General features: G+C 67.7%; 57 protein-coding genes (1 of these 57 cut by a window edge). 24 read left to right on the top strand and 33 right to left on the bottom strand.

Translation table 11 applies throughout. The features are described 5' to 3' along the window. Together ACK5F2_RS05645 and ACK5F2_RS05640 are read left to right on the top strand one after the other, a co-directional pair. Positions 1 to 198, top strand: partial view of a tripartite tricarboxylate transporter substrate binding protein BugE gene (locus ACK5F2_RS05645; RefSeq protein WP_409863387.1) — the 3' end only. 768 nt of this gene lie to the left of the window's left edge; 198 of the gene's 966 nt are visible here — the last part of the coding sequence; its start codon lies beyond the left edge, outside the window; its stop codon occupies positions 196 to 198. Positions 199 to 222: 24 nt separating this feature from the next. Continuing rightward, complete coding sequence (locus ACK5F2_RS05640; protein WP_409863386.1) at positions 223 to 1095, top strand: N-formylglutamate amidohydrolase; 873 nt, start codon at positions 223 to 225, stop codon at positions 1093 to 1095. An 18-nt stretch (positions 1096 to 1113) separates the two neighbouring features. Here ACK5F2_RS05640 and ACK5F2_RS05635 read toward each other — a convergent pair whose 3' ends face one another. The 12 genes from ACK5F2_RS05635 to ACK5F2_RS05580 all read right to left on the bottom strand — a co-directional run bounded on the left by ACK5F2_RS05635 (position 1114) and on the right by ACK5F2_RS05580 (position 12962). After that, positions 1114 to 1530, bottom strand: a complete 417-nt coding sequence (locus ACK5F2_RS05635; RefSeq protein ID WP_409863385.1) for a hypothetical protein — start codon at positions 1528 to 1530, stop codon at positions 1114 to 1116. Between the two features lie 176 nt (positions 1531 to 1706). Then, positions 1707 to 3086 carry a bifunctional UDP-N-acetylglucosamine diphosphorylase/glucosamine-1-phosphate N-acetyltransferase GlmU gene (gene glmU, locus ACK5F2_RS05630; RefSeq protein WP_409863384.1) on the bottom strand — a complete coding sequence of 460 codons (1380 nt, stop codon included), beginning with the start codon at positions 3084 to 3086 and terminating at the stop codon, positions 1707 to 1709. Positions 3087 to 3149: 63 nt separating this feature from the next. Next, entirely contained in the window at positions 3150 to 3791 is a 642-nt protein-coding gene (locus ACK5F2_RS05625; protein ID WP_409863383.1) for a DUF4136 domain-containing protein, read from the bottom strand. Positions 3792 to 3905: 114 nt separating this feature from the next. Further along, positions 3906 to 4844 (bottom strand): tRNA 2-thiocytidine(32) synthetase TtcA, encoded by a 939-nt coding sequence (gene ttcA / locus ACK5F2_RS05620; RefSeq protein WP_409863381.1) that lies wholly within the window; start codon positions 4842 to 4844, stop codon positions 3906 to 3908. Positions 4845 to 4878: 34 nt separating this feature from the next. After that, a complete protein-coding gene (locus ACK5F2_RS05615) occupies positions 4879 to 5274 on the bottom strand; it encodes a dihydroneopterin aldolase (RefSeq protein ID WP_133603370.1) in 396 nt (131 codons plus the stop codon). A gap of 38 nt (positions 5275 to 5312) precedes the next feature. Continuing rightward, a complete protein-coding gene (locus tag ACK5F2_RS05610) occupies positions 5313 to 6089 on the bottom strand; it encodes an SDR family oxidoreductase (RefSeq protein WP_409863379.1) in 777 nt (258 codons plus the stop codon). 174 nt (positions 6090 to 6263) lie between these two features. Further along, positions 6264 to 6860 carry a sulfite oxidase heme-binding subunit YedZ gene (locus ACK5F2_RS05605; RefSeq protein ID WP_409863418.1) on the bottom strand — a complete coding sequence of 199 codons (597 nt, stop codon included), beginning with the start codon at positions 6858 to 6860 and terminating at the stop codon, positions 6264 to 6266. Positions 6861 to 6867: 7 nt separating this feature from the next. Then, on the bottom strand, positions 6868 to 7833 hold the full coding sequence (msrP, locus tag ACK5F2_RS05600; protein ID WP_409863378.1) for a protein-methionine-sulfoxide reductase catalytic subunit MsrP: 966 nt from the start codon (positions 7831 to 7833) through the stop codon (positions 6868 to 6870). Between the two features lie 61 nt (positions 7834 to 7894). Continuing rightward, the gene (locus tag ACK5F2_RS05595) at positions 7895 to 8692 is read right to left on the bottom strand and encodes a substrate-binding periplasmic protein (protein WP_409863376.1); all 798 of its coding nucleotides are present in this window, start codon (positions 8690 to 8692) and stop codon (positions 7895 to 7897) included. 38 nt (positions 8693 to 8730) lie between these two features. After that, positions 8731 to 10089 (bottom strand): c-type cytochrome biogenesis protein CcsB, encoded by a 1359-nt coding sequence (gene ccsB, locus ACK5F2_RS05590; protein ID WP_409863375.1) that lies wholly within the window; start codon positions 10087 to 10089, stop codon positions 8731 to 8733. Continuing rightward, positions 10086 to 12248 carry a cytochrome c biogenesis protein ResB gene (locus tag ACK5F2_RS05585; protein ID WP_409863374.1) on the bottom strand — a complete coding sequence of 721 codons (2163 nt, stop codon included), beginning with the start codon at positions 12246 to 12248 and terminating at the stop codon, positions 10086 to 10088. Before ACK5F2_RS05585 ends, ccsB begins: the two co-directional genes overlap by 4 nt. Before the next feature lie 96 nt (positions 12249 to 12344). Then, positions 12345 to 12962: a c-type cytochrome gene (locus ACK5F2_RS05580; RefSeq protein ID WP_409863373.1), complete on the bottom strand. Its 618-nt coding sequence runs from the start codon at positions 12960 to 12962 to the stop codon at positions 12345 to 12347. A gap of 66 nt (positions 12963 to 13028) precedes the next feature. On the opposite strand from ACK5F2_RS05580, the gene yihA reads away from it, so the two are divergent. Next, entirely contained in the window at positions 13029 to 13787 is a 759-nt protein-coding gene (yihA, locus tag ACK5F2_RS05575) for a ribosome biogenesis GTP-binding protein YihA/YsxC (RefSeq protein WP_409863372.1), read from the top strand. Between the two features lie 54 nt (positions 13788 to 13841). Beyond that, positions 13842 to 14747, top strand: coding sequence for an alpha/beta fold hydrolase (locus tag ACK5F2_RS05570; protein ID WP_409863371.1), 906 nt, complete (start codon positions 13842 to 13844; stop codon positions 14745 to 14747). 50 nt (positions 14748 to 14797) lie between these two features. Here ACK5F2_RS05570 and ACK5F2_RS05565 read toward each other — a convergent pair whose 3' ends face one another. The 8 genes from ACK5F2_RS05565 to ACK5F2_RS05530 form a co-directional block, all read right to left on the bottom strand. Then, positions 14798 to 17074: a patatin-like phospholipase family protein gene (locus tag ACK5F2_RS05565; protein WP_409863370.1), complete on the bottom strand. Its 2277-nt coding sequence runs from the start codon at positions 17072 to 17074 to the stop codon at positions 14798 to 14800. Next, the gene (locus ACK5F2_RS05560) at positions 17074 to 19080 is read right to left on the bottom strand and encodes a DUF1631 family protein (protein WP_409863369.1); all 2007 of its coding nucleotides are present in this window, start codon (positions 19078 to 19080) and stop codon (positions 17074 to 17076) included. The genes ACK5F2_RS05565 and ACK5F2_RS05560 overlap by 1 nt, the downstream gene beginning before the upstream one ends. 115 nt (positions 19081 to 19195) lie before the next feature. Then, a complete protein-coding gene (gene groL / locus ACK5F2_RS05555) occupies positions 19196 to 20833 on the bottom strand; it encodes a chaperonin GroEL (RefSeq protein ID WP_409863368.1) in 1638 nt (545 codons plus the stop codon). A gap of 54 nt (positions 20834 to 20887) precedes the next feature. Then, on the bottom strand, positions 20888 to 21178 hold the full coding sequence (gene groES, locus ACK5F2_RS05550) for a co-chaperone GroES (RefSeq protein WP_133603442.1): 291 nt from the start codon (positions 21176 to 21178) through the stop codon (positions 20888 to 20890). A gap of 177 nt (positions 21179 to 21355) precedes the next feature. Beyond that, positions 21356 to 22261, bottom strand: a complete 906-nt coding sequence (locus ACK5F2_RS05545; protein WP_409863367.1) for a hypothetical protein — start codon at positions 22259 to 22261, stop codon at positions 21356 to 21358. Positions 22262 to 22308: 47 nt separating this feature from the next. Continuing rightward, positions 22309 to 23205, bottom strand: coding sequence for a LysR family transcriptional regulator (locus ACK5F2_RS05540; RefSeq protein ID WP_409863366.1), 897 nt, complete (start codon positions 23203 to 23205; stop codon positions 22309 to 22311). A 73-nt stretch (positions 23206 to 23278) separates the two neighbouring features. Then, positions 23279 to 24952: a phosphoethanolamine transferase gene (locus tag ACK5F2_RS05535; RefSeq protein ID WP_409863365.1), complete on the bottom strand. Its 1674-nt coding sequence runs from the start codon at positions 24950 to 24952 to the stop codon at positions 23279 to 23281. A 136-nt stretch (positions 24953 to 25088) separates the two neighbouring features. Next, positions 25089 to 25661 carry a DUF1415 domain-containing protein gene (locus ACK5F2_RS05530; protein ID WP_409863364.1) on the bottom strand — a complete coding sequence of 191 codons (573 nt, stop codon included), beginning with the start codon at positions 25659 to 25661 and terminating at the stop codon, positions 25089 to 25091. A 148-nt stretch (positions 25662 to 25809) separates the two neighbouring features. Here ACK5F2_RS05530 and ACK5F2_RS05525 point away from each other — a divergent pair, with 148 nt between their 5' ends. Then, positions 25810 to 25974: a hypothetical protein gene (locus ACK5F2_RS05525; RefSeq protein WP_162849478.1), complete on the top strand. Its 165-nt coding sequence runs from the start codon at positions 25810 to 25812 to the stop codon at positions 25972 to 25974. Here the strand turns inward: ACK5F2_RS05525 and ACK5F2_RS05520 are convergent. The 3 genes from ACK5F2_RS05520 to ACK5F2_RS05510 all read right to left on the bottom strand — a co-directional run bounded on the left by ACK5F2_RS05520 (position 25964) and on the right by ACK5F2_RS05510 (position 29491). Beyond that, positions 25964 to 27061: a M14 family metallopeptidase gene (locus ACK5F2_RS05520; protein WP_409863362.1), complete on the bottom strand. Its 1098-nt coding sequence runs from the start codon at positions 27059 to 27061 to the stop codon at positions 25964 to 25966. The genes ACK5F2_RS05525 and ACK5F2_RS05520 overlap by 11 nt on opposite strands. 1 nt (position 27062) lies before the next feature. Continuing rightward, a complete protein-coding gene (locus ACK5F2_RS05515) occupies positions 27063 to 28259 on the bottom strand; it encodes a M20 aminoacylase family protein (protein ID WP_409863360.1) in 1197 nt (398 codons plus the stop codon). Positions 28260 to 28369: 110 nt separating this feature from the next. Continuing rightward, positions 28370 to 29491 carry an ABC transporter substrate-binding protein gene (locus ACK5F2_RS05510; protein WP_409863358.1) on the bottom strand — a complete coding sequence of 374 codons (1122 nt, stop codon included), beginning with the start codon at positions 29489 to 29491 and terminating at the stop codon, positions 28370 to 28372. 120 nt (positions 29492 to 29611) lie between these two features. On the opposite strand from ACK5F2_RS05510, the gene ACK5F2_RS05505 reads away from it, so the two are divergent. Genes ACK5F2_RS05505 through ACK5F2_RS05495 form a run of 3 tightly spaced genes read left to right on the top strand, consistent with a single transcriptional unit; the run spans position 29612 to position 33062 of the window. After that, a complete protein-coding gene (locus ACK5F2_RS05505; protein WP_409863357.1) occupies positions 29612 to 31669 on the top strand; it encodes a molybdopterin-dependent oxidoreductase in 2058 nt (685 codons plus the stop codon). Further along, a complete protein-coding gene (locus ACK5F2_RS05500; protein ID WP_409863356.1) occupies positions 31666 to 32727 on the top strand; it encodes an aminopeptidase in 1062 nt (353 codons plus the stop codon). Before ACK5F2_RS05505 ends, ACK5F2_RS05500 begins: the two co-directional genes overlap by 4 nt. Next, complete coding sequence (locus ACK5F2_RS05495; protein ID WP_409863355.1) at positions 32727 to 33062, top strand: polyhydroxyalkanoic acid system family protein; 336 nt, start codon at positions 32727 to 32729, stop codon at positions 33060 to 33062. Before ACK5F2_RS05500 ends, ACK5F2_RS05495 begins: the two co-directional genes overlap by 1 nt. Positions 33063 to 33086: 24 nt before the next feature. On the opposite strand, the gene ACK5F2_RS05490 is transcribed toward ACK5F2_RS05495, so the two are convergent. Then, positions 33087 to 33338, bottom strand: coding sequence for an acyl-CoA-binding protein (locus ACK5F2_RS05490; protein ID WP_133603349.1), 252 nt, complete (start codon positions 33336 to 33338; stop codon positions 33087 to 33089). A 97-nt stretch (positions 33339 to 33435) separates the two neighbouring features. Between ACK5F2_RS05490 and ACK5F2_RS05485 the strand changes: the two genes are divergently transcribed. Next, on the top strand, positions 33436 to 34878 hold the full coding sequence (locus tag ACK5F2_RS05485) for a wax ester/triacylglycerol synthase family O-acyltransferase (protein ID WP_409863354.1): 1443 nt from the start codon (positions 33436 to 33438) through the stop codon (positions 34876 to 34878). A gap of 19 nt (positions 34879 to 34897) precedes the next feature. Here ACK5F2_RS05485 and ACK5F2_RS05480 read toward each other — a convergent pair whose 3' ends face one another. Next, positions 34898 to 35671, bottom strand: coding sequence for a hypothetical protein (locus ACK5F2_RS05480; RefSeq protein ID WP_409863352.1), 774 nt, complete (start codon positions 35669 to 35671; stop codon positions 34898 to 34900). A 46-nt stretch (positions 35672 to 35717) separates the two neighbouring features. After that, positions 35718 to 36371, bottom strand: a complete 654-nt coding sequence (locus ACK5F2_RS05475; protein WP_133603347.1) for a TetR/AcrR family transcriptional regulator — start codon at positions 36369 to 36371, stop codon at positions 35718 to 35720. A gap of 196 nt (positions 36372 to 36567) precedes the next feature. Here ACK5F2_RS05475 and ACK5F2_RS05470 point away from each other — a divergent pair, with 196 nt between their 5' ends. The 15 genes from ACK5F2_RS05470 (at position 36568) to ACK5F2_RS05400 (ending at position 46737) form a co-directional block, all read left to right on the top strand. Then, a complete protein-coding gene (locus ACK5F2_RS05470; protein ID WP_409863350.1) occupies positions 36568 to 37509 on the top strand; it encodes an ABC transporter ATP-binding protein in 942 nt (313 codons plus the stop codon). Further along, complete coding sequence (locus ACK5F2_RS05465; protein WP_409863349.1) at positions 37506 to 38276, top strand: ABC transporter permease; 771 nt, start codon at positions 37506 to 37508, stop codon at positions 38274 to 38276. The genes ACK5F2_RS05470 and ACK5F2_RS05465 overlap by 4 nt, the downstream gene beginning before the upstream one ends. 27 nt (positions 38277 to 38303) lie before the next feature. Continuing rightward, complete coding sequence (locus tag ACK5F2_RS05460) at positions 38304 to 38564, top strand: BolA family protein (protein ID WP_409863348.1); 261 nt, start codon at positions 38304 to 38306, stop codon at positions 38562 to 38564. Positions 38565 to 38660: 96 nt separating this feature from the next. Then, complete coding sequence (gene hisG / locus ACK5F2_RS05455) at positions 38661 to 39299, top strand: ATP phosphoribosyltransferase (RefSeq protein ID WP_409863347.1); 639 nt, start codon at positions 38661 to 38663, stop codon at positions 39297 to 39299. Between the two features lie 7 nt (positions 39300 to 39306). Next, on the top strand, positions 39307 to 40653 hold the full coding sequence (gene hisD, locus ACK5F2_RS05450) for a histidinol dehydrogenase (protein WP_409863345.1): 1347 nt from the start codon (positions 39307 to 39309) through the stop codon (positions 40651 to 40653). Between the two features lie 49 nt (positions 40654 to 40702). After that, a complete protein-coding gene (locus ACK5F2_RS05445; RefSeq protein ID WP_133603341.1) occupies positions 40703 to 40927 on the top strand; it encodes a CopG family transcriptional regulator in 225 nt (74 codons plus the stop codon). Next, positions 40924 to 41379 (top strand): PIN domain-containing protein, encoded by a 456-nt coding sequence (locus ACK5F2_RS05440; RefSeq protein ID WP_409863344.1) that lies wholly within the window; start codon positions 40924 to 40926, stop codon positions 41377 to 41379. Before ACK5F2_RS05445 ends, ACK5F2_RS05440 begins: the two co-directional genes overlap by 4 nt. Continuing rightward, the gene (gene hisC / locus ACK5F2_RS05435; protein ID WP_409863343.1) at positions 41364 to 42452 is read left to right on the top strand and encodes a histidinol-phosphate transaminase; all 1089 of its coding nucleotides are present in this window, start codon (positions 41364 to 41366) and stop codon (positions 42450 to 42452) included. Before ACK5F2_RS05440 ends, hisC begins: the two co-directional genes overlap by 16 nt. Then, positions 42449 to 43045 (top strand): imidazoleglycerol-phosphate dehydratase HisB, encoded by a 597-nt coding sequence (hisB, locus tag ACK5F2_RS05430; protein ID WP_409863342.1) that lies wholly within the window; start codon positions 42449 to 42451, stop codon positions 43043 to 43045. Before hisC ends, hisB begins: the two co-directional genes overlap by 4 nt. A 1-nt stretch (position 43046) precedes the next feature. Then, positions 43047 to 43694 carry an imidazole glycerol phosphate synthase subunit HisH gene (hisH, locus tag ACK5F2_RS05425; RefSeq protein ID WP_409863340.1) on the top strand — a complete coding sequence of 216 codons (648 nt, stop codon included), beginning with the start codon at positions 43047 to 43049 and terminating at the stop codon, positions 43692 to 43694. Between the two features lie 72 nt (positions 43695 to 43766). Continuing rightward, entirely contained in the window at positions 43767 to 44519 is a 753-nt protein-coding gene (gene hisA, locus ACK5F2_RS05420; RefSeq protein WP_409863338.1) for a 1-(5-phosphoribosyl)-5-[(5-phosphoribosylamino)methylideneamino]imidazole-4-carboxamide isomerase, read from the top strand. 10 nt (positions 44520 to 44529) lie between these two features. Then, positions 44530 to 45291: an imidazole glycerol phosphate synthase subunit HisF gene (gene hisF / locus ACK5F2_RS05415; protein ID WP_409863337.1), complete on the top strand. Its 762-nt coding sequence runs from the start codon at positions 44530 to 44532 to the stop codon at positions 45289 to 45291. Between the two features lie 96 nt (positions 45292 to 45387). Continuing rightward, entirely contained in the window at positions 45388 to 45936 is a 549-nt protein-coding gene (gene rsmD / locus ACK5F2_RS05410; protein ID WP_409863335.1) for a 16S rRNA (guanine(966)-N(2))-methyltransferase RsmD, read from the top strand. 38 nt (positions 45937 to 45974) lie between these two features. Beyond that, complete coding sequence (gene coaD, locus ACK5F2_RS05405; protein WP_409863333.1) at positions 45975 to 46475, top strand: pantetheine-phosphate adenylyltransferase; 501 nt, start codon at positions 45975 to 45977, stop codon at positions 46473 to 46475. A gap of 10 nt (positions 46476 to 46485) precedes the next feature. Then, on the top strand, positions 46486 to 46737 hold the full coding sequence (locus tag ACK5F2_RS05400) for a YfhL family 4Fe-4S dicluster ferredoxin (protein WP_409846377.1): 252 nt from the start codon (positions 46486 to 46488) through the stop codon (positions 46735 to 46737). A gap of 1 nt (position 46738) precedes the next feature. On the opposite strand, the gene ACK5F2_RS05395 is transcribed toward ACK5F2_RS05400, so the two are convergent. The 7 genes from ACK5F2_RS05395 to ACK5F2_RS05365 all read right to left on the bottom strand — a co-directional run. Beyond that, on the bottom strand, positions 46739 to 47296 hold the full coding sequence (locus ACK5F2_RS05395; RefSeq protein ID WP_409863331.1) for a histidine phosphatase family protein: 558 nt from the start codon (positions 47294 to 47296) through the stop codon (positions 46739 to 46741). After that, positions 47289 to 48089, bottom strand: coding sequence for an adenosylcobinamide-GDP ribazoletransferase (locus ACK5F2_RS05390; RefSeq protein ID WP_409863330.1), 801 nt, complete (start codon positions 48087 to 48089; stop codon positions 47289 to 47291). Before ACK5F2_RS05390 ends, ACK5F2_RS05395 begins: the two co-directional genes overlap by 8 nt. A 56-nt stretch (positions 48090 to 48145) precedes the next feature. Next, the gene (locus ACK5F2_RS05385; RefSeq protein ID WP_409863328.1) at positions 48146 to 49513 is read right to left on the bottom strand and encodes a sensor histidine kinase; all 1368 of its coding nucleotides are present in this window, start codon (positions 49511 to 49513) and stop codon (positions 48146 to 48148) included. Next, positions 49491 to 51029 carry a DUF3369 domain-containing protein gene (locus ACK5F2_RS05380; protein ID WP_409863327.1) on the bottom strand — a complete coding sequence of 513 codons (1539 nt, stop codon included), beginning with the start codon at positions 51027 to 51029 and terminating at the stop codon, positions 49491 to 49493. Before ACK5F2_RS05380 ends, ACK5F2_RS05385 begins: the two co-directional genes overlap by 23 nt. A gap of 83 nt (positions 51030 to 51112) precedes the next feature. Further along, positions 51113 to 52156 (bottom strand): nicotinate-nucleotide--dimethylbenzimidazole phosphoribosyltransferase, encoded by a 1044-nt coding sequence (gene cobT, locus ACK5F2_RS05375; protein ID WP_409863325.1) that lies wholly within the window; start codon positions 52154 to 52156, stop codon positions 51113 to 51115. A gap of 67 nt (positions 52157 to 52223) precedes the next feature. Further along, the gene (locus ACK5F2_RS05370; protein ID WP_409863323.1) at positions 52224 to 53765 is read right to left on the bottom strand and encodes a cobyric acid synthase; all 1542 of its coding nucleotides are present in this window, start codon (positions 53763 to 53765) and stop codon (positions 52224 to 52226) included. Continuing rightward, positions 53762 to 54217 (bottom strand): aminotransferase class I/II-fold pyridoxal phosphate-dependent enzyme (locus ACK5F2_RS05365; protein WP_409863322.1); only part of this gene is annotated, 456 nt, incomplete at its 5' end. The genes ACK5F2_RS05370 and ACK5F2_RS05365, both read right to left, overlap by 4 nt.

Raw genomic sequence — 54217 nt, 5'->3', positions numbered from 1 at the left:
GGCACGCCGCCAGCGGTGCTGAAGAAGCTGCATGAGGCCGCCCACAAGGCCATGGCCACGCCGGAGTTCAAGGAGAAGGCGGCCTCCATTGCCGGCATTCCCATGGCCAACAGCCCCGAGCAGTTCGCCGCCCAGATCCGTGCGGCCCTGGACAAGTACCAGCGCATCGTGAGCAAGGCCCAGATCAAGCTGGACTGAGATCTTCTTCCGAGCATGATGGTTATGCCCTCCAGCCTCCCGCCCGCCCCGGAGCATCCCGCCTATCGTCTGCACTTGCCCGAGGGCGAGGTGCTGCCCCTGGTCTGCGACTCGCCGCACAGCGGCGTGGACTACCCCGCGGATTTCGGCAGCTGCCTGCCCCTGGCCCAGCTGCGCGGCAGCGAGGACACCCATGTGGACGCGCTCTGGCAGGACGCGCCGCGTCACGGTGCCACCCTGCTGGCCGCACGCTTTCCGCGCAGCTATATCGACCCCAACCGCGAGCTCAGCGATCTGGACCCCGAGCTGCTGGACGGGCCCTGGCCCGAGCCCCTGGCCCCGGGCGAGAAGACCCGCCTGGGCTATGGCCTGATCTGGCGCCAGGTCGGCAAGGAGCAGCCCATCTATGTGCGCCGGCTCTCGGTGGCGGAGGTGCGGTCGCGGATCGATCGCTGCTGGCGGCCCTATCACGCGGCCCTGAGCGAGGCCGTTGAGTCGGCCCATGCCCGCTTCGGCGCGGTCTGGCATCTGAATCTGCACTCCATGCCCAACAATGCCTTCGAGCGTCTGGGCCTGCAGCGCAGCGAGCCCCTGGCTGACTTTGTGCTGGGCGACCGCGACGGCAGCACCTGCGAGCCGGCCCTGCTGGACCTGATCGAGGACAGCCTGCGCGCACAGGGCTACACCGTGGCGCGCAACGATCCCTACAAGGGCGTGGCCCTGATCGGCCGCATCGGCCGTCCGGCCGAGCGCCGTCACAGCCTGCAGATCGAGATCCGTCGGCCGCTGTACATGGACGAGCTCAGCCGCGAGCGCAATGCCGGTTTTGAAACGCTGAGGCTGGCCCTGGACAAGACCCTGGCAGCGGTGGCTGCCCATATCCGCCGCTCGCTCTGAGCGGCACGGGTCAGGGCCTCAGTGGATGCGCAGGGGCATGCCGTCATCGGCGTCGCCCTCGGCCAGCTCGCGCCAGGCCTGGTGCGACTGCTCCCGTGCGGCCTGAAGTTGCTGGCACAGCTCGTAGACACCCAGACCATCGGCCTCACCCTGGATCGCGGGCTCGGGGGCGGGCTCCACGCTTCCCAGAGGCAGATCAGCCAGCGCCCCCAGGAGTTCGAACAGCAATTCGAGCCCGGGTTCGCTGGGCTCCATCTGACGCGCGGCACCCAGGCTGCGGCACAGGTAGTAGCAGGCGCTGGCGGCGTCGTCGCAGCGCGCGTGCTCCAGCGCCAAGCGCTCCAGAGCGGCGGCGCGCTCGGCGTCGTCCTCGGCTTCGCTGGGGCCGCTGCTGATGTCGGCCAGGGCCTGCCAGGCTGAATCGGGTTGGCTCATCGACGGCTGTTCGGAGGTCGGCGCTGGTTTCGACATGGGGTGTGCTGCTCGGCGAATGTCTAGCGCAATACTAGACAGGCCGATGCAGCAAGCATGTCCCCTGTTCGGGGACATTTAGGACTATTGTCGGGCCCGCGAGTGGCCTTGTGTGCAATAGCGCACAAAAAAGACGCGAGTCAGCGCTTCTTCGTGGGGCGGATCCAACCCGGGATGCCCACCTGTTTGCCGCGTGCCACGGCGAGCTCGCCCGGGGCCACGGCCTTGGTGATGGTCGACCCACCGCCAATGGTGGCGCCGCTGCCGATTTCCACCGGCGCGACCAGCACGCAGTTGCTGCCCACATGCACGTCGGCGCCGATGGTGGTGCGGTGCTTGTTGGCGCCGTCGTAGTTGGCGGTGATGGAGCCGGCACCGTAGTTGACGCGCTCGCCCACCGTGGCGTCACCCAGATAGGCCAGGTGATTGGCCTTGGCGCCGCGCGCCAGGCTGGAGTTCTTGACCTCGACGAAGTTGCCGATATGCACTTCGGCGCCCAGTTCGGCGCCGGGGCGCAGGCGGGCAAAGGGGCCCACCAGGGCGCCTTCGCCGACGCTGGCGCCGACGGCCTCACCGTCGATATGGGTGAATTCGTGGATGCGTGCGCCGGCCGCGATGCGGGCATTGCGGATCACGCTGTAGGCGCCGATGCGCACGCCCTCGCCCAGCTCCACGCGGCCCTCGAAGACGCAGCCCACATCGACTTCCACATCCTGGCCGCAGATGAGCTCGCCGCGCAGGTCGAAGCGGGCCGGGTCGGCCAGGCGCAGGCCGTAGTGCTCCATCAGGGTCTCGGCCTGGCGGCGCTGGAAGCGGCGCTCCAGATCGGCCAGCTGCAGCGGGCTGTTGACGCCCAGCACCTCGGTCTCGTTGGGGGCGGCGATGCCCAGCACCGGCACGCCCTCGGCCACGGCCATGGCCACGATGTCGGTCAGGTAGTACTCGCCCTGGGCGTTCTCGTTCTTCAGGGCCGAGACCCAGCGCTTGAGCGCTGCGGTGGGCGCGGCCATCATGCCGGTATAGCCCTCGCGGATGGCGCGCTGCTCGGCGCTGGCGTCCTTGTGCTCGACGATGGCGCGCACGCCGCCCTGCTCATCGCGCACGATGCGGCCATAACCCGTGGGGTCGGCCAGCTCGATGGTCAGCAGGGCCAGCTTGTCGCCGCCGCAGGCCTCGGCCAGGCGGCGCGCGGTCTCGGCCTGGATCAGGGGCACATCGCCGTTGAGGATCAGGGTGCTGCCGCTGTCGGGCAGGTGGGGCACCACCTGCTGGATCGCATGGCCCGTGCCCAGCTGGGGCATCTGGCGCACGAAGGCGATGCCGGGGCCGGCCACGGCGCTCTCCACCTGGTCGGCACCATGACCCGTGATCACCAGACGCTGGGCGGCGCCCAGGCCGGCCGTGGTGTCCAGCACATGGCGCAGCAGGGACTTGCCGGCCAGCTTGTGCAGCACCTTGGGGCAGGTGGACTTCATGCGGGTACCCTTGCCCGCGGCCATGATCACGATATTGAGCGCCATATAAAGACAAATCGCGGCTTGTTGCGAAGCCGCGATTATCAGCGCTGGATCAGGACGCTTTTCTTACCGCCCACCGCCCAGTTGCACGCTGACGGGGTGCGGCTGGGGCCGGGTCTGCGGGAAGTCGGCCATGGCGGCCTCAAACAGGGCGCCGATCAGGCTGAGGCTGCCGACCGTCGTGCCGTCGTTGCTGGCGCGGGCCTCATACAGCGGCTCATTGCTCTTGCGATCACGCAGCAGCAGGGCCACTTCGCGGTCGTAGCGGCGCTCCATCATGGGGTCTATGGGGTAGGGATAGCCATAGCGGCTGAAATGCGGGCGCCAGGCCGGGCCGTAGCGCCAGGAGAAGTAGTTGCCGTTCCAGCGCCACCACAGCGGGTCGTCCCACGGAGCGTTGTCGCTGCGGCTCACGCGCACGCCGATGGAAACCAGCACATCCGCACTCTTGGTGTCGGCCGCCGAGGTGAATCCGGCCTTCTCCAGCGCGGCGCGGGCGGCCCCTTCCAGCTCGGCCTGCTGCTGTTCATTGAGCTGCTGCGAGGGCAGGCGCTCAAAGGCAAAGCTGCCGGCCTGCCGACCGGCCGGCCAGCTGCCGAAGCTCTGGGCGTCGGCGGTGACGGTGTTGAGGGCGGCGCAACCCGAGAGTCCCAGAAGCGCTCCCGCGCTCAGGGTCACCAGGGCCATCCGACGAGTGAACTTGAACATGCCTGCCTCCTTGATCATGGGCACGAGGTATATCACGCAACGATTGTGCGTCCAGCACGTTGACGCGGCTTTGCCTTGCCGTAAAGCCGCGTGCAGGCAGAGGCAGGCAGGGGCTCAGTCTTCCTCGCGCACCAGGCGGATCACCGAGCCGGTGGCCGGCTCGGCGGGGCCGCAGTGCTCCTCCTCGTCGAAGGCGATGTCGCCGTCCGGATCGGGGGTGCCCGTTGCCTTGATGGTCTCGAAGGGGAAGAGCTGGCGGTCCATCATGTGCGAGGTGACGATATTGCCCATGGCGGTGAACATATTGTCGACCCGGCCCGGGAATTTCTTGTCCCAGTCCTGCAACATGGCCTTGACGTTGGCGCGCTGCAGATTCTCCTGGCTGCCGCAGAGATTGCAGGGAATGATGGGGAACTGGCGGTGCTCGGCCCACTTCACCAGGTCGGACTCCCGCACATAGGCCAGGGGGCGGATCACCACGTTCTTGCCGTCATCGCTGACCAGCTTGGGCGGCATGCCCTTCATGCGGCTGCCGAAGAACATGTTCAGCAGCAGGGTGGTGACGATGTCGTCGCGGTGGTGGCCCAGGGCGATCTTGGTGGCGCCCAGTTCCTGGGCCACGCGGTAGAGGATGCCGCGGCGCAGGCGCGAGCACAGGCTGCAGGTGGTCTTGCCCTCGGGCACCAGCTTCTTGACGATGCTGTAGGTGTCCTGGGTCTCGATATGGAAGTCCACCCCGATGCTCTTCAGATAGGTGGGCAGCACCTCGGCCGGGAAGCCCGGCTGCTTCTGATCGAGGTTGACCGCGACGATGTCGAACTTGATCGGCGCGCGCTGGCGCAGATTGATCAGGATGTCGAGCAGGGAGTAGCTGTCCTTGCCGCCGGACAGGCAGACCATGACCTTGTCGCCGTCTTCGATCATGTTGAAGTCGGTGATGGCCTGGCCCACCAGGCGGTGCAGGCGCTTGGAGAGCTTGTTGGTCTCGTGGGCCTGCTTCTTTTCGGCGGCGGCGCGCTCGGCGTCCAGGAGGGAGGTGTCGGCGGTATCCATGCGGGGCAATCGGCTAGTGTTTGGGGCGGGGGGCTCAGAGATCCTTGATGCCAAAGACCTCGACACCGACGGATTCGCAGTCGGGGTAGACATCGGGCTTTTCGGTGGAGACGCGGGCGGCCTTGACCCTCGGGTGGGCCAGCATCAGCTTGAGCACGTCATCGCAGAGGGTTTCCTGCAGATGGATATGGCCCTGGCTCACGCGCTCGGAGATGGAGCGGCGCATGAAGTCATAGTCCACCACCTCGCTGAGCTCGTCCTGCGTGGGCGTGGACTCGGCCAGGGGGATGTAGAGGTCCACATTGATCAGCACGCGCTGCTCGCCGCGCTTCTCGAAGTCGTGCACGCCGATATTGATCCAGACCTCGTAGTTGCGCAGGAAGAGGCGGCGGCAGGCGAGCAGGGCCGGATGGGCGAGGGAGCTTTGCATGGCAGGGGCAGGTCTTGAGGGCTGGGCGGCAGCGCGGTTCAGGGCGTGCCGGTGAGGAACATCACGTCGCGCGCCTGCGCGGCCAGATGCTGGCCACCGTCCACCAGCAAGGTGGTGCCGGTGATGGCCGGAGAGTCCAGCAGGAAGCGCACGGCGCGCGCGATGTCCTGCGGGGTGGATGAGCGCTGCAGCGGCGTGAGCTTGTGCGCGGCCTGGAATTCGCTGTCGTTCATGGGCCCGGAGGCCAGGGTCACGCCCGGGGCCACGCCGCACACCCGCAGACGCGGTGCCAGGGCCTGGGCCAGCAGGGTCTGGGCCGACTCCAGCGCGGCCTGGGACAGGGTGTAGGACAGGTAGTCCGGGTTGGGGTTCCAGAGCTTCTGGTCCAGCAGGTTCACCACGCAGCCCTGGCGGCCCGCGGCTTCCAGCAGGCGGTGCAGGGCGCGCGCCAGCAGGATGGCCGGCGCGGTGTTGGCGCGCCAATGGCGCTCCAGATTCGCATGGCTGAAGCCGGCCACATCGTCGTACTCGAAGAGCGAGGCGTTGTTCACCACCGCATCCACCCGGCCGAAGCGGGCCTGGACGGCGGGCAGCAGGGCCTCGCAGGCGGCCTCGTCCGCCAGATCGGCGGCAAAGACCGCGGCCTCCACACCACGCCCGGCCAGTTCCTCGGCCAGGGCCCGGGCCTCGGCCTGGGAGCGGTGGCAGTGCAGGGCCAGGCGCCAGCCCCCGGTCTCGGCCAGGTGCAGGGCGATCTCGCGGCCGAGCCGGCGCGCGCTACCGGTGATCAGGGCAACAGGGAGGCTGCGGTTCATGGGCGTGGCGGGGGTGGCAGAGGGTGTAAGGGGGTGCGAGGCCGGGGCCCCGCGTTCTAGGCATGCCGGGCCGAGCTGGAATCGACGCTGCGGGCCGACAAGCGCGAGGCCGCAATTATCTCAGCTGGCGCAAAGACCCTGGCTTGCGGCCTGGGCGCCGCCGGTCCCACCCCCTCAGCGGCGCATGGCCCTGAGCAAGCGCCAGCCCAGCAGCAGAGCGAGCAGCAGACCATAGACGGCAGGTTCGGCAAAGTCGTTCTTGCCGGCGCGCATCCAGAAGAAGTGCGCCACGCCGACCAGGGCCAGTCCATAGACCAGGCGGTGCAGGGCTTGCCAGCGCGCGCCGCCCAGGGCCCGGATGGCCCGGTTGAAGCTGGTGGCCGCCAGGGGCAGCATCAGGGCCCATGCCAGGAAGCCCATCAGGATGAAGGGCCTCTTGGTGATGTCCCGGACGATGTCGCCCGGCACCAGCCCCATGTCCAGCCAGGCGTAGGCCAGCAGGTGCAGGCAGGCGTAGGCAAAGGCCCAGAGGCCCAGCATGCGCCGAAAGCGCGCCAGCAGCGGCTGATTCAGGGCCTGGCGCAGCGGGGTGATGGCCAGGCTCAGGCAGAGCAGCCTCAGGGTCCAGTCCCCCAGTCCGCGGATCAGGGCCTCAGCCGGATTGGCCCCCAGGCTGTTGCTGAAAGCCCCCCAGATCAGCTGGGCCAGGGGCAGGGCGCAAAGCACAAAGAGCAGGGGCTTGGCGGCAGGGTGCCGCAGCAGCGCGGTCAATCGCACCTCAGTACAGCTTCTTCAGGTCCATACCGGCATAGAGCTGACCCACCTGGGCCTCGTAGCCGTTGAACATCAGGGTGGGGCGTTTCTTGGCGAACAGGCCGTCCTCACCGATGCGGCGCTCGGTGGCCTGACTCCAGCGTGGGTGATCCACCTGCGGGTTCACATTGGAGAAGAAGCCGTATTCCTGGGGCGCGGCGCGGGTCCAGCTGGAGACGGGCTGCTTCTCGACAAAGCGGATGCGCACCAGGGACTTGGCCGACTTGAAACCGTACTTCCAGGGCGCGACCAAGCGCAGCGGCGCGCCGTTCTGCTTGGGCATGACCTCACCATACATGCCGAAGCTCAGCAAGGTCAGAGGATGCATGGCTTCATCCATGCGCAGGCCTTCCACATAGGGCCAGTCCAGCACGCCCGAGCGAAGACCCGGCATCTGTGCCTTGTCGGCCAGGGTGGTGAACTCCACATACTTGGCGCGGGAGTTGGGCTCCACTTTGCGGATCAGCTCGGCCAGCGAGTAGCCGATCCAGGGAATGACCATGGACCAGCCCTCCACGCAGCGCAGGCGATAGATGCGCTCTTCCATGGGGGCGAGCTTGAGCAGGCTGTCCAGATCGTAGACGCCGGGTTTGGCGATCTCGCCTTCCACGGCCACGCTCCAAGGGCTGGTCCTGAGGGTGTGGGCGCGCTGGGCGGGGTCGGCCTTGTCGGTGCCGAATTCGTAGAAGTTGTTGTAGCTGGTGGCGTCCTGACGCGAGGTCTGCTTCTCCATGGTCAGGGCGCCTGGCAGGGCGCTGCGTGTTGCCGCGAGCCGCGTCTGGGCCAGGGCCTCGCGCGCCGGCCAGGCGGCCAGGGCCGCTCCGGCGGCCAGGCCCTGCAGCCACTCGCGTCGCCCCTGGTAGATCGGCTGCGGGGTGATCTCGCTGGGGGTGGGCTGCGTGGGATCGTGGCTGCGGATGAGGAAGGACATTTCGAGAGCTCCTGGGGCGGGCGGCTGATGCAACTCATCAGTCGCGGTAGCGGCCAAAAGCTTACGGTGTCTGGCGTGGGCCTGTGGCGGCAGGGTCTTGCGCGGCGGGGCGCGGTGCCCAGCCCAGGGGGCAGCTGACGCTGGTCATGATGCGGGCATGCTCGCCGGAGCTGATCAGCTGGCGCAGACCGCGGTTGAAGTCCTGCAGCAAGACCTGGCTGCGTGGCAGCTGGGGCGGCAGCAGCAGATGGGTCGTAAAGCTATCGGTCAAGAGGCGTGGATGGATGGCCAGCTGCGCGGCCTCGGCCGGGCTGAAGTGACGCGCCAGCAGATCGCAGGCCACATTGCGCTCGATGGGCAGCACATCGATGCGGCGCAGCAGCAGCTTGCGCAGGCCGGCCAAATCATCGGTGGTGTTGTCGGTCTGCAAGCGCCCCGCCTGTACCAGGCGCCAGAATTCAGGCGTGTAGGTGTAGTCCCGGATCACGCCGATGCGCCAGGAGCCGAGGTCCTCCAGCCTTTGCCAATCGAGCTTGATCTCGCGCAGCGAGACCAGCTGCCACTGCTCCACCAGCACGGTGTCGCTGAGCAGAAAGTCGCGCCGACGCTGGTCGCTGGCACCCCAGTAGGCCGAGGCATCCCAGAGGCCAGCCTTGGTCTCCAGCTGGGCCCGCGACCAGGGCATGAAGTGAAAGCGAACCTCATGCCCCGCCAGGGCAAAGGCGCGTCGCACGATCTGCAGCGCCACTCCCTTGTCGGCGCGGCTTTCGGTGGCATAGGGCGGCAGCTCGCCGGTTGCGATCTGCACCACCCGTGCCGCGGCCATATCCGGGCGCAAGAGCGCGAGGACGAACAGCAAGACCGGCAGGCAGTGGCGCATCAGCCGTATTGCCGCGATCAGAGCTCGCCGTAGGAATGCAGGCCCGAGAGGAACATATTGACGCCCAGGAAGGCGAAGGTGGTGACCAGCAGGCCCACCAAGGCCCACCAGGAGGCCACCTGACCGCGCAGGCCCTTCATCAGGCGCATATGCAGCCAGGCCGCATAGTTGAGCCAGACGATCAGGGCCCAGGTCTCCTTGGGGTCCCAGCTCCAGTAGCCGCCCCAGGCCTCGGCCGCCCAGAAGGCGCCCAGGATGGTGGCGATGGTGAAGAAGGCAAAGCCCAGGGCGATGGCCTTGTACATCAGGTCGTCGAGCAGGGTCAGGGCCGGCAGCCGGGCGGTGAGCTTGGTGCGCAGGGCCACGCACAGGGCAAAGAAGATCAGCACCCCACCCATCTTGCGCGCCCAGCCGTCCAGGCCGGATACCGTTTCGGCAGACAGCCCGCTGGCGCCGAAACGCACGGCCAGGATCATCAGGATCAGCGCCGCCGGAATGCCGATCAGGCCCACCAGCAGGGCGCGCTGCGAGGCGGCCTTGAGCAGATAGGCCAGAGCCACCATGGCGGCCATGGCAAAAGTGCCATAGCCCACGAAGTTGGCCGGCACATGGATCTTCATCCACCAGCTCTGCAGGGCCGGCACCAGGGGCTGGATCTCGTGGGCGCCGCGGGCCACCGTGTACCAGAGCAGGAAGGCCACCGAGGCGCTGATGATCAGCATCACATAGGCGCCCAGCGCGCGCGTCTTGAAGCGCTGCTCGTAGTACAGGTACATCAGTGCCGTCAGCCAGGCGAACATCACGAAGACTTCGTAGAGATTGCTCACCGGAATATGGCCGATGTCGGCCGCGATCTGGTGGCTCTCGAACCAGCGCACCATGGTGCCTACCAGGGCCATGAAGACCGCGCCCCAGGCCAGGCGCGAGCCAATGGCCTCGGCCGCGCTGTCCTGACCTTCGCCCTTGAAGAAGCCGCCCCAGTAGAAGAGCGTGCTCATGAAGAAGAGCAGGCTCATCCACAGGATGGCACTCTGGCTGGACAGCAGGTACTTGAGCAGGAAGACCTGCTCGGCGGCCGCGAGGTCGGCGCCGAAGTCGTCGGTCTTGCCCAGATAGAGCTGGATGGCCAGGACGCTGGTCGCGCCCACCAGCACGCTGAGCAGGCGCAGCGGCTTCCAGAACCAGCCCAGCAGGACCAGGGAGGGCATGGAACAGGCCAGGATGACCTCCTCATAGCCATTCATGGAGCCGCGGTAATGCCAGAAGGCGAAGAGGCCGCTGGCCAGGACCAGCAGGGCAAAAGCCCAGTCTTGCCAGTCGCGCTGGGCGAAATAGCCGCGGCGACCCAGGGTGATGCTTGCGGTGGCGGTGTTCATGATGCTGGGGCGTCCTTCAACAAGGCCTTGCTCAGGTTCTCGAACTCGGTATCGGTGTCGGGCGAGGCCCGGGTGCAGGACAGGGCCATGCGCACACGGGTGCCGCCATTGTGAACCGGCTCCAGCCAGATCCACAGCCGGCGTTCCTTGATGTACAGCATCGCGAACACCCCGATCGTCAACAACACGGCGCCCAGATAGACGAGGCTCTGGCCGGGGGCTCGGGCCACTTGGAACACGCTGGCCTGAATCTGCTTGAACTCCGACAGCTGCAGCAGCACCGGCGCCGGGTAGAACATGCTGTCTGACAGCGACAGGACGGCCTGGGTCATGAAGCCCTGCGTGGTGCTGCCCGCCTCGGGCACCGGCGGGCCGGCCTGCTGGCGCACCAGCTTGTAGAGCTCGAACAGGCTGCCATTGAGAATGCGCAGCAGCACCTCGGAGACGCGGCTGCGCTCGGCCTCCGGGACCTCGCGCTCAATGAACTGCGACAGGGCCGGCAAGCCGCCCAGGGCTTTGCCGTCCGGGCCAGAAGCCCCGGTGGCGGGCGCCTCGGCGGCGGCAAACAGGGTCAGCGCGCGCAGCGCCGTGGCTTGCAACTGAGGGCCCATCTGCGGCTTGTCGTCCGGCGTGGCCAGCTGGGCATAGCGGCGTGCGGCGCGCTCGCGCAGGCCGGCGTCAGCCAGACCCTGGCGCAGCTGCAGCCAGCCGTCCATGCCGCCCTGCTCGTCCACGGGGATGCGCAGATAGCGGAAGGCCTCGGCCGGGGTGTCGCGCACACCGGCCAGGAAGACCCGCTGGCCATCGAGCTCCACCGGCACCATGTAGTTGTTGAACTCGCGGGCCTGACCGGCCGCGTCGCGCAGCTTGTAGCTGAAGGAGGGGCCCAGGTTCTGCAGCGTCTTGTCGCCGCGCGGCTTGGCCCCGCTGCCCAGATGGGCCTGGACCGAGGCGACCAGATCCACCTTGCGCACATCGGTGCCGCTGGGCGTGGGGGCGGCCATGTTCTCCACATTGATCACCCGCAGTCCGCTGAATTCGAGATTCAGCTTCTCGTCGCCGTTGGACAGGGTGGTGGCGCCGCCCACCACGCCTTCGATCTCGAAGGGGGCCGCCGAACCGCTCAGGGGCACCGCGCGCACGCGCAGCTGGGAACCGCCGTCGTCGAAGCTGCTCTGGTAGATGGCCACGCCGCGGTGATAGGCGGGCTCATTGACCTTGACCGTGGCGGCATGGGTTTTGCCGGTCTCGTGGTCGCGGATCTCGATCTCGCTGGCGAAGAGCTTGGGCATGCCCGTCGCGTAGTACTCGACGATGAACTTCTTGAGTTCCACATCGAAGGGCAGCTCCTGCAGCACCACGCCATCGGGCATGGAGAGGATGGCGGTGGCGGCCCGACCGCCTTCCGGCACCATCAGATTGCCGCGGAAGCTGGGGTTGTCGGCGGCAAGACGATGCTCGGGCTTGACCTCGCTGACCAGGCCGCCGCCCTGGTAGGCCGACTTGCCCTGGGCCCACATCAGGGCGCGCACGAACAGATCACCGTCCAGCAGGCCACCCAGGCAGATGAGCACGATGGCGCCATGGGCCGCCAGATAGCCGATCTTGTTGGCCGCGCCCTTGCGGGCGGCCACCATGGTGCCCTTGTCGCGGATCTGGGCCTTGGCCTTCCAGCCCTCGGCTTCCAGCAGGGCAGAGACCTCGTTCAGCGCCTGCTCCGCGGGCTGAGGCAGATGGCCGATGGCCTTGTGATGAAAGGCCTGCAGCGCACTCTCGCGGATCCCCTCCTTGTAGCTCTTGAGATCGACCAGGATCTTGGGCGTGTTGCGCGCGATGCACAGGCTGGTGGACAGCACCAGAAAGCCCAGGATCAGCAAGAACCACCAGGCGCTGTAGACCGTGTAGAGGTCCAGCTTGCCGTAGAGCTCGGCCCAGAAGGGGCCGAACTGGTTGACATAGTTGTTCAGCGGCTCACGCTGCTTGACCACGGTGCCGATCACCGAGGCGATGCAGATCACGGTGAGCAGCGCGATGGCAAAGCGCATCGAGGACAGCAGCTCATAGGCGTCTTGCCAGGGGCGTCCGCGCGGAGCACTGGTGCCTGATGGGGCGGCGGGAGGCGGAGCGGCGGCAGGGGTGTCGGAGGCGGCAGCGGACATTCGTGCGGGCAAACAAAAAAGGCCGGGCAGAGTTGCGCCGGCCTTTTTACAACAGCTGGAAAGTACGGATCAGACCCGGGACATCGGGCGGGTGGCTCAGCGCAGGCCGGCGATGTAGTCGGACACGGCCTTGATCTCGCGGTCGTTCATCTTGGCCGCGATGGCCAGCATCTGGGCATTGTTGCCCCGGGTGCCGGCGCGGAAGGCATTCAGCTGGGCCTCGGTGTAGTCGCTGTGCTGTCCGCCAATGCGCGGGTACTGGGCAGGCATGCCGGCCCCCGTGGGGGTGTGGCAGCTGGCGCAGGCCGGGATCTGGCGATCGGCAATGCCGCCGCGGTAGATCTTCTCGCCCAGGCTGACCAGTTCCTTGTTCTTGGCGAAGCCCGGCTTGGCGGTCTTGCTGGCGTAGAAGGCGGAGACATTGCGGATGTCCTCATCCGACAGCGTCGCAGCCATGCCCTGCATCACTGCGTTCTTGCGCTTGCCATCCTTGAACTCGTGCAGCTGCTTGGCCAGGTATTCCGGGTGCTGGCCCTGCAGAATGGGATTGGCCGGGCTACCCCGGGAACCGTCCGCAGTGTGGCAAGCTGCACACAGCTGGGTGGCCGTGGCCTGGCCCTTGGCCAGATCCGGCTTGGCCGCCGCCGGCGCGCCGCTAGCCAGGGCTGCAGCAGCGAAAGTGAAGCCAGACAACAAGATAGCAGCAGTCTTCATGTGTTCTCGGGTTGGGTAAGCGCAACTCCGAGATTTTACAATGGCGAATTAACAAGGCCCCCCGAGATGAACCCCGACACCCGCATCGCGCCCCAGAGCGCCCCCGCCGAGCCCGATGACAAGATGGTGTTGGGTTGGACCCACACGGCCCGTTTCCTGACCACGGCCAGCCAATTGGTCCACCTACCGCCCACCGAGCTACCCGAGATCGCCTTTGTCGGTCGATCAAATGCAGGGAAGTCGACGGCGATCAATACGCTGGCGCAGCAAAAGCGCTTGGCGTTCGCATCGAAAACGCCTGGGCGAACACAGCACATCAATTTGTTCGAGCTGGGCCCCAAGGATGCGGCCGATGCGCTTTTTGCCGACCTGCCCGGCTATGGCTATGCCGCGGTGAACCGCGATGCCAAGCAGCGCTGGCAGAAGGTGATGGCCGACTACCTGGAAGTCCGCCGCAGCCTCTCCGGCGTGGTGCTGATGGTGGATTCGCGCCTGGGCCTCACCGATCTGGACCAGCAGCTGCTGGACTTCGTGCAGCGGCGCGTCGCCACCGGCGAGGTCAAGCTGCTGGTGGTGCTGACCAAGGCCGACAAGCTCAACCGCAAGGAGGCCGATGCCGCCCTGCGTCAGACCCAGGAGCAGCTGGGTGCCATGGCCACCGAGGAGTCGGATGTGTCCATCACCCTGTTCTCGGCGCTGAAGAAGCAGGGCGTGGCCGATGTGGCCCATATCCTGCACCAGTGGGCCCATGCGCCGCGCCCGGCGGCGGCCGTTGAGGCCTCCGATGCGGCGCAGGCACCGGACGCGCCCCTGTCGCCGGCTTGACAGGGCGGCTCCGGCGGGCGGCCCATACTGGCCGCCACGCCAGGGAGACGCCGGATGATCGAGACCTTCACGCTGGAGCTGCCCGATAGCGGCAGCGGCCCCATCAGCCTGTCCTGCCGCGCCTGCGGACCGCGCGATGCGCCGCGTCTGGTGCTGCTGCACGGTTTTCCGGAAGGGGCTTTTGTCTGGGACGCGCTGATGCAGCGACTCGCCCCGCGCTGGCGTTGCATCGCACCCAATCTGCGGGGCTATGAGTGCAGCAGCGCGCCCGCGGCGGTGCAGGCCTACCGGGCCCGGCATCTGATGGCCGATATCGCCGGCCTGACACAGGCCACGGGCGAGGGCCCGCTGGAGGCTCTGGTCGCCCATGACTGGGGTGGTGCCGTGGCCTGGAACCTGGCGGCCCAGCAGCCGGCGCTGATGCGCCGCCTGGTGATCCTCAACTCGCCGCATCCGGGCACTTTTCTGCGCGAGCTGCAGCTCAACCCGGCGCAGCGCGAGGCCAGCGCCTATATGAACTTCCTGTGCCGGCCCGATGCCGAGCGCCTGCTGGCCGAGAACGACTATGCGCGTCTGTGGCCCTTCTTTGCTCGCCAGGGTCAGGCGCCAGCCTGGCTGGACGAGGCCCAGCGCCAGCGCTATCGCGAGCTCTGGGGTCAGGGCCTGCAGGGGCCGCTGAACTACTACCGCGCCTCGCCCATGCGCCCGCCCACGGCCGAGGATCCGGGCGCCATGGCCCTGAGCTTTGCGCCCGAGTTCGTGACGGTGAATCTGCCCACCCAGCTGATCTGGGGCCTGGACGATGTGGCCCTGCTGCCCGGCCTGCTGGACGGCTTGGAGCGCTTTGTGCCCCGCCTGCAGCTGCACCGGATACCCGGCGCGGGCCATTGGATCGTCCACGAGCAGCCGGCGCTGGTACACGACTTGATCGAGCTTTTTCTGTCGACGAGCGTGGCTTGAGTGTCCCCAAGCCACGGGATGCTTGGAGGGGTCCGATAGCGGTAGCTGACTCAGGGGCGGCCAATGAAGAGGTAGAACGCGGTGCCGCCTTCGGGTGCGTGACCCAGGCCCAGATAGAGCGGTCCCACACCGGTGTCGGCCCCGATGAACAGGCTCATGGCGTGGCGCAGATCGCTGCCTCGGGCGTCGCGTCGCGAGTTCCAGGCATTGCCTGCTTCAAGTGATCCGCCGATGAACAGGCCGCGCGTCAGCAAGGGCTTCTCGGTCAGGCGCCGGTAGTAGCCAACGCGCGCGAACATCAGGGTGTTGCCCAGCAGCTGCCCGGGCTTGTAGCCTGAGAGTTGCTGGAAGCCACCCAGGGTGTAGGGGCCTTGTATGGAGTTCTCGGGCTGCTTGGCATCAAACAGGCGCAGGTGGGCATTGAAGGTGTTGGGCCCCAGGCTGTAGGCGCCACTCGCCTGGAACTCGATGCGCCGCGAGCGTTCGCGCGGCTGGCCGGCGCTGCGCACATGGCCGTTCAGCGCCTCCACGGTAAAGCGGTAGCCGAACTGAGGGAAGTCGGCAAAGTCCAGCTGGTCGACCACGGTCTTGAAACGCAGACCGCTCTCACGCCACACCACATCGAGTTGTCCGGGCGCCGGCTCGGCCAGTAGCGTGGTGGCCCTGACCCGCCAGGCCTCGCTCACCAGGCCCAACCGCACCTCGCCCCAGCGACCCCAGGGCTGACCCAGGTCCAGGCCAACGGTGCCTGAGGTGCGCGAGAGCTGGGCAAAGCCTTTGGCACTGATCGGGTCGTACAGGCTGATCGTGCGCCGTTCCGCCTTGCCCCAGCTCGACACAAACCAGTCGGCCGAGGTGCCCACCTTCAGGGTCAGGGGCTGATAGATCTCACTGTAGAACCGGGGGGTCTGTCCCAGATTGAGTTGGTTGCGCCACTCCGTGCCCGTGGCGGTGAGCCAGTGGCGGTTGTGGCTGATGCGCAGATTGAAGCTGCTGTCGCCCGAGAAGTCCGTGCTCAGATTCAGGCCGATGCGGAAGTAGTTGGGCCCCCAGGGCTTGTCTTCCATATCAAACACCAGGGTCTCGCCCTCGGCGCGATCCTGGAGGTGATAGTCCACCCGCACATAGTCGCCCGAGGAGGCCAGCAGCCGGGCGTCCCGCTCGGCGCGGGCCGCATCGAATACGGCCCCAGGACGGTTCTCGAGCTGCGCCGCAAGGCGTTCCGGATGGGTATCCCCACTGCCCTCGAAAGCCAGGGCCTTGATGCGGGGCGCCTGGCCACGCTGGTGTGGGCTCTGGTGCTCCATTTGCCACTGTGCATAGGCCTCGGGGCTCAGGGCCAGGTGGCGAAGCCGCTCGACCAGGGCGTGCGCGGCGCGCTCACCCCGCTCAATCAGATCGCGGCTCTTGTCGAAGTCCGCCGAACTGAGCTGGCCCAGGTCGGGGGTGATGAGCACATCGTCTTCCCAGAGGCTGGCCAGCGAGCGCTGGACATTCTGCTCGGTCAGGATGTTGATCATCTGCGAGGTCACACCCACCAAGGAGTTCAGGCTGGATCGCCCCGACAGCGGGGTGCCCACATTGACGGCAATGAGTCGCTGAGCACCCAGGCGTCTGGCCACGTCCACGGGCAGGTTGTTGACCAAGCCCCCGTCGCCGAGGATGCGTTCCTTCCACTCCACCGGTGAGAACAGGCCGGGCACGCTCATGCTGGAGCGCAGCGCCAGGGCCAGGTCGCCGTCGGCGATCACGACCTGTTGCCCACTCTCCATATCGGTGGCCACGGCGCGGAAGGGGATGGGCAGCTGATCGAAGTTCTGTACCTTGCGCACCGGCATGGTGTAGCGGCGCAGCAGCATCTCCAGTCCTCGGGAAGAGAGGGTGCCCTGGGGCACGCGGAACTCGCCGTCTCTCAGGCCCATCTCTACCAACGGCGAAAACTCGAAGTCCTCTTCCTTGCGGCGTTGGGAGAGATGTTGTCGTTCCACCCGGCTGGCGAATATGCGGTCCCATTCCAGGGGTGCAAGCTCGCGTTCCATGGCGCTGGCACTCATGCCGCTGGCGTAAAGCCCCCCGATGATGGCGCCCATGGATGTGCCCGCAATCACATCCACCGGGATGCGCTCGCGCTCGAGAACCTTGAGCACGCCCACATGGGCCAGTCCGCGCGCACCGCCGCCAGACAGCACCAGGCCCAGGCGGGGGCGTTCGCCCGGGAGCGCGGCCGCGCGCGAGCCGGCGAGCTGCGGGGGGTCTGAGGCCAGGGCTTGTTGCGCGCAGACCGGCAGGGCCAGCGCCAGCAGGCAAAGAGCGAAGCGGCGCAACATCAGGCGGGACCCGCGCTGTCCAGGTCCTGCATCAGGGTGCTCATGGCGCGCTGCACGATATCGCCCTCGTCCTCCAGGGCCGTGATCAGGCCATGGCTGAGCAGGTGCTCCAGTGCGCCACGGGTGAGGGAGTGCCGCTCCTCGTCGTCCTGCCCCACAAACAGGAAGTACTGCCGGCTGTCGCTGACCCAGGCCAGCTGAGCCGTGGTCCATTGGCTCTGCACGAAGAGGTGGTACCAGCGGCCTATGCTCAGGCCGGCGATCCATTGGTTGAGGGCCTGGCGCGACGCCGCGGCATCGGCCATGGAATAGAGCCCCACCGGCACCGTGGGCAGGCGGCTGCGATCCACCTCGTCGTGGGCCCAGCGTGAACCCTGCAGGGATTCCCGCTCGCTGAGCAGGGCCTGCAACTGGGCCTCGGGATCCATGGGGGGCACATGCTGCGGCTCCGGCGCCAGCGGCTGCCCTGTCGGGCCCAGCAGCAAGCGGCCGTGCAGATGCATGAGCTCGTCCATCAGGGCCTTGCAGCGCGCTGCCGGCAGGGCAATTGACTCGCAGCCCTGGTTCAGTGCCTGCACCAGCGCCGGCAGCCGCGCCCGCAGGGCCTGGCGCTCCGCCTCGTTGCGCAAGGGGCGCAGGCTCGCCAGCAGGGCATCGACCAGCTCGATGCGGGCCTGGGCCTGCGGCGCGTCGCGTCCGTGTTCCACCATGGCCTGGACAATGACCCGGGTCCAGTCCTTGCGCAGGAATTCGCGCAGCAGGGCGCTGGTGCGAGCTTCGGGGGCTTCAGCCAGCTGGTCACGGATCTGCTCCGCCAGCACGCGCAGCCAGCTCTCGCGCTGGCGCTCCCGCTCCAGGCCAGCCAGCTTGATCGAGCTGCGCTCCCCGCCCTGGCGGGCCTGCTGGCTGATGAAGGCTTCGACGCGGTCCAGCAAGTCCTGGAACTGCGCCGCGCCCGGTCTGGGCTGGGCCGCGACTTCGTCAATGCACGCGTTCATGAAGCGCAGAAAGTCTTGCAGGCGCGGTTCGTCGGCGCGCTCGAAGGCTGCCCCATGGCTACCCACCCGGTTCAGCAGCTTCCAGGTCGGATGATCCTGGCGACGCAGCAGGCTGGGATCGCTGGCGGCCAGGCGGACGACGACCACCTGAAGCCGGGCCAGCAAGGCCTTGACCGGCGGCAGCAGGCGCGGATCGGCCAGGATCTGGTCATAGAGCCGGGTCAGCAGATCGCGTCCGTTGCCCTCGCTGAGGGCTCCCAGCAACTGGGGACGCGAGTTGTAGGCGTCGACGCGACGGGCCAGGCCGTCCAGTGTTGCCGGTTCCGTATGCACGCCTGGCAGGTTTTCGTAGGCCCTGCTGACGCGGCGCAGGCGCTCCTGGTCGGCACTTTGCTGAGACAGGCCGCGGCTGGCGATCAGCGGCGCCAGATCGGCGGCACGCAGCTGGGCACACAGGGTGGTGTAGAGCGGCTGCAGGGCCTTGGCCAGGGGCTGGGCGGCGACGCGCATCACGGCGTAGTGGCCCTCGGCATCCAGTTCGGGCCAACTCAGCGCCTGCTGCAGGGCATGACCGAAGACACCGGGGCGCAGGGGGTTGTCGTCCTTGCGGGCGCGCGCGGTGCCGCGCAAGGCGGCGAAGAAATTGCCCAGCTGGTAGAGCTCGTTGCGGCTGCCGTCTTCCACGGCCTGAATCACCTGGGCCAGGGAAACATCGTGCAGGGCCTGACGCTCGTCCACCAGGCTCAGCTCGTCCAGACCACGAGGTGTGCGGCGTGGCAGGGGATCCTCGCCGCGGGCGCCGGCGGCTAGCAGCGGGGTCAGGGCTTGCTCGAAATGCTCGACGAAGCGAAGGCGATGGCGCTGCCACGGTTCCAGCAGCTGGCGGTGCTGGGGGTTGCCGTTGATGGCCTCATGGATACCGTCCTGCACCTGGCGGGTCAGCATGGGCAGGTGAGCCAGGGCGTCGGCGATCAGGGAGGTCTGAGTGAGGGCGGCTGGCGAGGACATGAACGCGGCTAAGCAGGGGATGGCGAATTATGGTCTGGGCCTGCACAAAAAAAGAAAAGGGGCCGCTTGCGCGGCCCCTTCATTCGAGCGTCTTGAGGTGTCGCTCGGGCGGGACTTACATGTCCATGCCCATGCCGCCCATGCCGCCGGGCATGGCGGGTGCAGCGGCCTCATCCTTCGGGGCCTCGGCAACCATGCACTCGGTGGTCAGCATCAGCGACGCGACGGAGGCGGCGTTCTGCAGGGCGGTGCGGGTGACCTTGGTGGGATCCAGGATGCCCATTTCGATCATGTCGCCATAGGTGTCGTTGGCGGCATTGAAGCCGTAGTTGCCCGAACCGGCCAGCACGGCGTTGACGACGACGGAGGCTTCGCCACCGGCGTTGTAGACGATCTCGCGCAGCGGGGCTTCGATGGCCTTCAGCACCAGCTTGATGCCGGCGTCTTGGTCAGCGTTGTCGCCCTTGATTGCGCCAGCCGCTTGCTTGGCGCGCAGCAGAGCCACGCCACCGCCGGCCACGATGCCTTCTTCAACGGCTGCACGGGTGGCGTGCAGCGCGTCTTCCACGCGGGCCTTCTTTTCCTTCATCTCGACTTCGGTGGCAGCACCAACCTTGATGACGGCCACGCCGCCGGCCAGCTTGGCCACGCGCTCTTGCAGCTTCTCGCGGTCGTAGTCGCTGGTGGCTTCCTCGATCTGGATGCGGATCTGCTTGACGCGGGCTTCGATGTCACCAGCAGCGCCATTGCCGTCGATGATGGTGGTGTTTTCCTTGCCCACTTCGACGCGCTTGGCCTGGCCCAGGTCAGCCAGGGTCACCTTCTCGAGGCTCAGGCCCACTTCTTCAGCGATGACCTTGCCGCCGGTCAGGATGGCGATGTCTTCCAGCATGGCCTTGCGACGGTCGCCGAAGCCCGGAGCCTTGACGGCCACGACCTTCAGGATGCCGCGGATGGTGTTGACCACCAGGGTTGCCAGGGCTTCGCCCTCGACTTCCTCGGCAATGATCAGCAGCGGACGACCGGCCTTGGCCACGGCTTCCAGCGTGGGCAGCAGGTCACGGATGTTGGACACCTTCTTGTCGTACAGCAGCACGAAGGGGTTGTCCAGGATCGCGGCTTGCTTTTCCGGGTTGTTGATGAAGTAGGGCGACAGGTAGCCGCGGTCGAACTGCATGCCTTCGACGACATCCAGCTCGTTGTTCAGGCTCTTGCCGTCTTCAACGGTGATCACGCCTTCCTTGCCGACCTTGTCCATCGCGTTGGCGATGATCTGGCCGACGTCAGCATCGCTGTTGGCCGAGATGGTGCCGACCTGGGCGATTTCCTTGGAGGTGGTGGTGGCCTTGGAAGCCTTCTTCAGCTCGGCGACCAGGGCGTGCACAGCCTTGTCGATGCCGCGCTTCAGGTCCATCGGGTTCATGCCGGCGGCCACGTACTTCATGCCTTCGCGCACGATGGCCTGGGCCAGCACGGTAGCGGTGGTGGTGCCGTCACCGGCGTTGTCGCTGGTCTTGGAAGCGACTTCCTTGACCATCTGGGCGCCCATGTTCTGCAGCTTGTCCTTGAGCTCGATCTCCTTGGCGACCGAGACACCGTCCTTGGTGACGGTGGGGGCGCCGAAGGAGCGCTCCAGCACCACATTGCGGCCCTTGGGGCCCAGGGTGACCTTGACGGCGTTGGCCAGGATGTTCACACCCTCGACCATGCGAGCACGGGCTTCGCCGCCGAAGACAACGTCTTTTGCTGCCATGTCTATTTCTCCGAAATCTGTATCTAGATGAGTGGGGTCTGTGCGGTGTGTCGCTTACTTGGCGACAACGGCGAACAGATCCTCTTCGCGCATCACCAGCAGCTCTTCGCCGTCAACCTTGACGGACTGGCCGCTGTACTTGCCGAACAGGACGCGGTCGCCCACAGCCACGTTCAGGGCCACGAAATCGCCCTTGTCATTGCGCTTGCCGGGACCAACGGCCAGCACTTCGCCCTGGTCGGGCTTCTCGGCGGCGTTGTCGGGGATGACGATGCCGGAAGCGGTCTTGGTTTCGTTTTCCAGGCGCTTAACGATCACGCGATCGTGCAGAGGACGCAGTTTCATCACATCTCCTTGAGATTTCTCGGGGCTGGCGGACCGACCCGGATTTGCACCGGACCCGGCTCGCCATGAATACCGTCCGCAGCCTGCTCACAGGCCTTGGCTCATTCGTTAGCACTCGGCTTGGGTGAGTGCTAGCAGGAGGATTATAGGGGCGAGCCCGCGGCTTTCAAGAGGGGGTCAGCAGCTGCCGGTCCGGCTGGGCGTGCCGCTCTGCCGGCCCGCCCGCTGGTGCAGAAAGGCCCTGGCCAGGCTGGAGTCCGGCTTGAGCCGGCTGCTGATGTAGAGCTCCTTGCGGCGCTCGACCACCTGGGCGCGCAGCTGCATGACCATGGTGGCCAGCGGGTCCAGGCCGCGGGCTTCGGCCTGCTCCACGCTGCGCCAGAGCCGGTACATGCCGGTGCCGCTGAGGGCCCCCAGATAGTCGTTGACCAGGCGCAGACGCTGTTGCACCAGGTCCTCGCAATGAGCCAGCCAGTTGCGCAAGGCCTGGGCCTGACCGCCGCAGACCTTGAGCACATCCTCGCCCGCCGCCACCAGCATGGCCTCCAGGCGCCAGCGCTCGCCGGCCGCGTAGGCGGCGTTCACGGCCATCATCAGCTGTTCGCGCTCACGCCGCTCGGCATCGCTGGCCGCGCGGTCGGGGTGTATGCGCATGGCGGCCCGTCGGTACAGCATCTTGAGCGTGGGTGGCGCCCATTGAGCGATGTCCACGCCCACCGGCACGGGGGGCAGGGCGGTGGCTGGCGGCAGGCCCTCCAGGCGCGCCAGCTGAGCCATGCGGGGCAGCTGGGCCTCGGGCAGCCGGCCGGTAGTGAGGGGGCTGGATTCAGGCAGCCCCAGTTCTATGCCCTGACGAAGCAGGGATCCCAGCAGGGCCTCGGTGCTGCGCTGCAACTGCGCCTCCAGCGCATCCAGTTCCTGGTAGAGCGCGCCCACGGCCGCCTGGTAGCGCCGGGCAAACGCCTGCAGGCCCAGGCGCTGCCGCTCGAAGTCTCGCTCTTGCTCCGCCAGATAGCGCCGCAGATCCTGAAGCGCTGCATGGCGGCGTTCCAGGTCATGGCGGGTGATGAGCGGGCCGTTCATGCTGCGGATTCTGCACGCAATCCCTCGGGTCCAAGGGGCCGATGGGGCTAATCCTGCGCGGCCTCATGGCGGGCCGCTTCCAGCATACGAACCACGAGGGGGTGGTGCATGCCACGCCGCGAGCGGATGGCGTGGATCTCTTCATGCAGACCGTCGCTGCATCCCAGCAGCTTGAGTCCGCGCATGCTGGCCAGATCTGCGGCCCCCAGGGCCGTCACCGGGAACACCCCCATACCCTGGGCGGCAAACAGGCTCAGCAGGGCGCTGTCCTCAAACTCGCCCACGATGCGGGGTTGTATATCGCGGGCTTCAAGCCAGCGGTCAATGCGCGCGCGCAGCGCGGCATGCGAGGTGGGCAGCAGCAGGGGCAGGCGACCCAGACAGGCCGGGAAGTCCTCGACATGGGCGCGGTTGACCAGGGCCGTGGGGCCGTACCAGTCCACACGCGAGACCATCAGGCGCTCGCTGCTCAGCCGCAGATTGGAGTTCGGCGTGGGCGCTTGGCAGGCCAGCACCACATCCAGCCGGTGCATCGCCAGCTCGCTGAGCAGTTGCTCCACCTCGCCTTCATGGCAGACCAGGCGCAGCGATGGCGTGTTCAGCACGGGCTGCAGCAGGCGATGCGCAGCCAGCTTGGACAGGCCATCCGACATGCCCACCGCCAGACGTACAAACTGACCCGAGGCCGCCGCCGACGCCTCTTCGGGAATCAGGGCACCCAGCTGGAAGATTTCCTCCGCCCGGGTCAGCACGGCCTGTCCGGCTTCGGTCACACCCACGCCGCGGCCCACCGGCTTGAGCAGTTGGTGGCCCAGGTCCTGCTCCAGCGCCTTGACCTGGGCACTGATGGTCTGGATGGCCATGTCCAGGCGCTCGGCCGCGCGGGCAAAGCCACCCTCCTTGGCCACGACCCAGAAGTAGTAGAGATGGCGGTAGTTGAGCATGACTGAGTGGATCGAGCCTGGCAGTGCTGCCCTGGGCTCGGAAGAGGCTGCGTCACCGCATCATAGGGGGCTGTCAGCGGTCGAAGCGTTCAGGCGTGGCCGCGCCCAGGGAGGGGGCTTGCCATGCATAGCGGGGGCTCAGCACATCCCGCTCAGCATCGCGGCCCTGCCATTGCAGCCCGAGCAGCTCGGCCAGTGTCCAGGCGGCCCAGTCGGCCCGGAAGGGGCGCTCAGCCGCCGCCTGATCAAAGGATGGCGTCTGGCGCCACAGCAGGGCGGGAATGCGGTAGCCGGCCTGCGTCGAGGGGCTGTGACCCGCATGCGTGATGCTGTGACCCACCTCCTGGCCGTGGTCGGAGAGGAACATCCAGGCGGCATGCCCCCGGGGGGCGGCGAGGCCGCGGGTCAAGCGCAGGGTCTCGGCCACGACGCCGTCGTGGTAGTGCAGTGCAGCGTCGTAGTCCTGGCGCAACTCGCGCAGCCAGAGAGGGCGATCCTGGATCTGCATCTGCTGGTACACCTCGTCCTTGGCATGCTCGAAGACATGATCCCGATCGGGCAGCTGCGGGCTGCGCAGGCGGTAATGCGGGTGGGCGCCGAGCAAATGCACGACGATGAATTTGCGCTGAGTGCTTGCATCCTCCAAGGCCCTGCGCAGGCCGCTGATCAGTTCGCTGTCCAGCGAGGCGCTGGCGCGTCCCGGCTGGCGGTTGATCATCTCCTGCTCGTGGGCCAGCTGGGCGTGTTGCTGATCCACCGCCAGATCGTCGTGGTTACTCATCCACCAGATCTTGTAGCCCGCAGTCCGCGCCAGCGCCAGCAGGTGCTGGGTGTTCCCGACGGGGTCATGAGGCGCTCGCTCGCCAAAGCTGAAGATGCCGCTCAGCGAGGCCAAGGTTCCTGGCTCCACCGACCAGGCATGCCGCAGCTGCAGCAGCTGCGGGCCGAGTTCGGTCTTCAGCGCCTGGAGCTTGGGGGTGGTGGCGCGCTCATAGCCATAGAGGCTCATATTGTCGCGATTGACGCTGTCGGTTAGCACCAGGACCACCGTGGATGGCCCGTTCAGTTGCACGACCGGCTTGGCGGCGTGGGCATTGGCGAGCAGCAGCTCCCGCTGCGCCTGCTGATCACGCCAGCTCTGGCGAAGCTCGCCAATCTGCATCACCCAGCTGGGCCAGAACAGCAGGGGATGGTGGCGGCGCCATGGCTTGCTGAGATAGCCCAGCAGGCACAGCAGCAGCACGCTCAGCAGCAGCCAGCGACCGGCGCGCCTTGTCATGAGAGGGCTGGCTGTCGATGCCATGCTGAGCAAGGCATGGCGACGCAGGACGAGCGGCAGCAGCAGCAGGGCCGGCAGAAGAAGGGCCAGCGAGGGCAGCAGGCCGAGTCCCAGGCTGCTCAGGTATTCCACGACTTCGCGCGGCGTGGTATTGGCGCTTGCCGTGATGACCAGTGCGCCGTCCGGGGCCGCCTGGTACTGCCGCAGCAGGAAGGCGCGTACCAGTGCGTCACAGGCAAAGCTGAACAGTGTGAGTCCCGCCAGCCAGGCGCGCAGCATGATCCAGTGGCGCTGGCGCAGTGGCCAGAGCAGCCACAGCAGGCTGGGCAGGCCCAGGGCCAGCATTTGCAGGCTGCGGCGCCCTTCGTGGCCCAGCAGCACAAGGCCGAGCAGGCTCAGGATCAGCAGCAGAGCCAGGTGCCCAGGGCTTTGCCAGAGCCGAGCCGGTATTTGCAGGAGTGTGGACATGACAAGGGCAGCAAAAGGCGGCCGGGAGTCTATGCCACGCCGGTGGAGCGCGCCGGCCCGGGGGCTTGCATGGCCGCGCGCCCGATGGGGAGGCGCCTGCTGCCGACGCGCCTGGCGACGCCTTTTGCGTGCCTTGTCAGCTTCTGGTCTTGAGGCCCAGGGCCTTCCAACCCTCCAGCCCCAGCTTCTCCAGGGTCTGGATATTGGCCTCGTAGATGCTGTCGGTGTCCTCCATGGTCTCCACCGCACGCTCGATGCTGGACTCGCGCAGCAGATGCAGGGTGGGGTAGGGGGAGCGGTTGCTGTAGTTGCTGATGTCCTCGAGCTCGGTGCCCTCGAACTGGTAGTCCGGATGGAAGGAGGCGACCTGCAGCAGACCGTCCAGCTCCAGGTCTTCCACCAGGGCGTCGGCGGCGCCGAGGAAGTCATTGAAATCCAGAAAGTCGTCCAGCACCTGCGGATGGATCAGCAGCGTGGTCTCGATCTCCTCGGGGTCGCTGCGGCGCAACAACAGCAGCTCGTGCGCCAGCTCCTTGAGCAGGGCCTCGGGCGTGGCGGCCTCGCTCACCACATAGCGCAGGCGCTGGTTCACATGCACGCTCTTGGCGAAGGGGCAGAGGTTCAGACCGATCACGGCTTTCTCCAGCCACAGCTGGGTTTCGGCCTGCACCTGGTCGGCAGTTGGGAGCTTGGAAGTGTGTTCACTCATATGCCAAGCCTAGCAGGCCGCCCGCGCGTGTTGCCGGCCAGGCATTGTGTGCAGGTCTTTGCTGCGCAGCACAATATCTCGAGGTCTGGCGCCGAGACGGTGCTCAACTGGGGTATGGTCGGGGATTGTCAAACCGAGAAAGCTCTTTATGGCCAAGCCGAACTACCAGTTCGAGAAGCGACAGCGAGAGCTCGCCAAGAAGAAGAAGAAGGACGAGAAGGCCCAGCGCAAGTCGGCCGCCTCGCCCATGGACGGCCAGCCCCTGCCGCCCTCCGGCCCGCCGGCCGCGAACGAGGCCGTGATCAGCGACTAGACGCCAGGCCGATCAGTGCCTGACGGGCCGCGACTGCGGCCTGTTCCACCAGCTGCTGCTTCCAGTCCTCGCGATCCACATAGAAAGCATCGCGAATCTGGCGCTTGATCGTGGCAGCGAGTTCGGCCGGCGCCTCCGGATGGGCCTCCAGCCAATGGTCGGCACGCAGCGCATCGACCACCTGGGACCAGGGCACGGTGCCGTACTCCAGGGCAATGCCCGTGTAGGTGGCCGAGGGACAGGCCTCGTGGATGGCATTCCACATCAGGCCCTGCAGCGGGGCGGAGCTGGAGCTGCCGTCGTAGATGGAGGTCACTTCCGGCCCCCACCACTGGCGGGCGCGGGCAATGGACGCCGCGTCGTCGCGGCCGGCCCAGATGCGCTCGCCATGACCGCAAGGACCCAGGCCCGTGTGCAGGTCGATCCAGGCGATGTGCTGCGCATCCCGGCCCTGCTCGGCCAGCACATGGCGCAGGGTCACATTGCTCCAGGTTGGGGCATGGCCACCGTAGAACAAGCCCAGCTCATGCGTGTACTGACCGCTGCTCACGGCGGTCTGCAGGCCACGCTCACCGTGGCGGTCGGCGTAGTCGCGCAGCACCGCCTCGTCGGCCGGGCTGGGCGGCCAGTGGGCCGGCAGCAGGGCGGACGCGATCTCTTCATAGCCCGGGTTGGCCGGCAGGGCCGCATGGTGGGCGAAATCGTGGAAATTGCGGTTGAGATCCACCCCCTCCTGGGTCACGCGCCGCCAGAAGGAAAAGCCATGCGGGTTGAGCGCGTGGATATAGAGCACGGCCAGATCGGGCAGGGCTTGCAGCGTTTCGTGCCACATCGGGTCGCGCAGCAGGGCCGTCTGGATGCCCGAGCCGCAAAAGCCCTCCACGCCATGACAGGCGCTGCTGATGATGAGCAGGCGCCGGGCATCGCGCGGTCCCTGGCGCAGCACATCCATGGCCAGTCGCTCGCCATCCCGCCCCAGCAGCGGATGCCAGTGCGCCTCGACATCCAGTCGGGCGGCCTCGGCCGCGGCAAGGAACTTCTGGCGCGCTTCGGCATAGCTCTGCGCGAAATGGGCGGCGGCGCTCATCTCAGGGCTTGGGCGAGTTGAGCCAGGTCTCGGCCATGCGCACCCACATGGAGCCGCCCAGGGGAATCAGCTCGTCATTGAAGTCGTAGCTGGGGTTGTGCAGCATGCAGGGCCCCATGCCGTGGCCGCCCTCGCGGTGGCTGCCATCGCCATTGCCGATCAGGAAGTAGCAGCCGGGCTTCTCCAGCAGGTAGTAGCTGAAGTCCTCGGCGCCCATGGTGGGCTCGAACTCATGCACGTTCTGCGCACCCACCATATCGCCGAGCACCGAGCGCACGAACTCGGTCTCCTTGGGATGGTTGGTGGTGGGCGGGTAGTTGCGGCTGAACTCGAACTCCACCGTGGCCTCGAAGGCCTGGGCCGTGGCCTCGGCGATTTGCCGCATGCGGCGCTCGATCAGGTCCAGCACCTCGATCGTGAAGGTGCGCACCGTGCCCTGGATCTCGCAGCTGTCGGGCACCACATTGGTGGCCTCGCCGGTATGGATCATGGTGACCGAGATCACGCCGGCATCGATGGGGCGCTTGTTGCGGGTGATGATGGTCTGGAAGGCCTGCACCATCTGGCAGGCCACGGGCACCGGGTCGATGCCGTTGTGGGGCAGGGCGGCGTGCGAGCCCTTGCCGCGGATGGTGATCTTGAATTCGTTGCTGGACGCAAAGACCGGGCCGCTCTTCACCGCGAACTGGCCGGCCGCCATGCCGGGCCAGTTGTGGGCGCCGAACATGGCCTCCATGGGGAACTTCTCAAAGAGGCCGTCCTTGATCATCTCGCGGGCGCCGCCGCCGCCTTCTTCAGCGGGCTGGAAGACCAGGTAGACGGTGCCGTCGAAGTTGCGGTGCTTGGCCAGATGCTTGGCAGCAGCCAGCAGCATGGCGGTGTGGCCGTCATGACCGCAGGCGTGCATCTTGCCCGGGTGCTTGCTGGCGTGGGCGAAGTGGTTGTGCTCGGTCATGGGCAGGGCGTCGATGTCGGCGCGCAGACCCACGGCGCGATCCGAGGTGCCGTTCTTGACGATGCCCACCACCCCGGTCTTGCCCAGGCCGCGATGCACGGGAATACCCCATTCGGTGAGCGCACGGGCGATCAGATCAGCGGTGCGTTCTTCCTCGAAACACAGCTCCGGATGGGCGTGGATGTCGCGTCGCAGGGTGGCGATGCTGGGGGCATCGGCCAGGATGGAATCGATCAACTTCATGGCGGCACTCCGGAAAAAGAGCGGCCCGCGCAGGGCAGCGGGCCGCCGTTCGTCTTGAGTTTACCCGTGGGGTTGTGGCGCTGCAGGCGCCGCCGCGGGGTCGCAACGCCTTAGCGCCGGACCTTGCCGTCCCCCGTCAGCATCGACAGCTCGACAAAGCTGGACGCCTCGCGGCGGCCGGGCGCGAATCGCACCGTGAAGCCGCCCGCGTTGTAGTTGCCCATGGACTCCAGGGCGTTGACCAAGCCGTCCCGGCTGGGCTTGGCCATGCGGCGCAAGCCCTCGCACAGCACCTTGGCGGCCAGATAGCCCTCGATGCTGGTGTAGTTGGGCTTGAGCGTGCCGCCCGCACGCTGCAGGGCGGCCTGGTATTCGGCCACCACGCCGGTGGCGTTGCCGAAGGGGTAGGGCATGACCTGGCTGATCACCACGCCCGAGGCCTCCTTGCCCAGCTCGTCCGACAAGGCCTGCGTGCCGACGAAGGAAACGTTGTAGAACACGCCGCCATAACCGGCCTTGCGGGCCTCGCGGATGAAGGCCGCGCAGCTCTTGTAGGCGCTGACCAAGACGATGCCATCGGGCTGGGCGGCTACCAGGGTCTTGACGGCGGCCGCTACGTTCACGCTGTTGCGCTCCACCGTGGCCACGCCCTGGGGCGCCAGCTTGCGGGCCAGCAGCGCTTTCTGCACGCCGTCCAGGCCGGCACGGCCGTAGGCGTCGTTCTGATGGAAAACGGCAATCTTGTTCAGCCCCAGCTGGGTCATCTGCTTGACGATCAGGGCGGTCTCGTCGTCATAGGATGCGCGCAGATGGAAGACCCAGCGATTGCCCGGTTCCCGCAGCGCCTCGGCACCGGTGAGCGGTGCAAAGAAGGGCAGTCTGTGCTGGTTGACCAGGGGCAGGGCGGCCAGGGAGGTGGGCGTGCCCACATAGCCGAACAGGGCCAGCACATCCTCGGCGATGAACTTCTCGGTATTGGCCTTGCAGCGATCGGGCTCGTAGCCGTCGTCCAGGGTCTGCAACTCGACGGGCAGGCCGTTGATGCCGCCAGCGGCATTGACACCGTCGAAGAAGAGCTTGGCACCCGCCTGCATCTGCAGGCCCAGTTGGGCGGCCGGGCCGGTGAGCGGGCAGGACTGGCCCAGCACGATGCGGCGCCGCTCCTGGGCCTGCGCCCACAAGGGGGCCAGGGCCAGGCTGGCGAGGGCGCTAAGGCTTTGTCGACGACGCAAGTGAACTCTCCGGATGGCAAGCAATAATGGCTTGAATTGTGCTCGCCACCCCCGTGTTTCGCCTTGCCGCAGGGTCGGCAAGCCGGCTCTGCGTCGGGCACCCTATGCAATAGTTCACGCATGAATCCTGCTGTTACCGTCGCCACCCGCATCGTCAAAGGTGCTTGCCCCCACGATTGCCCGGATACCTGCGCCCTGCGCATCACGGTGGAAGGGGAGCGGGTGATCAAGGTCCAGGGCCAGGCCGACCACCCCAGCACGCATGGTGCGCTGTGCACCAAGGTTTCGCGCTACCCGGAGCGCACCTACCACCCCGAGCGCCTGCTGCAGCCCCTGAAGCGCATCAGCGCCAAGACCGAGGCGCCGCGCTTCGTGCCGGTGAGCTGGGATGAGGCCCTGGACGACATTGCCGCGCGCCTGAGGGCGATTGCGGCGCGCAATCCCGAGGCCATCCTGCCCTACAGCTATGCCGGCACCATGGGCCTGCTGCAGGGCGAGGGCATGGCGGCGCGCTTTTTCAACAAGCTGGGCGCCTCGCGGCTTGAGCGCACCATCTGCGCCTCGGCCGGCGCCGCAGCCCTGAACGCCACCTACGGCAACCGCGTGGGCATGCACCTGCCCTTCTTCGCGGAGAGCCGGCTCATCCTGATCTGGGGCAGCAACTCGATTGCCTCCAATCTGCATTTCTGGACCTATGCCAACAAGGCCAAGCGCGAGGGCGCCAAGCTGATCTGCATCGACCCGCGCAAGACCGAGACCGCGGACAAATGCCATCAGCACATTGCCCTGCTGCCCGGCACCGACGGTGCCCTGGCCCTGGGCCTGATGCACGAGCTGATCCAGCACGACTGGCTGGACCATGACTATCTCGGCCGCCATGTGGAAGGCTGGGAGGAGCTGCGCGTCAAGGCCTTGGCCTGGCCGCCCGAGCGCGTGGCCGAGGTTTGCGGCATCAGCGCGGACGAGGTGCGCGGCCTGGCGCGCGACTATGGTCAGCGCAATGCCCTTGAGGCGCCCGCCGCCATCCGCCTGAACTACGGCATGCAGCGCGTGCGCGGCGGCGGCAATGCGGTGCGCCTGATTGCCCTGCTGCCCTGCCTGACCGGCGCCTGGCGCCACCGCGCGGGCGGCCTGCTGCTCTCCAGCTCCGGCTGGTTCGCGGCCTACAAGAACACCGCCGCCCTGGACCGACCCGAGCTGCTGGCCGGCCGCCAGCCGCGCAGCATCAATATGAGCACCATCGGTGACGATCTGCTGCGCGAGAGCAGCGCGGACTTCGGCCCTCAGGTCGAGGCCCTGATCGTCTACAACAGCAATCCGGTGGCGGTGGCGCCGGAGTCGCCCAAGGTGGTCAGGGGCTTCCAACGCGCCGACCTCTTCACCGTGGTGCTGGAGCACTTCATGACCGACACGGCCGATCTGGCCGACTATGTGCTGCCCGCCACCACCCAGCTGGAGCATCTGGATGTGCACACCAGCTACGGCCACACCGATGTGCTGATCAACCACCCGGCCGTGGCCCCCCTGGGCGAGGCCAAGCCCAATACCCAGATCTTCCGCGAGCTGGCCGCCCGCATGGGCTTTACCGAGCCCTGCTTCGCCGAGAGCGACGAGCAGCTGGCCCGCCAGGCCTTCACGGCCGAGATCGATTTCGAGGCCCTGGCCGCGCAGGGCTGGCAGAGCCTGCCGCTGAAAGAAGCGCCCTTTGCCGAGGGCGGCTTCTTTACGCCCAGCGGCAAGGCCCAGGCCGGCGGGGCCGACCATGTGCCCAATTACGAGAGCGCCCAGTCCGCGCCCGAGCTGGCACGGCGCTTTCCGCTGGCCATGATCTCGCCGCCGGCACGCAACTTCCTCAACAGCAGCTTCGTCAACGTCAAGAGCCTGCGGGATATCGAGGGCGAGCCCCTGCTGGAGATTCATGCCGACGATGCCGCGGCGCGTGGCCGGGCCGATGGCGGCCTTGTGCGCGTGTTCAACGAGCGCGGCAGCTACCACTGCACGGCCCGCATCAGCGAGCGCGCGCGGCCCGGTGTGGTCAATGGCCTGGGTATCTGGTGGCGCAAGCTGGGGCCGCGCGGCAGCAATGTCAATGAGGTGACCCACCAGCGCCTCACCGATCTGGGCCAGGCGCCCAGCTTCTACGACTGCCTGGTCGAGGTGGAGCCCGCCGGCGCATGAAGCGGGCCTCGCGGGCCGGGTTGGCCGGGCTGACCGCGCTGGTCGGGTTGGTGGCCCTGCTGCTCTCGGGCTGCGCCCAGATCGGCTATCTGGGCCAGGCGGCCTCGGGCCATCTGCGCCTGGTGGGCGCGGCCCAGCCGGTGGAGCGCCTGCTGCAGGACCCGGCCCTGGCGCCCGAGCTGCGTGAGCGCCTGCGCCTGAGCCAGCGCATCCGCGACTTCGCCTCGCGCGAGCTGGCCCTGCCGGACAACGCCAGCTACCGCCGCTATGCGGACCTGGGGCGCGGCGCGGCGGTCTGGAATGTGGTGGCCGCGCCCGAGCTGGGCCTGCAGCTCAAGACCTGGTGCTACCCGGTGATGGGCTGCGCGGGCTACCGCGGTTTTTTTGACCGGGCCGAGGCCGAGGCTTTTGCCGCGGCCTTGCGGCGCGACGAGGGCCTGGACGTGCTGGTCTACGGCGTGCCGGCCTATTCCACCCTGGGCTGGAGCTGGCTGTTTGGCGGCGACCCGCTGCTCAATACCTTCATCCACTATCCCGAGGGCGAGCTGGCAGGCCTGGTCTTCCACGAGCTGGCCCACCAGGTGGCCTATGCGGCGGACGACACCGAGTTCAACGAGGCCTTCGCCACGGCCGTGGAGCGTCTGGGCGTGCAGGCCTGGCTGGCGGCCGAGGGCGATGCCGCGGCGCGCGAACAGTACCGCCGCAGCCAGGAGCGGCGCGAGCGCTTTCGGACCCTCACCCAGGACTACCGCGCCCGGCTCCAGACCCTGTACGCGGGGCCGCTGGACGAGGTCGCCAAGCGCGCGGCCAAGGCCGAGCTCTTTGCCCGGCTGCGGGCCGAGCCCGAGCTGCAGCCCGCCTATGCCGGCTGGCTGGCCGGCGCCAACAATGCCAGCCTGGCCATCCAGGCGGCCTATCTGGGCCTGGTGCCGGACTTCGAGGGCTTGTTCGAGCGCTGCGGGCGCGACTGGCCGCGTTTTTACGCCGAGGTCCGGCGTCTGGCAGACTTGCCCAAGGCGCAGCGCCGCCAACAACTCAGCACAAGGAGCAGCCCCTGATGGCCGATATCAAGATTCACCGCGAGCATGATCTGGGCCTGTCGCGCGCCCGCGAGATTGCCTGGGCCTGGGCCGAGCAGGCCGAGTCCAAGTTCGACATGGCCTGCACGGTGCTGGAGGGCAAGACCAGCGACACGGTGGAGTTTGTGCGCTCGGGGGTCAAGGGCCAGCTGATCGTGGCGCCCGATCACTTTGAGTTGAACGCCAAGCTGGGCCTGCTGCTGGGCGCCTTCAAGGGCCAGATCGAGCGCGAGATCGAGGGCGCGCTGGACGCGCTGCTGACGGCCGAGCCGGCCAAGAAGAAAGCCGCTGGCAAGAAGAGCAAGGCGGGCTAAGCGCCCGCCTTGATTGGGTACTGATTACTTCAGTGATTCGATCAGGTCGATGTACTGCTGCATCGCCTCTTCGCTGCTGGTGCCCTTGAGACCGGCCCAGGCGTCGTACTTGGCGCGGCCCACCATGTCGGTGAAGCCCGGGCGCGAGCCCTCGACGTCGCCGCTGCTGGCCTGTTTGAAGAGCGCGTAGATCTTCAGCAGGGTCATATTGTCCGGACGCTCCGGCAGGTTCTTGGAATCGGCAACGGCGGCTTCGAATTGGTCCTTGAGGCTCATCATGTCTCCCGGGGGATGGGCTTGGTGTTGATCGGTATGGACGGCGGCGATGTTACCCAGCATTGTCTGGGGGCGGTACTCTAGAAGACCACGCGAGATGCAGAACAAGGAGACAGGTTTGGCAGCACAGCTCGAACGCATGTCACGGGTGGACACCGCCTGGCTGCGCATGGACACCGAAGCCAATCTGATGATGATCGTCGGGGTCTGGGTGATGCGGCCCCGCCTCTCGCTGGCCGCCTTGCGCGAGCGGGTGGAAGCGCGCTTGCTGCAGTACACCCGCTTTCGCCAGAAGGTGGTGGAAGACGCTCTGGGCGCGCAGTGGGTGGAGGACGAGGACTTCGACATCGGCCGCCATCTGCAGGCCGAAATCCTGCTGCCCCTGCGCGGGCAGTCGGCCGAGTCCGCCCTGCAGGCCCGCGTGGGCGAGCTGGCCGCCACGCCGCTGGATGCGGCCCACCCCCTGTGGCAGATCCAGCTGGTGGAGGACTACGAGGCGGGCAGCAGCGCCCTGATCGTGCGCATCCATCACTGCATTGCCGATGGCATTGCCCTGATCTCGGTGATGCTGTCCATCACCGACGGCGGCAAGGCGCCGCCGCGGCGCCAGCAGCAGCCCCAGGACGACCATGACTGGTTGAGCGACGCCCTGCTGCGCCCCTTGAGCAATGCCAGCATCAAGGCCATACGCCTGGCCGGCGCCGGCGCGGGCCTGGGGCTGCAGACCCTGGTGAACCCGCCGGACCCGCTGGATGGTTCCCTGGAGGTGGCACGCATGGGCTATCAGGCGGTGAGCGATATCGCCGCCTTTGCCCTGATGCCCGACGACTCGCACACCTCGCTCAAGGGCAAGCCCGGCAAGCGCAAGCAGGTGGCCTGGGCCGAGCTGCTGCCTCTGGACGCCGTCAAGGCGGTGGGCAAGGGCCTGGGCGCCTCGGTCAACGACGTGCTGCTGTCCTGCGTGGCCGGCGCCCTGGGGCGCTATCTGAGCGAGCGGGGTGAGGACCCTGCGGGCAAGGAGATCCGGGTCATGGTGCCCGTGAATCTGCGCTCGCAGGAGAAGGCGCACCAGCTGGGCAACCAGTTCGGTCTGGTGCCCCTGGTGCTGCCGATCGGCATTGCCAATCCGGTGGAGCGGCTTTATGCGGTCAAGGCGCGCATGCAGGAGCTCAAGGGCAGCTTCCAGCCGGTGCTGGCCTTTGGCCTGCTCTCGGTGGCGGGGCTGCTGATCAAGCCGGTGCAGCACGCCATGCTCAATATCTTTGCCCGCAAGGCCACGGCGGTGATGACCAATGTGCCGGGCCCGGCCCAGCCGCTGGAGTTCTGCGGCTCGACCGTGGAACGGGTGATGTTCTGGGTGCCCCAGTCCGGCGATATCGGTCTGGGCGTCTCGGTGCTGACCTATGCGGGCCAGGTGCAGTTCGGCCTGATTGCCGATGCCCAGCTCTGCCCCGACCCGGCGGCCGTGGTGCGCGGCTTTGCCCCCGAGTTCAACACCCTGCTGACCCTCACCCTGATGCTGCCTTGGGGCGAGGACTGACCGAGCCCGGCCCTTTTCTTTAGTCTTCCAGCTCTTCCCGCGCCAGCGCCACGTCCAGGTATTCCATGGCGTCCATGGGCTGGCAGGCCGCGGCGTCGGCATACAGGGCCTCGGCCTCCTTGAGGCGCTTGTCGCCCTCCAGCATGACCAGGCCGTTGGCGCGCTCGATCATGGCGATGGCGCTGCCCGGGTTGAGCTTGAGCGCCTGTTCGAACATCTTGAGGCCGGTGGCGGTGTCGGCGCCCTGGGTCTTGCCCAGCAGCTTGCCCACCTTGTCGATCACCTCGGCGTGGAAGGCGCCCAGGGCGATATGGGCGTCGGCATGCTTGGGTGCGAGCTGGATGGTGCTTTCCAGCGCGGTCTTGACCTTGCTGCCCAGGCCCTGGGCCAGGGCCTTGGCCACGCTGATGCCCTGGCCGTAGCGGCCGATGGCATAGGCCTGCCAGTACCAGGCGTTGGCGTTCTTGGGGTCCTCGGCCTGCTGGGCCTCGGCCCGCTCGGCCACGGCCAGGAACATTTCCAGCTTGGTCTTTTCCTTCTTTTCCAGGTAGTTGGCGTAGATGGCCTGGGCCTTGTTGGCCACGGTGATGCCGGCCGGTCCGGCGGCCAGGCCGGCTTCGTGCGCCAACTGGAACTCGCCGGCATGGAAGTGGATCCAGGCCTGCTGCACCGCCGTGTCCTTGGGCCAGGGCTCGGCATCGCCGGCATGCAGACGGGCCCAGTGCTTCTTCAGCGAGGCGGCGTCGTAGCGGAAGGCGCTGTTGTCGTAGGGGAAGGCGGTCCACTTGGCCATGCTGTCTGTCTCCTTGTCGGGCCGTGAGGGCAGGGTGTCTATGGGCTTAGCGGTACTTCTCGGCCAGGCCCAGCAGATGCTCGCGTGAACCCGGCTCCAGATAGGGCAGCAGCAGGCTCAGCACATGAAAGGCGCCGCGCATGAGAGCCGCACCGGCGCGGTCGGGTTCCAGGGCGTGACGCGGGTCGCGCACATATTCATAACTCAGCCAGTAGCTCTGCAAGACCACCATGGAGTCGGCCAGGGGACCGGCCTCGCGTGGGTCCAGGCGCGGGATGGCCCCACCCAGCTGCAGGCCCGAGAGCAGGGCGCGCATGGCCTGACCCTTGCGCTCCAGCAGTTCCTTGAAGTGGGTTTCCAGCTTGCGGTTCTTGCTGAGCAGATCGTTGAGGTCGCGGTAGAGAAAGCGGTGCTTCCAGACCAGCTCGATGAGCATGTGCAGAAAGAGCCAGGCGTCCTCCACATGCCGCACATTGTCCGAGGCACCCAGCAGCTGATTGAGCTCGCGCTCATAGGCCCCGAACAGGGCGTTGATCAGCTCGTCCTTGGCCGGATAGTGGTAGTAGAGATTGCCGGGGCTGATGTTCAGCTCGGCCGAGATCAGCGTGGTCGAGACATTGGGTTCGCCGAAGCGATTGAACAGATCCAGCGTGACTTCGAGGATGCGCTCGGCGGTACGGCGCGGTTTCTTGACGACCATGGGCGCCGATTCTGGCATCAAGCGCCGGGGCTTCCCAGCCTGCGGAGGCCGGGAGCCGTCTTTTTGTTGTGATCTGTGCTCATCCTCAAGCGTGTTGGCGCAAGAAAGAGGCAGATCAGCGCGAGCTGTCTTGAACAGCGCCTAAAAGGCCTGTTTCGGCAGCCGGTGGTCGGCCTCCCTACAATCCGCCGCCATCATGCCCATGTCTTCCCCGCAGTCCGGCACGCCGGCCATCTCCTTCCAGAACGTCAGCAAGACCTACCGGGGCGGCTCGGTGCGCGCGCTGGACGGTGTGTCCTTTGACATCCAGCCCGGCGAATTCTTCGGCCTGCTGGGCCCCAATGGCGCGGGCAAGACCAGCCTGATCTCCATCCTGGCCGGCCTGTCCCAGGCCAGCGGCGGCAGCGTCAAGGTGATGGGCCACGATGTGGTGGCCGACTATGCCGCCGCCCGCCGCGCCCTGGGCATCGTGCCGCAGGAGCTGGTGTTCGATCCCTTCTTCAGCGTGCGCGAGGCCCTGGAGATCCAGAGCGGCTATTTTGGCGTCAAGGGCAATGGCGCCTGGATCGATGAGCTGCTGGAGAACCTGGGCCTGGCTGACAAGGCGAAAGCCAATATGCGCCAGCTCTCGGGCGGCATGAAGCGCCGGGTGCTGGTGGCCCAGGCCCTGGTTCACCGCCCGCCGGTCATCGTGCTGGACGAACCCACCGCGGGCGTGGATGTGGAGCTGCGCCAGACGCTCTGGGCCTTTATCGCGCGCCTGAACCGCGAGGGCCACACGGTGCTGCTGACCACGCACTATCTGGAAGAGGCCGAGGCCCTGTGCCACCGCATCGCCATGCTCAAGCTCGGCCGTGTCGTGGCGCTGGACCGCACCAGCGATCTGCTCTCGGGCCGCGCCTCCACCATGCTGCGCTTCAAGACCGATGCGGCCCTGCCGCCGGCGCTGGCCGCGCAGTCGCGCGTGACCGGCCGCATCGTGCAGATCAAGGCGCATGACGCCGCCGAGGTGGAGACCATGCTGGCTACGCTGCGCGCCGCCCAGGTGCCGGTGGAAGACCTGGAGATCGGCCGCGCCGATCTGGAAGACGTGTTTCTCGAAATCATGAATGGCGCAGAACAAGGAGTGGGTGCATGAGCGCCATCAAGCTGCAGGGTGCCCGGACGCTGTTCTACAAGGAAGTGCTGCGTTTCTGGAAGGTGAGCTTCCAGACCGTGGCCGCGCCGGTGCTCACCGCCGTGCTCTATCTGCTGATCTTCGGCCATGTGCTGGAAGACCATGTGAAGGTCTATGACGCGGTGGGCTACACCAGTTTCCTGATCCCGGGCCTGGTGATGATGAGCGTGCTGCAGAACAGCTTTGCCAACAGCTCGTCCAGCCTGATCCAGAGCAAGATCACCGGCAATCTGGTCTTTCTGCTGGTCACGCCGCTCTCGCACTGGGCCTGGTTCATGGCCTATGTGGGCGCCTCGGTGGTGCGCGGCCTGGCCGTGGGCACGGGCGTGTTCCTGGTCACGGTGTGGTTTGCGCCGCCCAGCTTTGCCGAGCCCTGGTGGATCCTGGTGTTCGCGGCCCTGGGCGCGGGCATGCTGGGGGCGCTGGGCCTGATCGCCGGCCTCTGGGCCGAGAAGTTCGACCAGATGGCGGCCTTCCAGAACTTCATCATCATGCCCATGACCTTTTTGTCGGGCGTGTTCTATTCCATCAAGTCGCTGCCGCCCTTCTGGCAGGGCATCAGCCATCTGAACCCCTTCTTCTACATGATCGACGGCTTCCGTCGGGGCTTCTTCGGCATCAGCGATGTCTCGCCCTGGCTGAGCCTGACCATCGTGGGCACGGCCTTTGTGGTGGTCTCGGCCATTGCGCTGGAGCTGCTGCGAAGGGGCTACAAAATCCGCGGCTAAACACCAGCCGCTAGAATGCCGCCCATCATGGCCGATCCCACTCCCGCCGAAGTCCAGCAATACATCGCCGATGGCCTGCGCTGCGAGCAGCTGCAGGTGGAAGGCGACGGCCGGCATTTCTTCGCCACCATCGTCTCCACCGAGTTCGAGGGGCTGAACCGGGTGCGCCGTCATCAGCGGGTCTACCAGGCCCTGGGCGACCGCATGCGCGAGCAGATCCACGCGCTGTCGATGAAGACCCTGACACCCGCCGAGGCTGCTTCCGCCCCGGCCCATCACCATCCCTGAACACCCCATCCGTCTAGGCGGATGGCGGTGATGCGCCGCGCCTGCTGGTGACTCGCTGCCGTCCTCCTCCCCCGAGCAGAAGGACGACAAGCAATCATGATCACCCTGGCGCTGTCCAAAGGCCGCATCTTCGAAGAAACCCTGCCGCTGCTGAAGGCCGCCGGCATCGAGGTGCTCGAAGACCCCGAGACCTCGCGCAAGCTCATCCTGCCCACCAACCGCGAGGATGTGCGCGTGGTGCTGGTGCGCGCCTCCGACGTGCCCACCTATGTGCAGTACGGCGGCGCCGACCTGGGCGTGGCCGGCCGTGATGTGCTGATCGAGCATGGCCTGGCCGGCATGTACCAGCCTCTGGACCTGAACATCGCCAAGTGCCGCATGAGCGTGGCGGTGCGCGCCGACTTCGACTACGAAAGCGCCGTCAAGCAGGGCTCGCGCCTGCGTGTGGCCACCAAGTACACCCAGATCGCCCGCCAGCACTTTGCCGACAAGGGCGTGCATGTGGACCTGATCAAGCTCTACGGCTCCATGGAGCTGGCGCCGCTGACCGGCCTGGCCGATGCCATTGTGGATCTGGTCTCCACCGGCAGCACCCTGCGCGCCAACAAGCTGGTGGAGGTGGAGCGCATTATGGACATCTCCTCCCGCCTGGTGGTGAACCAGGCCTCGCTCAAGCTCAAGCGCGCGCCGCTGCGCGCGCTGATCGACGCCTTTGCCACCGCCATTCCCCAGTGAGATCGCGATGACGACCCCTCTCAATCTGCGCCAGCTCAATACCGCCAGCCCCGAGTTCGAAGCCGAGTTCCAGCGCGTGCTGCACTGGTCGGCCGAGACCGATGCAGCCATCGAGACCCGCGTGGCCGAGATCCTGGCCGATGTGCGTGCTCGCGGCGATGCCGCGGTGCTGGAGTACACCGCCCGTTTCGACGGTGTGTCGGCCGGGCAGCTGGGCGCGCTGGAACTGAGCCGCGAGGAACTCAAGGCCGCCTTCGAGGCCATCACCCCGGCCCAGCGCAAAGCCCTGGAGGCCGCCGCCGCCCGGGTGCGCAGCTACCACGAGAAGCAAAAAGCCGCCTGCGGCCAGAGCTGGAGCTACCGCGACGAGGACGGCACTCTGCTGGGGCAAAAAGTGACCCCGCTGGACCGCGTGGGCATTTATGTGCCGGGCGGCAAGGCGGCCTATCCGAGCAGCGTGCTGATGAACGCCATCCCGGCCCAGGTGGCCGGCGTGCCCGAGATCATCATGGTGGTGCCCACGCCAGCCCGCAGGGATGGCGCGTCCAAGGACTCGCGCGGCGAGAAGAACCCCCTGGTGCTGGCCGCCGCCTATGTGGCGGGCGTGCACCGCGCCTTCACCATCGGCGGCGCCCAGGCCGTGGCGGCCCTGGCCTATGGCACGGCCACCGTGCCGCGCGTGGACAAGATCACCGGCCCCGGCAATGCCTATGTGGCCAGCGCCAAGAAGCATGTGTTCGGCCAGGTGGGCATCGACATGATTGCCGGCCCCAGCGAGATCCTGGTGCTGGCCGATGGCACGACCCCGCCGGACTGGGTGGCCATGGACCTCTTCAGCCAGGCCGAGCATGACGAGCTGGCGCAGAGCATCCTGCTCTGCCCCGATGCCGACTACATCGCCCGCGTGCGCGAGTCCATCGAGCGCCTGCTGCCCACCATGCCGCGTCGCGATGTGATCCGTGCCTCGCTGGAGGGTCGTGGCGCCCTGATCCAGACCCGCTCCATGGAGGAGGCCTGCGAGATCTCCAACCGCATTGCGCCCGAGCATCTGGAGGTGTCCAGCCGCGATCCGCATCGCTGGGAGCCCCTGCTGCGCCATGCCGGTGCCATCTTCCTGGGCGCCTACACCAGCGAAAGCCTGGGCGACTACTGCGCCGGCCCCAACCATGTGCTGCCCACCTCGGGCACCGCGCGCTTCTCCTCGCCCCTGGGCGTCTACGACTTCCAGAAGCGCAGCAGCCTGATCGAGGTCAGCGAGGCCGGCGCCCAGGTGCTGGGCCCCATTGCGGCCGAGCTGGCCTATGGCGAGGGGCTGCAGGGGCATGCGCAGGCGGCGGAGATGCGCTTGAAGTAAGACCACGAAGTTCGTGCAACACGAACTTCGTGTTAAATTGCGGTCCATCATGAAGAACGTGACCGTGACCATGGAAGACAGCGTGGCCGAGTGGGCCCGGCTGGAAGCGGCGCGGCGCAATACCAGCGTCTCGCGCCTGGTGGGCGAGATGCTGGCCGAGAAGATGCGCTCGGACGATGCCTACGAGCGGGCGCTGCAGGACTGGCTGCATCGCGAGCGCACCTGGGCCTCGGACGGCCAGCCCTACCCCAGCCGCAGCGAGGCGCCCCGGTGAGCGGCAGCGGCCTCGTCTTCGTGGACACCTCGGTGCTCATCCTCAGCGAGGATGGCGCCCGGCCGGCCGAGCGTGCCCGCGCCCTGGGCTGGCTGATGAGCCTGTGGCAGCAGCGCGCCGGCCGCGTCTCCACCCAGGTGCTCAACGACTTCTACCGCCAGGTCACCACGCGCATCCAGCCGCCCATGCCCAATGGCGATGCGCGGGCCGAGGTGCGGCGCTACCAGCGCTGGAATCCCTGGGCCGTGGACCATGCCACCGTGGAATCGGCCTGGTCCATCGAAAGCCGCTTCGGCCTGGCCTATGCCGACGCCCTGATCGTGGCCGCCGCCAAGGCCCAGGGCTGCGAGCGCCTGCTGAGCCTGGAGCTGCCCCACGCGGCGCAGTACGACAGCGTGCAGATCCTGAACCCCTTGCTCACGGAGCCTCCCAGCACATGGACCCGAGACTGAACCCGGCCCTGGCCCGCATCCGCGAGGATGTGCGCGCCACCCAGGCTTATGCGGTGCAGAGCGCTGCCGGCCTGATCAAGCTGGACACCATGGAGAACCCCTTCCGCCTGCCCGAGGCGCTGCAGCAGCAGCTGGGCGAGCGCCTGGGACGGGTGGCCATCAACCGCTACCCGGCCGAGCGCACGCAAGACCTGGCCCGCGCCCTGGCCGCCCATGCCGGCATGCCCGCGGGCTGCGGCATCACCCTGGGCAATGGCTCGGACGAGATCATCACCATGCTGACCATGGCGGTCAGCCGTCCCGGCGCCAAGATCCTGTCGCCGCTGCCGAGCTTCGTGATGTACGGCATCTCGGCGCGCTACCAGGGCCTGGACTTCGTCGGCGTGCCGCTCACGCCCGACTTCGAGCTGGACGAGGCCGCCATGCGGGCCGCGATCGAGCGGGAGCAGCCTGCGCTGATTTATCTGGCCTACCCGAACAACCCCACCGGCAATCTCTGGGACGCCGCCGTGATCGAGCGCCTGGTGCAGGCCGCGGGTGCGGTGGGCAGTCTGGTGGTGATGGACGAGGCCTACCAGCCCTTTGCCGAGCGCGATGCGATGGGCCTGCTGGCCAAGTACGCCCATGTGCTGGTGATGCGCACCATGAGCAAGTTCGGCCTGGCCGGCGTGCGCATCGGCTACCTGATCGGCCAGCAGGCGCTGGTCAACGAGATCGACAAGATCCGCCCGCCCTTCAATGTGGGCGTGCTCAATGCCGAGGCCGGCCTATTCGCCCTGGAGCATGCCGAGGTCTATGCCGAGCAGGCGCGTGTGCTGCGCGCCGAGCGCGAACGCGTGATGGCCGCCCTGCAAGCCCTGCCCGGCGTGCTGCCCTTTCCGAGTCAGGGCAATATGATCCTGGCGCGGGTGGCCGATGCGGCTGCGGCCTTTGCCGGCATGAAGGCGCGCGGCGTGCTGATCAAGAACGTCTCGGCCATGCACCCCCTGCTGGCCAACTGCCTGCGCCTGACCATAGGCACGCCGGAAGAAAACACGGCCATGCTGGCCGCGCTCAAGGAAAGCCTGTCATGAGTACCCCCCGCATCGCGGAAGTCAGCCGCAATACCAAGGAAACCCAGATCCGCGTGCGCGTCAATCTGGACGGCACGGGCGAGGCCAAGCTGAACACCGGCATCGGCTTCTTCGACCACATGTTGGACCAGATCGCGCGCCACGGCCTGATCGATCTGGAGATCGAGGCCCAAGGCGATCTGCATATCGACGGCCACCACACGGTGGAGGACGTGGGTATCACGCTGGGCATGGCCGTGGCCCAGGCCGTGGGCGACAAGAAGGGCCTCACCCGCTACGGCCACAGCTATGTGCCGCTGGACGAGGCGCTCTCGCGCGTGGTGATCGATTTCTCGGGCCGTCCGGGTCTGGAGATGGACTGCAAGTTCACCGCGGGCTCCATCGGCGCCTTCGACACCCAGCTCACCTATGAGTTCTTCCAGGGCTTTGTGAACCACGCCCTGGTGAGCCTGCATGTGGACAATCTCAAGGGCCACAACGCCCACCACCAATGCGAGACCATGTTCAAGGCCTTTGGCCGCGCGCTGCGCATGGCCATGACCCTGGACCCGCGCAGCGCGGGCGTGATTCCGTCCACCAAGGGAACGCTCTGACATGAAACGGACCGTCGCCGTCGTCGACTACGGCATGGGCAATCTGCGCTCGGTCTCGCAGGCCGTGCTGCATGCGGCCGAGGGCTCGGGCGTGGAGGTCGTGATCACCAGCGAGCCCGAGGCGGTCTATGCCGCCGAGCGCGTGGTGCTGCCCGGCCAGGGCGCGATGCGCGACTGCATGCGCGAGCTGGCCGAATCCGGCATGAAGGAGGCCGTGCTGCATGCCGCAGCGCACAAGCCCCTGATGGGCGTGTGCGTGGGCATGCAGATGCTGCTGGACCACAGCGAGGAGCAGGACACGCCGGGTCTGGGTCTGATCCCCGGCCGGGTGCAGCGCTTCCAGCTGGAGGGCCGGATCCAGCCCGATGGCAGCCGCTACAAGGTGCCGCAGATGGGCTGGAACCGCGTGCGCCAGGCCCGGCCCCACCCGGTCTGGGGCGAGGTGCCCGACCAGAGCTGGTTCTACTTCGTTCACAGCTTTTACGCCACGACGTCGGACCCGCACCACAGCGTGGGCGAGACCGACTACGGTCTGTGCTTTACCAGCGCGGTGGCCCGGGATAATATTTTTGCCACCCAATTCCATCCCGAGAAAAGTGCCGCGCTGGGGCTCGCCCTGTATCGCAACTTCCTGCTGTGGAAGCCTTGAGGACCGCCCCGTCATCCTCTTCCTCCGCGCTTTTCCGCTCCATTCCTTTCCACCACCACCTGCACTTCGGCCATGCTGCTGATTCCCGCCATTGACCTGAAGGACGGCAAATGCGTCCGTCTCCAACAGGGCGATATGAATGCCTCCACCACCTTCGGCGATGACCCGGCCGCCATGGCCCGTCGCTGGGTGGACGCTGGCGCCCGACGCCTGCACCTGGTCGACTTGAACGGCGCCTTTGCCGGCAAGCCGGTCAACGAGGGCGCCATCCGGTCCATCCTCCGCGAGGTCGGTGACGACATCCCGGTGCAGCTGGGCGGCGGCATCCGCGACCTGGACACCATCGAGCACTATCTGGACGACGGCCTGAGCTACATCATCATCGGCACGGCCGCCGTCAAGAACCCCGGCTTCCTGAAGGACGCCTGCAGCGCCTTTGGCGGCCACATCATCGTGGGCCTGGACGCCAAGGACGGCAAGGTGGCCACCGACGGCTGGAGCAAGCTCACCGGCCACGAGGTCGTGGACCTGGCCCGCAAGTTCGAGGACTACGGCGTCGAGGGCGTGATCTACACCGATATCGGTCGCGATGGCATGCTCAGCGGCATCAATATCGAGGCCACGGTGCGCCTGGCCCAGGCCCTGACCATGCCCGTGATCGCCTCGGGCGGTCTGGCCGGCCTGGCCGATATCGAGGCCCTGTGCGCCGTGGAGCGCGAGGGCGTCTCGGGCGTGATCTGCGGTCGCGCCATCTACACCGGCGATCTGGATCTGGCCGAGGCCCAGCGCCGCGCCGACGCGCTCAGCGACGAGCTGGGCAACTAGGAGTCGCCGCTTGCTGGCCAAACGCATCATTCCCTGCCTGGACGTGACCGGCGGTCGCGTCGTCAAGGGCGTCAACTTCGAACAGCTGCGCGACGCGGGCGACCCGGTGGAAATCGCCGCCCGCTACAACGAGCAGGGCGCCGACGAGCTGACCTTTCTGGACATCACCGCCACCAGCGACGGGCGCGACCTGATCCTGCCCATCATCGAGGCCGTGGCCTCCCAGGTCTTCATCCCGCTGACCGTGGGCGGTGGCGTGCGCGCGGTGGGGGATGTGCGGCGCCTGCTCAATGCCGGGGCCGACAAGGTGAGCTTCAACTCCGCCGCGATTGCCAATCCGCAGCTGATCCGTGATGCCTCGGACAAGTACGGCGCGCAGTGCATCGTGGTGGCGATTGATGCCAAGCGTCGTGAAGATGGCAGCGGCTGGGATGTCTACAGCCACGGTGGCCGCAAGAACACCGGCCTGGACGTGCTGGCCTGGGCCCGCCAGATGGCCGAGCATGGCGCCGGCGAGATCCTGCTCACCAGCATGGACCGCGACGGCACCCGAAGCGGCTTCGATCTGGCCCTCACCCGCGCGGTGAGCGATGCGGTGAGCGTGCCCGTGATCGCCTCGGGCGGCGTGGGCTCGCTGGATGATCTGGCCGACGGCGTGCAAAAAGGTGGGGCCGATGCGGTGCTGGCTGCCAGCATCTTCCATTACGGCCATCACACCGTGGGCGAAGCCAAGGCCTTGATGGCCGCGCGCGGCATCCCGGTGCGCCAATGATGCCCCTCGTCGTGCGAGTACGCCCGCCGATCCCCCGAGGGGATGCCGGCCGGCTTGGGGCGGCCCGGCGCTCGGCCGCTTGTGGGGAGCCACGACATGGCTGAAGTGCGGATCATTGGCGGCTCGTGGAAGCGCTCCAAGCTCCCGGTGGCCGACAAGCCCGGCCTGCGTCCCACGCCCGACCGCGTGCGCGAGACCCTGTTCAACTGGCTGGGCCAGGATCTGAGCGGTTGGCGCGTGCTGGACGCCTTTGCCGGCAGCGGTGCCCTGGGCTTTGAGGCCGCCTCGCGCGGCGCCGCCGAGGTGCTGCTGCTGGAGCGCGACGCCGAGCTCTGCCGCAGCCTCAAGGCCAGCCGCACAAGGCTCAAGGCCGAGGACCGTTTGCAGGTGGAGCAGGCCGATGCCCTGGCCTGGATGGCGCGCTGCGCCCCGGCCCGCTACGAACTGGTCTTCCTTGATCCGCCCTTCCAGCAGGAGTTGTTTGATGCGGCGCTTAAGGCGGCCGCGCCCCTGCTGGTGCCGGGCGGCTTCATCTATCTGGAGTCGCCGCGCCCCCTGGAGCCGGCGCCCGAGCTGGGGCTCAAGGCCTGGCGCCAGGCCAAGGCCGGCGCGGTCCACAGCCAGTTGTTGCAGCGCAGCGGATAATCGCGGCTTTTCATCGCCGCCTCCTCGGGAGACAGCTCTTGACCTCCGTGACCGTTCTCACCGCCGTCTACCCCGGCACCTTCGATCCCCTGACCCTGGGCCATGAGGACCTGATGCGCCGGGCCAGCCGCCTGTTCGAGCGGCTCATCGTGGCGGTGGCCGCGGGCCACCACAAGCGCACCATGTTCTCCATCGAGGAGCGCCTGGACATGGCCCAGCAGCTGGCGGCCAAGTACCCCAATGTGGAGGTCATCCCCTTCCGCGGCCTCTTGCGCGACTTCGTGCTGGAGCATGGCGGCAAGGTGGTGGTGCGCGGTCTGCGCGCCGTCAGCGACTTCGAGTACGAGTTCCAGATGGCCGGCATGAACCGCAGCCTGATGCCCGACGTCGAGACCGTCTTCCTCACGCCCTCGGACCAGTACCAGTTCATTTCCAGCACCTTCGTCAGGGAGATCGCCACCCTGGGCGGCGATGTCTCCAAGTTCGTGTCACCCTTGGTGCTCGATCGCTTGCGCGAGCGCATCAAGAAGGCGGAGTAAGGGGCAGGACATGGCTTTGATGATTACCGATGAGTGCATCAACTGCGATGTGTGCGAGCCCGAGTGCCCCAACAATGCCATCTCCATGGGCGCGGAGTACTACGAGATTGATCCGGGCAAGTGCACCGAATGCGTGGGCCATCACGAGGAGCCGCAGTGCGTGGCCCTGTGCCCCGTGGCCTGCATCCCGGTGAACCCCCAGCATGTCGAGACCCGCGAGATGCTGATGCAGAAGTATCTGCGCCTGACGGCCACCGCCTGAGTCAGGCCAGGCGCCGCAGCTCGCCGTAGCGCGGGGCTGCAGGCCAGGCGGCGGCCTCGCGCGGGGCCGGGCCTGCCCAGGCGCGGGCCAGCATCCAGCCGCCGTGGCCCACCAGCAGGGTGGGGCGCTGCGCGGGCTGCCAGGCCCGGGCACGCGCCAGCAGCTGGGTGAGGCTTTCGCCCCCGCCCGGCGCGTGTTGGGCAAAGTCCGCGCACCAGGCGTCCACCTCGGTCTGGCCGATGAGGGGCCAGGTCTTGCCCTCCCAGCGGCCGAAGTCCAGCTCCAGCAGGGCGGCGTCCACCCGGTGCTGCCAGCCCCAGCGGCGCAGCCAGCGGCCCACGGCGCGGCAGCGCGCCAGCGGCGAGGTGTGGATGCAGTGCGGCAGGCGTTCGCGCCGGGCCTGGGCCTGGATGCGCCGGGCCAGGCGCTTGGCCCGGCGCCAGTGCACGGGCAGATCGCTGCCCGCGCCCACGCAGCGCCCCGCCGCGCCCTCGGGCCGCGGATGACGCCAGACCCAGAGCGCTTCAGCCGGGGCCAGGTTTTGCCCAGATTCATCCATGGCTGACGAACTGGGCCGCAAAGCCCAGCAGGGCGGCCAGCTCGGCCAGCTGCTGGGTGGCGCCCAGGTTGTCGCCGGTGAAACCGCCCAGGCGCTTGTCCAGCCAGCCCTGCATCAGCAGGGTGGCGCCGGCCACGCCCAGGGCCGCCAGGCAGAGGCTGGGCAGCCAGCTCATGTCCACCGCCAGCAGGCCCAGGCTGGCCAGGGCCACCCAGGCCAGGGCCACGAACAGCCCGGCGCCGCCGATGCGGGTGGCCAGGGGCTTGGCCTTGGCATGCTCTGCATCGCCCGCATAGGGCAGGCTGTGGATCAGCCAGACCGGCGCGGCGCGCGAGGCCGCATGGGCCCAGATCCAGCCGGCAATTGCCAGCCAGCCATCCTGCTCCAGCAGGGCCAGCAGCACGGCGGCCTTGAGCCCCAGCATCAGGATCAGGGCCAGGGCGCCGTAGCTCCCGATGCGCGAGTCCTTCATGATGCTCAGGGCCTTCTCGCGCGAGACCGCGCCGCCCAGGCCGTCCCAGGTGTCGGCCCAGCCGTCTTCGTGGAAGCCGCCGGTCAGCCAGATGCCGCCGGCCAGGGCCAGGCCCACGGCCACCGGGGCGGTCCAGAACCACAGCGCGGCCCACAGCAGCAGGGCACAGAAGGCCCCCACCAGCAGGCCCACCAGCGGGAAGTGGCGGGCGCAGTGCTGCAGCCAGATCGGCTCGAAGCCCACCCAGCGCGGGATGGGCAGGCGGGTGAAGAACTGCAGGGCGATGAAGAAGAGCCGGAGTTCGTGGACGAGCAGATGCATGCGTGGCGGACGGGGGCGTGGGCCGCGATTATCGGCGGCAGGGCTAGGGCCGCGGCTCAGTCCAGGGCGCGAGGCAGGCGGATCAGGAATCCCAGACCGGGCCCGGGGCGGTCGTCCAGCCGGATCTCACCGCCCATGCGCTGGCACAGGCTTTGCACGATGTGCAGGCCCAGACCCGAGCCGCCGGCGCCGCGCTTGGTGGTGAAGAAGGGTTCAAACAGCCGATGGCGCAATTCGGGTGCTACGCCGCGGCCGTTGTCACGCACGCTCAGCAGGCAGCCATCCGCATCCGACTTCAGGCTGATGCGCAATTCGCGCTCCTGATGCTCGGGCTCGAAGGCGTGGTTGATGGCGTTGAGCAGCAGATTCGAGATCACCTGGGAAAACATGCCGCCCGACAGCCTCAGGTCGAGCCGCTCGGGCAGATCCAGCTGCACGTTCACTCGGGCGCTGCGCAGCACGGGCTGATGCACCATGACGATGGAGCGCAGGTACTCGCCCACATCCATGCGCTGGCTATCCTCATTGCCCTGATCCACGGCCAGGGTCTTGAAACCACCCATCAGGCTGGAGGCCCTCTCCAGATTGCCCACGACCAGGGTGGCGGCGTCCCGCAGATGGCCGGCCAGCGCCTGCAGCTCGTGGCGGCTGACCTTGTCGCCCTGCAGCTTGCGCAAGAGCTCACTGGCAAACTCCTCCAGGCCGGAGGCCGCCGTGACCGCGATGCCCAGCGGGGAATTCACTTCGTGCGCGACGCTGGCCACCATGCCGCCCAGGGTGGCCAGCTTCTCGCGTTCCACCAGGGTGGTGGTGGCCAGTCGCAATTCCTCGGTGCGGGCCTGGACCTCGCGCTCCAGTGCCGCCTCGCGGTCCTGGTGCTGCAGCTCGGCCGCGCAGCGAGCCGCGAAGATGGAGAGCAGGGACAGGGCCAGCAGATGCTTGTCCGCACTGATTTCCCGCTTGTCCAAGGCCACCAGAATGCCCAGGCTCTGGCCGTCGGTGCCCACCATGGGCGTGCCCACATAGCTCTGCGCGCCCATCTCGCCCAGCAGCAGATCCTCGGGGTAGGCCTGCTGCACGCCGCAGGGGTAGAAGCACATGCTCTGCTCAGCCACATTGCTGCAGGGCGTGCCGGCCAGCGAGTAGCTGAGATTGGGCAGCCAGTCCTCGCCGCCCCAGACCGCCAGGGTCTGCACGCCCTCGCTACCGTCCTCCATGCGCAGCAGGCGGCCGGCGATCACATAGGCCACATCCAGGGCTGCGGCCAGGTCCTTGACCAGCACACGGAAGAACGCCTCGCCCTGCACCCGGGAGGTGGACAGGGTGATCGAGCGCAGTGCCGCCTCGGCCAGGCGCCGGCTTTCCGCCTCGCTGAAGAGGCGGCCCGCGGTCTCGCCGCCCTCAGCTGTCGGGATAGCGCTCATAGATCATGCGCACATCGTCCAGGCGCTCCAGCAGCATGCGCACCAGATTCGGGTCGAAACGTGTGCCGGCCTCGCTGCGTATGAGGTCCAGAGCTTCGTCGAAGTTCCAGGGCTTCTTGTAGCAGCGCTCGCTGACCAGGGCGTCCAGCACATCGGCCAGGGCCACGATGCGGCCCACGATATGGATCTGCTCGCCCGCCAGACCGCGCGGGTAACCCAGGCCGTCCCAACGCTCGTGGTGTTCGTGGGCGATGGTGGCACCCAGCTGCAGGATGCGCTTGTCGCTCTTGTTGAGCAGCTCGTAGCCGATGCGGGCATGGGTCTTCATGACCTCCCACTCCTCCTCGTCGAGTTTGCCCGGCTTGTTGAGTACGCGGTCGGGAATGCCGATCTTGCCCACATCGTGCAGGGGCGCGGCCTGACGCAGAAACTCCACATCGGCACCCTTCATGCCCACGGACTCGCCGAGCAGGGCCGAGAGCTCGGCCACGCGCCTCACATGGGCGCCGGTTTCCTTGGAGCGCTTTTCCACCGCTTCGCCCAGGATATAGACCGTGGAGCGCTGGGTGTCCTGGATCTCCTCGCGCAGCAGCAGGCTCTCGTAGGTGATGGCCACATTGGCGCAGAAGATCTCCAGCAGCTCGCGGGCGGCGGCGTCCACGGGCTCGTCGAACACCATGTAGAGCAGGCTCTCATTGCCGGTGCTGCTGCGGTAGTAGCCCACGAAGTGGCGCTCGTCGAAATGGCTTTGCTGTTGCTCGAGCGCGTTTTCCAGAACACCGCGCACGTCTTCGGGAAGATCGCGCAGTTCCTCGTCCACCAGCAGGCGCGAGTACTCGGCCGTGGCGGCCAGCACCTTGAGTCGGCCTTCCATATGCGAGGCGGCGTAGGCGGCCACGCGCGTGGCGCACAGGCCCTGGGCATCCATGCCCAGCAGATGGCCTACCTGCTCCAGCACGGCCGAGGCGAAGCGGCGCAGATTGTGCGAGTCGTAGACCTTGGTGATGGAGTCGATCGCGCGGCGCAGGGCCAGACGCGAGGACTCGATGATCATGATGTCGCGGTAGCTGCGCAGCGCGTTGTAGAAGACCGTGATCAGCTTGCGCTTGGTGAGCTCCGTCTTTTCCTTGTAGTCATTGATGTCGTAGCTCTTGATCACATGCTCTTCGGGCGCCTGACCGGGCTGGCCCGTGCGCAGCACGATGCGCACATGGTGGTTGTTGAGCTCCTCGCGGATGTAGCGTGCCAGCTCCAGGCCGGCATGCTCGCTCTCCATCACCACATCCAGCAGGATCATGGCGATATCGCGCCGGCTGGCTAGCAGCTCACGCGCCTCCACCGCGCTGTAGGCGTCCAGGAAGAGCAGACGCCGCCCGGCAAACTCGAAGCCCGCCATCACCAGCTGCGTGACCTCGTGGACCGCGGGGTCGTCGTCCACGATCATCACGACCCAGGGGTCCAGGACCTTGGCCATGGGGGCCTCGGGCAGTTCGTCGGCGAATACCAGATCCGTCATGGAGCGAGACCTCGCGGCAATGAGCGTGTGGCCCATTATTACCACGGAAGGCCGCGCTGTGTGGGCGGCGTGGCGTGCCGGTCTCAGCCTCGCTCGCTGACCCCGGCGGAGGCGAAGCTGGCCATCTCCGCCAGGATGCGGCAGGCCGACTCCAGCAGGGGCCAAGCCAGGGCCGCGCCTGAACCCTCGCCCAGGCGCAGGCCCAGGTCCAGCAGGGGTTCGGCCTGAAGGGCCTGCAGCATCAGGCGGTGGCCCGCCTCCTGCGAGGCATGCGAGAACACGCAGCGCTGCAGGACCGCCGGCTGCAGGCGGGCCGCCACCAGCACGGCCGCGCCGGTGATGAAGCCGTCCACCAGGATCACGCGGCGCTCGGCCGCGGCCTGCAGCACCGCGCCTACCATCATGGCGATCTCGAAGCCGCCGAAGGCCGCCAGCGCGCCCAGGGGCGTGACCGCCTCGCCGTGGCGCTGCAGCACCTGGCGCAGCACGTCCACCTTGCGAGCCAGCTGGGCGTCGTCAAGACCTGTCCCCCGGCCCACGCACTGCGCGATGGGGCTGTCGGTCAGGCGGGCCAGCAGCAGGGCGGCGGCCGAGGTGTTGCCAATGCCCATCTCGCCCAGCAACAGCACATTGCCGGGGCGCTGGCGCAGCAGCGAGCGACCGGCGCTGATGGCGGTGGCGCACTGGTCCGGGCTCATGGCCGGGCCGGCCAGGGCGTCGGCCGTGCCGGGGGCGATCTTGGCGATCACCAGGCCCTCGCGCGGCGCGAATTCGTGCGCCACACCGGCGTCCACCACGGTCAGGGTCAGACCATGCTGGCGGGCCAGCACCGACACCGCGGCGCCGCCAGCCAGAAAGTTCTCCACCATTTGCCAGGTCACATCGCTGGGAAAGGCCGACACACCGCGCGCCGCCAGGCCGTGGTCGCCGGCAAACACCATCAGCTGCGGTGCCTCCAGGCGCGGGGTCTCGCTGCCCAGGATCAGGCCCAGGCGCAGCATCAGGGCTTCCAGGCGGCCCAGGGCGCCCAGGGGCTTGGTTTTGCCGTCGATGCGGGCCTGCAGCGCGGCGGCCAGATCGGCTTGCTCCAGCGGGGCGATGCTGGGGATGAGGTCGTGCTCGGACATGGTGGGTTCCCTCAGGAAGGTGCTTTGTCGGTGTCTGGGCGGGCAGTCAGCCACTGGCGCGCGCTGCTCATCGGATCAGGGCCTGCAAGGCGCCGGGCTGGAAATGCCTGTCCACGAAATCGGCCAGGCCGTCGAAGACCTGGTCCAGGCTCGCGCCGCTGGCGCCGAACAGGGCCTGCAGAACGGCGGGCTGCTCGAACAGGCCATGCACATAGTGGCCCAGCACCGAGCCCTGCTGCCAGCCTATGGCCTGGCCCTGGGCATCGCGCAGTGCCACGGCGGCGGTGGCCAGCGAGGGATGCTGGGCGGTGCGGCCGTGGTGGATCTCATAGCCCGCGGCGCCCTGGCCGGCCAGCGCCGCCCAGGGGCCGGCCAAGCCTTGATCGAAGCGCGCCTGGCAGGGCCGCAGCAGCTTCTCGCGCTCGAACTGCGTGACCAGGGGCAGCAGGCCCAGGCCCGGCGCATTGCCGTCCAGCGCATGCGGGTCCAGCAGGGCCTCGCCCAACATCTGCAGGCCGCCGCAGATGCCCAGCACCGGACGGCCGGCCGCCGCATGGGCGGCGATGGCGGCGTCCAGGCGCTGCGCGCGTAGCCAGGCCAGATCGGCGGCCACGGCCTTGGAGCCGGGCAGGATGATCCAGTCCGCGGCCTGCAGCTCGGCCGTGCTGCGGGCCCAGACCAGGCGCACGCCCGGCAGGCCGCGCAGGGGCTGGAACTCGTCCAGATTGGACAGGCGCGGATAGGCCACGATGGCAATCCGAGTGAGCCGATTGGGCAGCGAAGTGGAGGTGCCGTTCGCTGGGCCGTTCCCGAGAACGGCGCCGCCCCCTAGGGGGGCCGACTGTGTACTCGCAGGCGAGGGGCTGTCATCAAACACGCCGTCTTCCTCGGGCAGGCCGTGGCCGCGCCACATGGGCAGGGTGGCCAGGGTGGGCACGCCGGTCAGGGCCTGCAGCTGCTCGGGGCCGGGCGAGAGCAGGCGCGCGTCGCCGCGAAAGCGGTTGAGCACAAAGCCTTTGATGAGGGCACGCTCCTCGGGCGGCAGCAGCTGGTGGGTGCCGTAGAGATGGGCGAAGGCGCCGCCGCGGTCGATGTCGGTCACCAGCAGGCAGGCGGCCCCGGCCTCGCGGGCGGTGCGCATATTCACATAGTCGCTGCTGTGCAGATTGATCTCGGCCGGCGAGCCCGCGCCCTCGATCAGCACCAGATCGTTCTCGGCCATCAGCGCGTGCAGGGCGGCGCGGGCATGGGGCCAGAGCTTCTCGCTGCGCTCGCGCCAGGGCGTGGCATTGAGCTCGGCATGCACCTCGCCCAGCACCACCACCTGGCTCCGGGTATCGGCCTCGGGCTTGAGCAGCACCGGGTTCATGCGCACCTCGGGCTGGCGGCCGGCGGCCAGGGCCTGGAAATACTGGGCGCTGCCGATCTCGCCCATATTTCCATCCAGACCAGGGACGACGCGCGCGTTATTGCTCATGTTCTGCGCCTTGAAGGGCGCCACCTTCAGCCCCTGACGGGCATACCAGCGGCACAGCGCGGTCGTCAGCCAGCTCTTGCCGGCGCCGCTGGTGGTGCCCAGCACCATCAGGGCCTTGGCCTGTCGGCTCATCGATCAATCTCCTTCAAGAGGGCCTGCTGGGCCGGGCCGGGCAGGGCGGCAATGCGCCAGGCGCCGGGGGCGCCCAGGCTGCTGGCCTCGCGCAGCTTGAGGCCGGCCGTGCGCAGGCGTCCATCATCCAGGGGCCGCGGCGGGCGGGCCAGCCAGAAGTTCGTCACGCTCTCGCCCTGCACCCAGCCGCGCTGGGCCAGGGCCTCGCGCAGCTGGCGGCGCCACAGGCGCAGCTGCTCGCGCGAATGCGCCAGCCACAGGGCCGTGGCCGGATCATGCCAGTGCTGCAGCAGGGCCACGCCCTCTGCCGAGAGCACCCAGCTGGGCGCCAGCGATAGCATGCGGGCCCAGAGCGTGTCGGGCTCGGGCGCGCGCAAGTAGGCGGCGCGCACCCCCGTCAGGCCCATGGCCTTGTTGGGGCAGACCAGCTGCCAGGCCTGGGCGGGCAGGGT

Origin of the sequence: Roseateles sp. (assembly GCF_046300915.1) — a bacterium.
In the GTDB taxonomy this organism is placed as follows: Bacteria; Pseudomonadota; Gammaproteobacteria; order Burkholderiales; family Burkholderiaceae_C; genus Kinneretia.
This window is presented reverse-complemented; position numbering and strand designations above follow the sequence as displayed.

Bases quoted from the DNA above. Each gene is read 5' to 3' on its own strand.
- ACK5F2_RS05640 (WP_409863386.1), top strand. From the start codon at position 223: ATGCCCTCCAGCCTCCCGCCCGCCCCGGAGCATCCCGCCTATCGTCTG.
- ACK5F2_RS05635 (WP_409863385.1), bottom strand. From the start codon at position 1,530: ATGAGCCAACCCGATTCAGCCTGGCAGGCCCTGGCCGACATCAGCAGC.
- glmU (WP_409863384.1), bottom strand. From the start codon at position 3,086: ATGGCGCTCAATATCGTGATCATGGCCGCGGGCAAGGGTACCCGCATG.
- ACK5F2_RS05625 (WP_409863383.1), bottom strand. From the start codon at position 3,791: ATGTTCAAGTTCACTCGTCGGATGGCCCTGGTGACCCTGAGCGCGGGA.
- ttcA (WP_409863381.1), bottom strand. From the start codon at position 4,844: ATGGATACCGCCGACACCTCCCTCCTGGACGCCGAGCGCGCCGCCGCC.
- ACK5F2_RS05615 (WP_133603370.1), bottom strand. From the start codon at position 5,274: ATGCAAAGCTCCCTCGCCCATCCGGCCCTGCTCGCCTGCCGCCGCCTC.
- ACK5F2_RS05610 (WP_409863379.1), bottom strand. From the start codon at position 6,089: ATGAACCGCAGCCTCCCTGTTGCCCTGATCACCGGTAGCGCGCGCCGG.
- msrP (WP_409863378.1), bottom strand. From the start codon at position 7,833: ATGTCCTTCCTCATCCGCAGCCACGATCCCACGCAGCCCACCCCCAGC.
- ccsB (WP_409863375.1), bottom strand. From the start codon at position 10,089: ATGAACACCGCCACCGCAAGCATCACCCTGGGTCGCCGCGGCTATTTC.
- ACK5F2_RS05585 (WP_409863374.1), bottom strand. From the start codon at position 12,248: ATGTCCGCTGCCGCCTCCGACACCCCTGCCGCCGCTCCGCCTCCCGCC.
- ACK5F2_RS05580 (WP_409863373.1), bottom strand. From the start codon at position 12,962: ATGAAGACTGCTGCTATCTTGTTGTCTGGCTTCACTTTCGCTGCTGCA.
- yihA (WP_409863372.1), top strand. From the start codon at position 13,029: ATGAACCCCGACACCCGCATCGCGCCCCAGAGCGCCCCCGCCGAGCCC.
- ACK5F2_RS05570 (WP_409863371.1), top strand. From the start codon at position 13,842: ATGATCGAGACCTTCACGCTGGAGCTGCCCGATAGCGGCAGCGGCCCC.
- ACK5F2_RS05565 (WP_409863370.1), bottom strand. From the start codon at position 17,074: ATGTTGCGCCGCTTCGCTCTTTGCCTGCTGGCGCTGGCCCTGCCGGTC.
- ACK5F2_RS05560 (WP_409863369.1), bottom strand. From the start codon at position 19,080: ATGTCCTCGCCAGCCGCCCTCACTCAGACCTCCCTGATCGCCGACGCC.
- groL (WP_409863368.1), bottom strand. From the start codon at position 20,833: ATGGCAGCAAAAGACGTTGTCTTCGGCGGCGAAGCCCGTGCTCGCATG.
- groES (WP_133603442.1), bottom strand. From the start codon at position 21,178: ATGAAACTGCGTCCTCTGCACGATCGCGTGATCGTTAAGCGCCTGGAA.
- ACK5F2_RS05545 (WP_409863367.1), bottom strand. From the start codon at position 22,261: ATGAACGGCCCGCTCATCACCCGCCATGACCTGGAACGCCGCCATGCA.
- ACK5F2_RS05540 (WP_409863366.1), bottom strand. From the start codon at position 23,205: ATGCTCAACTACCGCCATCTCTACTACTTCTGGGTCGTGGCCAAGGAG.
- ACK5F2_RS05535 (WP_409863365.1), bottom strand. From the start codon at position 24,952: ATGTCCACACTCCTGCAAATACCGGCTCGGCTCTGGCAAAGCCCTGGG.
- ACK5F2_RS05530 (WP_409863364.1), bottom strand. From the start codon at position 25,661: ATGAGTGAACACACTTCCAAGCTCCCAACTGCCGACCAGGTGCAGGCC.
- ACK5F2_RS05525 (WP_162849478.1), top strand. From the start codon at position 25,810: ATGGCCAAGCCGAACTACCAGTTCGAGAAGCGACAGCGAGAGCTCGCC.
- ACK5F2_RS05520 (WP_409863362.1), bottom strand. From the start codon at position 27,061: ATGAGCGCCGCCGCCCATTTCGCGCAGAGCTATGCCGAAGCGCGCCAG.
- ACK5F2_RS05515 (WP_409863360.1), bottom strand. From the start codon at position 28,259: ATGAAGTTGATCGATTCCATCCTGGCCGATGCCCCCAGCATCGCCACC.
- ACK5F2_RS05505 (WP_409863357.1), top strand. From the start codon at position 29,612: ATGAATCCTGCTGTTACCGTCGCCACCCGCATCGTCAAAGGTGCTTGC.
- ACK5F2_RS05500 (WP_409863356.1), top strand. From the start codon at position 31,666: ATGAAGCGGGCCTCGCGGGCCGGGTTGGCCGGGCTGACCGCGCTGGTC.
- ACK5F2_RS05495 (WP_409863355.1), top strand. From the start codon at position 32,727: ATGGCCGATATCAAGATTCACCGCGAGCATGATCTGGGCCTGTCGCGC.
- ACK5F2_RS05490 (WP_133603349.1), bottom strand. From the start codon at position 33,338: ATGAGCCTCAAGGACCAATTCGAAGCCGCCGTTGCCGATTCCAAGAAC.
- ACK5F2_RS05485 (WP_409863354.1), top strand. From the start codon at position 33,436: ATGCAGAACAAGGAGACAGGTTTGGCAGCACAGCTCGAACGCATGTCA.
- ACK5F2_RS05480 (WP_409863352.1), bottom strand. From the start codon at position 35,671: ATGGCCAAGTGGACCGCCTTCCCCTACGACAACAGCGCCTTCCGCTAC.
- ACK5F2_RS05475 (WP_133603347.1), bottom strand. From the start codon at position 36,371: ATGGTCGTCAAGAAACCGCGCCGTACCGCCGAGCGCATCCTCGAAGTC.
- ACK5F2_RS05470 (WP_409863350.1), top strand. From the start codon at position 36,568: ATGCCCATGTCTTCCCCGCAGTCCGGCACGCCGGCCATCTCCTTCCAG.
- ACK5F2_RS05465 (WP_409863349.1), top strand. From the start codon at position 37,506: ATGAGCGCCATCAAGCTGCAGGGTGCCCGGACGCTGTTCTACAAGGAA.
- ACK5F2_RS05460 (WP_409863348.1), top strand. From the start codon at position 38,304: ATGGCCGATCCCACTCCCGCCGAAGTCCAGCAATACATCGCCGATGGC.
- hisG (WP_409863347.1), top strand. From the start codon at position 38,661: ATGATCACCCTGGCGCTGTCCAAAGGCCGCATCTTCGAAGAAACCCTG.
- hisD (WP_409863345.1), top strand. From the start codon at position 39,307: ATGACGACCCCTCTCAATCTGCGCCAGCTCAATACCGCCAGCCCCGAG.
- ACK5F2_RS05445 (WP_133603341.1), top strand. From the start codon at position 40,703: ATGAAGAACGTGACCGTGACCATGGAAGACAGCGTGGCCGAGTGGGCC.
- hisC (WP_409863343.1), top strand. From the start codon at position 41,364: ATGGACCCGAGACTGAACCCGGCCCTGGCCCGCATCCGCGAGGATGTG.
- hisB (WP_409863342.1), top strand. From the start codon at position 42,449: ATGAGTACCCCCCGCATCGCGGAAGTCAGCCGCAATACCAAGGAAACC.
- hisH (WP_409863340.1), top strand. From the start codon at position 43,047: ATGAAACGGACCGTCGCCGTCGTCGACTACGGCATGGGCAATCTGCGC.
- hisA (WP_409863338.1), top strand. From the start codon at position 43,767: ATGCTGCTGATTCCCGCCATTGACCTGAAGGACGGCAAATGCGTCCGT.
- rsmD (WP_409863335.1), top strand. From the start codon at position 45,388: ATGGCTGAAGTGCGGATCATTGGCGGCTCGTGGAAGCGCTCCAAGCTC.
- ACK5F2_RS05400 (WP_409846377.1), top strand. From the start codon at position 46,486: ATGGCTTTGATGATTACCGATGAGTGCATCAACTGCGATGTGTGCGAG.
- ACK5F2_RS05395 (WP_409863331.1), bottom strand. From the start codon at position 47,296: ATGGATGAATCTGGGCAAAACCTGGCCCCGGCTGAAGCGCTCTGGGTC.
- ACK5F2_RS05390 (WP_409863330.1), bottom strand. From the start codon at position 48,089: ATGCATCTGCTCGTCCACGAACTCCGGCTCTTCTTCATCGCCCTGCAG.
- ACK5F2_RS05385 (WP_409863328.1), bottom strand. From the start codon at position 49,513: ATGAGCGCTATCCCGACAGCTGAGGGCGGCGAGACCGCGGGCCGCCTC.
- ACK5F2_RS05380 (WP_409863327.1), bottom strand. From the start codon at position 51,029: ATGACGGATCTGGTATTCGCCGACGAACTGCCCGAGGCCCCCATGGCC.
- cobT (WP_409863325.1), bottom strand. From the start codon at position 52,156: ATGTCCGAGCACGACCTCATCCCCAGCATCGCCCCGCTGGAGCAAGCC.
- ACK5F2_RS05370 (WP_409863323.1), bottom strand. From the start codon at position 53,765: ATGAGCCGACAGGCCAAGGCCCTGATGGTGCTGGGCACCACCAGCGGC.